The 55,250-nt window shown below is 71.0% G+C and carries 56 protein-coding genes, 2 pseudogenes and 1 riboswitch (2 of these 59 cut by a window edge); of the genes and pseudogenes, 34 read left to right on the top strand and 24 right to left on the bottom strand.

What is annotated here, in order from left to right; translation table 11 throughout:
- From DSC45_RS16070 to DSC45_RS16025, 10 genes are all read left to right on the top strand, one after another.
- Positions 1–813 carry the 3' portion of a nuclear transport factor 2 family protein gene (locus tag DSC45_RS16070; RefSeq protein WP_119291439.1) on the top strand. 435 nt of this gene lie to the left of the window's left edge, so 813 of the gene's 1,248 nt are visible here — the last part of the coding sequence; the start codon falls outside the window, past its left edge; it ends in the stop codon at positions 811–813.
- A 179-nt stretch (positions 814–992) separates the two neighbouring features.
- The gene (locus DSC45_RS16065; RefSeq protein ID WP_119291437.1) at positions 993–1,808 is read left to right on the top strand and encodes an SOS response-associated peptidase; all 816 of its coding nucleotides are present in this window, start codon (positions 993–995) and stop codon (positions 1,806–1,808) included.
- A 76-nt stretch (positions 1,809–1,884) separates the two neighbouring features.
- Positions 1,885–2,532: an alpha/beta hydrolase family protein gene (locus tag DSC45_RS16060; RefSeq protein WP_119291435.1), complete on the top strand. Its 648-nt coding sequence runs from the start codon at positions 1,885–1,887 to the stop codon at positions 2,530–2,532.
- A gap of 62 nt (positions 2,533–2,594) precedes the next feature.
- Entirely contained in the window at positions 2,595–3,416 is an 822-nt protein-coding gene (locus DSC45_RS16055) for a sigma-70 family RNA polymerase sigma factor (protein ID WP_119291433.1), read from the top strand.
- On the top strand, positions 3,413–3,736 hold the full coding sequence (rsrA, locus tag DSC45_RS16050) for a mycothiol system anti-sigma-R factor (protein ID WP_119291431.1): 324 nt from the start codon (positions 3,413–3,415) through the stop codon (positions 3,734–3,736). The genes DSC45_RS16055 and rsrA overlap by 4 nt, the downstream gene beginning before the upstream one ends.
- A gap of 247 nt (positions 3,737–3,983) precedes the next feature.
- Complete coding sequence (locus DSC45_RS16045) at positions 3,984–5,318, top strand: HD-GYP domain-containing protein (protein ID WP_119291429.1); 1,335 nt, start codon at positions 3,984–3,986, stop codon at positions 5,316–5,318.
- Between the two features lie 110 nt (positions 5,319–5,428).
- A complete protein-coding gene (locus DSC45_RS16040) occupies positions 5,429–6,679 on the top strand; it encodes an HD-GYP domain-containing protein (RefSeq protein WP_119291835.1) in 1,251 nt (416 codons plus the stop codon).
- Between the two features lie 144 nt (positions 6,680–6,823).
- On the top strand, positions 6,824–7,804 hold the full coding sequence (locus DSC45_RS16035) for a tetratricopeptide repeat protein (protein WP_119291427.1): 981 nt from the start codon (positions 6,824–6,826) through the stop codon (positions 7,802–7,804).
- A gap of 106 nt (positions 7,805–7,910) precedes the next feature.
- On the top strand, positions 7,911–8,561 hold the full coding sequence (gene def / locus DSC45_RS16030) for a peptide deformylase (protein ID WP_119291425.1): 651 nt from the start codon (positions 7,911–7,913) through the stop codon (positions 8,559–8,561).
- A gap of 196 nt (positions 8,562–8,757) precedes the next feature.
- Positions 8,758–9,501 carry a D-Ala-D-Ala carboxypeptidase family metallohydrolase gene (locus DSC45_RS16025; protein ID WP_240434661.1) on the top strand — a complete coding sequence of 248 codons (744 nt, stop codon included), beginning with the start codon at positions 8,758–8,760 and terminating at the stop codon, positions 9,499–9,501.
- Between the two features lie 111 nt (positions 9,502–9,612).
- Here the strand turns inward: DSC45_RS16025 and DSC45_RS16020 are convergent, their stop codons facing one another.
- Complete coding sequence (locus DSC45_RS16020) at positions 9,613–10,581, bottom strand: helix-turn-helix domain-containing protein (protein ID WP_119291421.1); 969 nt, start codon at positions 10,579–10,581, stop codon at positions 9,613–9,615.
- A 293-nt stretch (positions 10,582–10,874) separates the two neighbouring features.
- Between DSC45_RS16020 and DSC45_RS16015 the strand changes: the two genes are divergently transcribed.
- The 4 genes from DSC45_RS16015 (at position 10,875) to DSC45_RS16000 (ending at position 13,927) form a co-directional block, all read left to right on the top strand.
- Positions 10,875–11,528, top strand: a complete 654-nt coding sequence (locus tag DSC45_RS16015; RefSeq protein WP_119291420.1) for a DUF5701 family protein — start codon at positions 10,875–10,877, stop codon at positions 11,526–11,528.
- 102 nt (positions 11,529–11,630) lie between these two features.
- The gene (locus tag DSC45_RS16010; RefSeq protein WP_119291833.1) at positions 11,631–12,251 is read left to right on the top strand and encodes a CatB-related O-acetyltransferase; all 621 of its coding nucleotides are present in this window, start codon (positions 11,631–11,633) and stop codon (positions 12,249–12,251) included.
- On the top strand, positions 12,244–13,515 hold the full coding sequence (locus DSC45_RS16005) for an erythromycin esterase family protein (protein ID WP_119291418.1): 1,272 nt from the start codon (positions 12,244–12,246) through the stop codon (positions 13,513–13,515). The genes DSC45_RS16010 and DSC45_RS16005 overlap by 8 nt, the downstream gene beginning before the upstream one ends.
- A 100-nt stretch (positions 13,516–13,615) precedes the next feature.
- Positions 13,616–13,927, top strand: a complete 312-nt coding sequence (locus tag DSC45_RS16000) for a hypothetical protein (RefSeq protein WP_119291416.1) — start codon at positions 13,616–13,618, stop codon at positions 13,925–13,927.
- On the opposite strand, the gene DSC45_RS15995 is transcribed toward DSC45_RS16000, so the two are convergent.
- The 6 genes from DSC45_RS15995 to DSC45_RS15970 form a co-directional block, all read right to left on the bottom strand.
- Complete coding sequence (locus tag DSC45_RS15995; protein WP_240434683.1) at positions 13,840–14,796, bottom strand: ribonucleotide-diphosphate reductase subunit beta; 957 nt, start codon at positions 14,794–14,796, stop codon at positions 13,840–13,842. The genes DSC45_RS16000 and DSC45_RS15995 overlap by 88 nt on opposite strands.
- A 179-nt stretch (positions 14,797–14,975) precedes the next feature.
- A complete protein-coding gene (locus DSC45_RS15990; protein WP_119291415.1) occupies positions 14,976–17,354 on the bottom strand; it encodes a ribonucleoside-diphosphate reductase subunit alpha in 2,379 nt (792 codons plus the stop codon).
- A gap of 135 nt (positions 17,355–17,489) precedes the next feature.
- A riboswitch (cobalamin riboswitch) is annotated at positions 17,490–17,631 on the bottom strand.
- 51 nt (positions 17,632–17,682) lie between these two features.
- The gene (locus DSC45_RS15985; protein ID WP_119291413.1) at positions 17,683–18,174 is read right to left on the bottom strand and encodes a GNAT family N-acetyltransferase; all 492 of its coding nucleotides are present in this window, start codon (positions 18,172–18,174) and stop codon (positions 17,683–17,685) included.
- Positions 18,175–18,268: 94 nt separating this feature from the next.
- Positions 18,269–18,505 carry a CstA-like transporter-associated (seleno)protein gene (locus DSC45_RS15980; protein ID WP_119291411.1) on the bottom strand — a complete coding sequence of 79 codons (237 nt, stop codon included), beginning with the start codon at positions 18,503–18,505 and terminating at the stop codon, positions 18,269–18,271.
- The gene (locus DSC45_RS15975) at positions 18,502–20,697 is read right to left on the bottom strand and encodes a carbon starvation CstA family protein (protein ID WP_205571341.1); all 2,196 of its coding nucleotides are present in this window, start codon (positions 20,695–20,697) and stop codon (positions 18,502–18,504) included. The genes DSC45_RS15980 and DSC45_RS15975 overlap by 4 nt, the downstream gene beginning before the upstream one ends.
- Before the next feature lie 255 nt (positions 20,698–20,952).
- Positions 20,953–21,720, bottom strand: a complete 768-nt coding sequence (locus DSC45_RS15970; protein ID WP_119291829.1) for a GntR family transcriptional regulator — start codon at positions 21,718–21,720, stop codon at positions 20,953–20,955.
- Positions 21,721–22,053: 333 nt separating this feature from the next.
- Here DSC45_RS15970 and DSC45_RS15965 point away from each other — a divergent pair, with 333 nt between their 5' ends.
- The 4 genes from DSC45_RS15965 (at position 22,054) to DSC45_RS15950 (ending at position 26,872) form a co-directional block, all read left to right on the top strand.
- Positions 22,054–23,355 carry a sugar ABC transporter substrate-binding protein gene (locus DSC45_RS15965; RefSeq protein ID WP_119291408.1) on the top strand — a complete coding sequence of 434 codons (1,302 nt, stop codon included), beginning with the start codon at positions 22,054–22,056 and terminating at the stop codon, positions 23,353–23,355.
- Positions 23,356–23,455: 100 nt separating this feature from the next.
- Positions 23,456–24,466 carry a carbohydrate ABC transporter permease gene (locus DSC45_RS15960; RefSeq protein ID WP_119291406.1) on the top strand — a complete coding sequence of 337 codons (1,011 nt, stop codon included), beginning with the start codon at positions 23,456–23,458 and terminating at the stop codon, positions 24,464–24,466.
- Positions 24,463–25,350 carry a carbohydrate ABC transporter permease gene (locus DSC45_RS15955; RefSeq protein WP_119291405.1) on the top strand — a complete coding sequence of 296 codons (888 nt, stop codon included), beginning with the start codon at positions 24,463–24,465 and terminating at the stop codon, positions 25,348–25,350. The genes DSC45_RS15960 and DSC45_RS15955 overlap by 4 nt, the downstream gene beginning before the upstream one ends.
- Before the next feature lie 10 nt (positions 25,351–25,360).
- The gene (locus DSC45_RS15950; protein WP_119291403.1) at positions 25,361–26,872 is read left to right on the top strand and encodes a glycoside hydrolase family 3 protein; all 1,512 of its coding nucleotides are present in this window, start codon (positions 25,361–25,363) and stop codon (positions 26,870–26,872) included.
- A 122-nt stretch (positions 26,873–26,994) separates the two neighbouring features.
- On the opposite strand, the gene nagB is transcribed toward DSC45_RS15950, so the two are convergent.
- Positions 26,995–27,780, bottom strand: a complete 786-nt coding sequence (gene nagB, locus DSC45_RS15945; protein WP_119291401.1) for a glucosamine-6-phosphate deaminase — start codon at positions 27,778–27,780, stop codon at positions 26,995–26,997.
- A 245-nt stretch (positions 27,781–28,025) separates the two neighbouring features.
- On the opposite strand from nagB, the gene DSC45_RS15940 reads away from it, so the two are divergent.
- Together DSC45_RS15940 and DSC45_RS15935 are read left to right on the top strand one after the other, a co-directional pair.
- Positions 28,026–29,096 carry an SIS domain-containing protein gene (locus DSC45_RS15940; protein ID WP_119291400.1) on the top strand — a complete coding sequence of 357 codons (1,071 nt, stop codon included), beginning with the start codon at positions 28,026–28,028 and terminating at the stop codon, positions 29,094–29,096.
- A 401-nt stretch (positions 29,097–29,497) separates the two neighbouring features.
- Positions 29,498–30,979 carry a sensor histidine kinase gene (locus DSC45_RS15935; RefSeq protein WP_119291398.1) on the top strand — a complete coding sequence of 494 codons (1,482 nt, stop codon included), beginning with the start codon at positions 29,498–29,500 and terminating at the stop codon, positions 30,977–30,979.
- A gap of 253 nt (positions 30,980–31,232) precedes the next feature.
- Here DSC45_RS15935 and DSC45_RS15930 read toward each other — a convergent pair whose 3' ends face one another.
- Complete coding sequence (locus DSC45_RS15930) at positions 31,233–31,490, bottom strand: WhiB family transcriptional regulator (RefSeq protein WP_040248489.1); 258 nt, start codon at positions 31,488–31,490, stop codon at positions 31,233–31,235.
- A 318-nt stretch (positions 31,491–31,808) separates the two neighbouring features.
- Positions 31,809–32,777 carry a diacylglycerol/lipid kinase family protein gene (locus tag DSC45_RS15925; protein ID WP_119291396.1) on the bottom strand — a complete coding sequence of 323 codons (969 nt, stop codon included), beginning with the start codon at positions 32,775–32,777 and terminating at the stop codon, positions 31,809–31,811.
- Positions 32,778–32,858: 81 nt separating this feature from the next.
- Between DSC45_RS15925 and DSC45_RS15920 the strand changes: the two genes are divergently transcribed.
- Positions 32,859–33,287 carry a hypothetical protein gene (locus DSC45_RS15920; RefSeq protein WP_119291394.1) on the top strand — a complete coding sequence of 143 codons (429 nt, stop codon included), beginning with the start codon at positions 32,859–32,861 and terminating at the stop codon, positions 33,285–33,287.
- Positions 33,288–33,353: 66 nt separating this feature from the next.
- Here the strand turns inward: DSC45_RS15920 and DSC45_RS15915 are convergent, their stop codons facing one another.
- The 3 genes from DSC45_RS15915 to DSC45_RS15905 form a co-directional block, all read right to left on the bottom strand.
- Positions 33,354–34,262, bottom strand: a complete 909-nt coding sequence (locus tag DSC45_RS15915) for an RNA polymerase sigma factor SigF (RefSeq protein ID WP_240434682.1) — start codon at positions 34,260–34,262, stop codon at positions 33,354–33,356.
- Between the two features lie 95 nt (positions 34,263–34,357).
- On the bottom strand, positions 34,358–34,771 hold the full coding sequence (locus tag DSC45_RS15910; protein ID WP_119291391.1) for an ATP-binding protein: 414 nt from the start codon (positions 34,769–34,771) through the stop codon (positions 34,358–34,360).
- Positions 34,772–35,021: 250 nt separating this feature from the next.
- Positions 35,022–35,282, bottom strand: coding sequence for a UBP-type zinc finger domain-containing protein (locus DSC45_RS15905; RefSeq protein ID WP_119291389.1), 261 nt, complete (start codon positions 35,280–35,282; stop codon positions 35,022–35,024).
- Positions 35,283–35,327: 45 nt separating this feature from the next.
- On the opposite strand from DSC45_RS15905, the gene DSC45_RS15900 reads away from it, so the two are divergent.
- A complete protein-coding gene (locus DSC45_RS15900; RefSeq protein WP_119291827.1) occupies positions 35,328–36,926 on the top strand; it encodes a Na+/H+ antiporter in 1,599 nt (532 codons plus the stop codon).
- 40 nt (positions 36,927–36,966) lie between these two features.
- On the opposite strand, the gene DSC45_RS15895 is transcribed toward DSC45_RS15900, so the two are convergent.
- The 3 genes from DSC45_RS15895 to DSC45_RS15885 all read right to left on the bottom strand — a co-directional run bounded on the left by DSC45_RS15895 (position 36,967) and on the right by DSC45_RS15885 (position 38,832).
- Positions 36,967–37,869 (bottom strand): 1-aminocyclopropane-1-carboxylate deaminase/D-cysteine desulfhydrase, encoded by a 903-nt coding sequence (locus tag DSC45_RS15895; RefSeq protein ID WP_119291388.1) that lies wholly within the window; start codon positions 37,867–37,869, stop codon positions 36,967–36,969.
- A gap of 21 nt (positions 37,870–37,890) precedes the next feature.
- Positions 37,891–38,481, bottom strand: a complete 591-nt coding sequence (locus DSC45_RS15890) for an N-acetylmuramoyl-L-alanine amidase (protein ID WP_162929238.1) — start codon at positions 38,479–38,481, stop codon at positions 37,891–37,893.
- Positions 38,482–38,598: 117 nt separating this feature from the next.
- Entirely contained in the window at positions 38,599–38,832 is a 234-nt protein-coding gene (locus tag DSC45_RS15885; RefSeq protein WP_119291825.1) for a hypothetical protein, read from the bottom strand.
- Between the two features lie 304 nt (positions 38,833–39,136).
- Between DSC45_RS15885 and DSC45_RS15880 the strand changes: the two genes are divergently transcribed.
- From DSC45_RS15880 to DSC45_RS15850, 7 genes are all read left to right on the top strand, one after another.
- Positions 39,137–40,543 (top strand): family 2B encapsulin nanocompartment shell protein, encoded by a 1,407-nt coding sequence (locus DSC45_RS15880; RefSeq protein WP_119291384.1) that lies wholly within the window; start codon positions 39,137–39,139, stop codon positions 40,541–40,543.
- 131 nt (positions 40,544–40,674) lie between these two features.
- Positions 40,675–41,685 (top strand): family 2 encapsulin nanocompartment cargo protein polyprenyl transferase, encoded by a 1,011-nt coding sequence (locus DSC45_RS15875; RefSeq protein ID WP_240434681.1) that lies wholly within the window; start codon positions 40,675–40,677, stop codon positions 41,683–41,685.
- A gap of 253 nt (positions 41,686–41,938) precedes the next feature.
- On the top strand, positions 41,939–42,535 hold the full coding sequence (locus DSC45_RS15870) for a GNAT family N-acetyltransferase (RefSeq protein WP_119291380.1): 597 nt from the start codon (positions 41,939–41,941) through the stop codon (positions 42,533–42,535).
- 91 nt (positions 42,536–42,626) lie between these two features.
- Positions 42,627–42,881, top strand: coding sequence for a hypothetical protein (locus DSC45_RS36375; protein ID WP_119291379.1), 255 nt, complete (start codon positions 42,627–42,629; stop codon positions 42,879–42,881).
- 96 nt (positions 42,882–42,977) lie between these two features.
- Entirely contained in the window at positions 42,978–43,394 is a 417-nt protein-coding gene (locus tag DSC45_RS15860) for a YciI family protein (RefSeq protein WP_119291377.1), read from the top strand.
- Between the two features lie 103 nt (positions 43,395–43,497).
- Positions 43,498–44,826 carry an RNA polymerase sigma factor gene (locus DSC45_RS15855; protein ID WP_119291823.1) on the top strand — a complete coding sequence of 443 codons (1,329 nt, stop codon included), beginning with the start codon at positions 43,498–43,500 and terminating at the stop codon, positions 44,824–44,826.
- An 83-nt stretch (positions 44,827–44,909) separates the two neighbouring features.
- Complete coding sequence (locus DSC45_RS15850) at positions 44,910–45,803, top strand: hypothetical protein (RefSeq protein WP_119291375.1); 894 nt, start codon at positions 44,910–44,912, stop codon at positions 45,801–45,803.
- Positions 45,804–45,830: 27 nt separating this feature from the next.
- Here DSC45_RS15850 and DSC45_RS15845 read toward each other — a convergent pair.
- Positions 45,831–46,271 (bottom strand): annotated as a pseudogene (locus tag DSC45_RS15845) (response regulator transcription factor); the annotation flags it as partial.
- On the opposite strand from DSC45_RS15845, the gene DSC45_RS15840 reads away from it, so the two are divergent.
- Positions 46,255–46,497: a hypothetical protein gene (locus tag DSC45_RS15840; protein WP_162929237.1), complete on the top strand. Its 243-nt coding sequence runs from the start codon at positions 46,255–46,257 to the stop codon at positions 46,495–46,497. The pseudogene DSC45_RS15845 and the gene DSC45_RS15840 overlap by 17 nt on opposite strands.
- A 21-nt stretch (positions 46,498–46,518) precedes the next feature.
- Here DSC45_RS15840 and thrS read toward each other — a convergent pair whose 3' ends face one another.
- The 5 genes from thrS to DSC45_RS15815 all read right to left on the bottom strand — a co-directional run bounded on the left by thrS (position 46,519) and on the right by DSC45_RS15815 (position 51,915).
- Complete coding sequence (gene thrS / locus DSC45_RS15835; RefSeq protein ID WP_119291372.1) at positions 46,519–47,877, bottom strand: threonine--tRNA ligase; 1,359 nt, start codon at positions 47,875–47,877, stop codon at positions 46,519–46,521.
- Between the two features lie 223 nt (positions 47,878–48,100).
- Positions 48,101–49,639 carry an isocitrate lyase/phosphoenolpyruvate mutase family protein gene (locus DSC45_RS15830; protein WP_119291370.1) on the bottom strand — a complete coding sequence of 513 codons (1,539 nt, stop codon included), beginning with the start codon at positions 49,637–49,639 and terminating at the stop codon, positions 48,101–48,103.
- Positions 49,640–49,760: 121 nt separating this feature from the next.
- Positions 49,761–50,684 carry an RNA polymerase sigma-70 factor gene (locus DSC45_RS15825; protein ID WP_119291368.1) on the bottom strand — a complete coding sequence of 308 codons (924 nt, stop codon included), beginning with the start codon at positions 50,682–50,684 and terminating at the stop codon, positions 49,761–49,763.
- A gap of 40 nt (positions 50,685–50,724) precedes the next feature.
- The gene (locus DSC45_RS15820; protein WP_119291366.1) at positions 50,725–51,198 is read right to left on the bottom strand and encodes a carboxymuconolactone decarboxylase family protein; all 474 of its coding nucleotides are present in this window, start codon (positions 51,196–51,198) and stop codon (positions 50,725–50,727) included.
- Positions 51,199–51,294: 96 nt separating this feature from the next.
- Complete coding sequence (locus tag DSC45_RS15815) at positions 51,295–51,915, bottom strand: TetR/AcrR family transcriptional regulator (protein ID WP_119291364.1); 621 nt, start codon at positions 51,913–51,915, stop codon at positions 51,295–51,297.
- A gap of 168 nt (positions 51,916–52,083) precedes the next feature.
- Between DSC45_RS15815 and DSC45_RS15810 the strand changes: the two genes are divergently transcribed.
- The 3 genes from DSC45_RS15810 to DSC45_RS15805 are packed head-to-tail and all read left to right on the top strand — an operon-like array spanning position 52,084 to position 53,639.
- A complete protein-coding gene (locus DSC45_RS15810) occupies positions 52,084–53,022 on the top strand; it encodes a DMT family transporter (RefSeq protein ID WP_119291362.1) in 939 nt (312 codons plus the stop codon).
- 42 nt (positions 53,023–53,064) lie between these two features.
- Positions 53,065–53,223: a hypothetical protein gene (locus DSC45_RS36370; protein WP_240434660.1), complete on the top strand. Its 159-nt coding sequence runs from the start codon at positions 53,065–53,067 to the stop codon at positions 53,221–53,223.
- Positions 53,157–53,639 (top strand): mycothiol transferase, encoded by a 483-nt coding sequence (locus tag DSC45_RS15805; protein ID WP_240434659.1) that lies wholly within the window; start codon positions 53,157–53,159, stop codon positions 53,637–53,639. Before DSC45_RS36370 ends, DSC45_RS15805 begins: the two co-directional genes overlap by 67 nt.
- A gap of 116 nt (positions 53,640–53,755) precedes the next feature.
- Here the strand turns inward: DSC45_RS15805 and sodN are convergent, their stop codons facing one another.
- A complete protein-coding gene (gene sodN / locus DSC45_RS15800; protein WP_119291361.1) occupies positions 53,756–54,151 on the bottom strand; it encodes a superoxide dismutase, Ni in 396 nt (131 codons plus the stop codon).
- Between the two features lie 301 nt (positions 54,152–54,452).
- On the opposite strand from sodN, the pseudogene sodX reads away from it, so the two are divergent.
- Positions 54,453–54,884, top strand: a pseudogene (gene sodX / locus DSC45_RS15795) (nickel-type superoxide dismutase maturation protease); the annotation flags it as partial.
- On the opposite strand, the gene DSC45_RS15790 reads toward sodX, so the two are convergent.
- A protein-coding gene (locus DSC45_RS15790) for a CGNR zinc finger domain-containing protein (protein WP_119291359.1) crosses the window boundary here: on the bottom strand, positions 54,812–55,250 show its 3' portion. Its footprint extends 236 nt past the window's final position; 439 of the gene's 675 nt are visible here — the last part of the coding sequence; the start codon falls outside the window, past its right edge; its stop codon occupies positions 54,812–54,814. The pseudogene sodX and the gene DSC45_RS15790 sit on opposite strands and share 73 nt — an antisense overlap.

Raw genomic sequence — 55,250 nt, 5'->3', positions numbered from 1 at the left:
TTCCCGGACGTGCGGCTCTACGCCGACGAACTGGTCTGGGCGGGCGACGACGTCACCGGATTCCACACCTCGCACCGGACGGTCATCGTCGGCCACAACACCGGCTACTCCAAGTACGGCCCGCCCACCGGTCGCCGTATCGCCGTGTGGTGCATAGCCAACTGCGTTGCTCTGGAGAACGAGATCTACGAGGAGCACGTCATCTACAACAACTCCAGCATGCTCATGCAGCTGGGGTACGACCTGCGCACGAAGGCGCGGGAGATGGGCAACGCCGCCGCGGCCCTGGACTCACTGCGCGACGCCCGCTTCGGCGAGGCCGAGCGCGTGCTCGGGCAGGGCAAGCCGGCCCACCTGCCGGATCTGCCCGAGGACCGCTTCGATCCGGAGACGTTCCTGCGCCACACCTACCACTACGTGTGGAACTGGCGGAATCTCAGCCGGATCGAGCACGCCTACGCACCAGGACTCCGCTACTACGGTCCGTCCGGGCGGGAGTTCTACGGCCGGGGCGAGTACAAGTCGTTCATCCTCTCGCTGCTCGCGACGTTCCCGGATCTCGCTCTGAACGTCGATGACGTGTACTACATGGGCAACGACGACGAGGGATATCTGACCTCGATCCGCTGGAGCGCGGTCGCCACCCACCGCGGGTACGGCCTCTACGGCCGGCCCACGGGACGCCGGGTGCATCTGTGGGGCATCTGCCAGCAGCGCATCAGGGACGGCGTGATCCACGAGGAGTGGATGATGTTCAACGAGTTCGAGGTCATGCAGCAGATCTACCGGGACGAACCGTTCGCGGACGCGTGAGCTGCGAAGGTCCCGGGGTGCGGCCGGCCCCGCACTGGTTCGCCCCGACGGCACTCGGTGACGGTCTGCCACTCTTGGAGGTGTTCAGGTGGCTCGGCGGATACCGGGCACCGTGCTGACTTGGTGCTGACCGCGGCGCCCCGACAGGGAGGGCCCGCAGGTCACAGGGAGGGTTCAGGATGTGCGGACGGTACGCGTCGAGTCGTAGGCCCGAGGATCTCGCAGGAATCTTTGAGATCGACAAGTGGGATTCCGCCTCGGACCTGGGGGCCGACTGGAACGTGGCCCCCACCAAGGAGGTCTACGCCGTACTCGACAGGCCGGTGAAGGACGCGGAATCGCGCGAGCCGGTTCGCCAGCTGCGCACCCTCAAGTGGGGACTCGTGCCGTCCTGGTCGAAGACGCCCGAGGGTGCGGCCCGGATGATCAACGCCCGTGCGGAGACCGTGCACGAGAAGCCGTCGTACCGCCGTGCCTTCACCGGCCGCCGCTGCATCCTGCCCGCGGACGGCTACTACGAGTGGGTGACCGCGCCGGTCGAGCGGGAGCTCGAGGTGGAGGGCAAGAAGAAGCGGTCGCGGAAGCAGCCGTACTTCGTGACGCCTGCGGACGGTTCGGTGTTCGCGATGGCGGGGCTCTACGAGTTCTGGCGCGACCGGACGTTGCCGGACGAGCATCCGGCGGCTTGGTGGGTGACGTGCTCGGTGATCACGACCGAGGCGGAGACGGGGCCGCTCGGGGTCACGTCCGCGGACGGGCCGCAGTCGCTGTCCGACATTCACCCCCGTATGCCGCTGATGCTGACGCCGGATCGGTGGGATGCGTGGCTCGATCCCTCGCAGCAGTCGGTGGACGAGCTGCGGTCGCTGCTCGAGCCTCCGCCGGAGGGGTTGATGCGGGCGTATCCCGTCTCGACGGCGGTCAGCAATGTGCGCAACAACTCGCCGGAGTTGGTGACGGAGCTCGAGGGGCCGGAGGTCGCGACGCTGTTCTAGGGAATGCCCGGGAACTCCTCGCCCCAGGGCCCCCTCGATCGCCGGAGGGGCCCGAGGGGCGAGGCAGGATGGCGGGATGAGCAATTATCGGGAGACCGTCGAGACGGAGGCCGGAGCCGCGCGGATCACGTGGTTCCGCGCGGGCGAGGCCGGGAACCCCGTGACCCTCGCCGTGAGCCACGGCGCGGGCGGCGGGATCGAGGCCCGGGATCTGCAGGCCCTGGCCGCCGCCCTGCCCGAGCAGGGCGTGAGCGTCGCGCTCGTCGAACAGCCCTGGCGGGTGGCCGGAAAGAAGCTCGCCCCGGCGCCGAAGACCCTCGACCAGGGCTGGCGGGACCTGTGGCCCGCCCTGCGCAAGCCCGGCCACCCGGTGATCGCCGGGGGCCGCAGCGCCGGCGCCCGCGTCGCCTGCCGTACGGCGAAGGAGCTCGGCGCCCGTGCCGTGCTCGCCCTCAGCTTCCCGCTGCATCCGCCGGGCAAGCCCGAGAAGTCCCGCGCCGACGAGCTGCTCGGCGCCGCGGTGCCCACCCTCGTCGTGCAGGGCGGCAACGACCCGTTCGGGAAGCCGGCCGAGTTCCCGGACGGCGACCACGCGTTGGTGGAGATCCCGTACGGGGACCACGGGTTCGCGGTGCCCAAGCGGGCCGAGATCGGGCAGGACGAAGCGGTGACCCTCATCACGGAGGCCGTGGGCCGCTGGATCGGGTCCCTCCGGGAATGCTGAGTGCGGGGCACGTGTTGTGGCCAGTGTCGGTACACAAGCGTGTTTGAGAGGGAGTCCACCGCATGGGTTCGATTGCCTGCCCGAGCCGCCCCAGCACCGTCGACCTGGACAGGTCGATGCTTCTGGCGGCGAACCCCGCCCCTGTTCGGGCGGCGGCAGGGACGGATCGTCGTCTATCCTCCGATTCGAGCGGGGTCGGTCTCGGCCTCGCGACATCGCTGGAGGAGGTGGGTCCGGTCACAGGGACCGACGAGGGCCGCGCGAACGAGACGGCTGAGGAGTCGGCTGCCGAGCGCAACGCCCGCTTCGAGCGTGACGCGCTCGAATTCCTCGACCAGATGTACTCGGCCGCCCTGCGCATGACGCGCAACCCCGCGGACGCGGAGGACCTGGTGCAGGAGACGTACGCCAAGGCGTACGCGTCCTTCCACCAGTTCCGCGAGGGCACCAACCTCAAGGCGTGGCTGTACCGCATCCTCACCAACACGTTCATCAACTCGTACCGCAAGAAGCAGCGTGAACCGCAGCGCAGTGGTGCCGAGGAGATCGAGGACTGGCAGCTCGCGCGCGCCGAGTCGCACATGTCGACCGGACTGCGCTCGGCCGAGTCGCAGGCGCTCGATCACCTGCCGGACTCGGATGTGAAGCAGGCGCTGCAGGCGATCCCCGAGGAGTTCCGCATCGCGGTGTATCTCGCCGATGTCGAGGGCTTTGCCTACAAGGAGATCGCGGACATCATGGGGACACCCATCGGTACGGTGATGTCCCGGCTGCACCGGGGCCGCCGCCAACTGCGCGGCATGCTCGAGGACTACGCCCGTGACCGCGGGCTCGTCCCGGCCGGTGCCGGAGAGTCGGACAAAGCGAAAGGCTCGGGCTCATGAGCTGCGGAGAGCCGCACGAGACGGACTGCTCTGAAGTCCTGGACCATCTCTACGAGTTCCTCGACCACGAGATGCCCGACAGTGACTGCACGAAGTTCGAGACGCACTTCGAGGAGTGCTCTCCGTGCCTGGAGAAGTACGGCCTCGAGCAGGCGGTCAAGAAGCTGGTCAAGCGCTGCTGCGGGCAGGACGACGTGCCCACGGACCTGCGGTCCAAGGTGATGGGACGGATCGATCTGATCCGCGCCGGCGAGGCCGTGCCGGACCACGACGTGACGGTGACGCCCGAGGCGCCGCGCACCGTCGGCGGAGAGGCCTGACCTCACCGGCTCCACCGCACGGCGGCAGCGTCCGCCGTAGGTGCGCCTTGAACGGACGCGCCTTGCACAGAAGACGGGCCGCGACCTCCGGGTCGCGGCCTGCTGTCACTCGAAGGTGCTAATCCGCCGCCGCTGCACCGCCTGAATCCCCCATTGCCCCGGCGCCCCGCCCGCCACCGCCCTATTCTCCGGAATCCTGAAGCGGCCTCGGAGGCGGCCTGGACGGCGAGAGGCTAGGGGGTGCGGCATGCGGTCGGTTCTGCCCTGGGCGCGCTGCTGCATCGCGGCGGTCGCGCTCGCGGCCGCCGGGTGCGCCTGGCCCGCCCTCACCGCGGACACCCCCTGGGGCGCGGTGCTCCTGCTCGCGCTGCTGCACGCCGGCTGCGAGCAGCTCACGCGGTGGCGTATCGGCGGCGAGCGGGGGCCGCGGAGCATGGCCTCCTTCTACCCGGTCGTGCTCACCGGGGTGTTCCTCCTGTCACCCGCGGCCGCCGCTCTCGTCGCCGTACCCGGGGCGCTCGCCGCGCAGGTCGAGCAGCGCCCGGCCGCTCCGCGCCGGATCTGGCGCGCCGCTCAACTGGCCGTCTCCGCCTGGGCCGGCGCCACCGTGTACGCGGCGGCCGGCTCGGCGGGCGCCTCGGGCCCGCCCGCGTTCCCCGGGGCGCTGCTGCCCGCCGGCGCCGCCGCCCTGGCGTTCTGCCTGGTGCTCACCGTGCTCGACGGCTGCATCCTGGCCTGTGCCGAACGGCTGCCGCTGCGCCGCTCCTGGCACGGCCTGTTCCTGCGCTCCCTCGCGCCGACGGGCGTGCACGCGCTGGCGGGACTGATGACGGCCGTGCTGTGGCGCAGTTCGTACGGCCCGGTCGCCGCCCTGCTCGTGCTGCTGCCGATGTACGTCTCCTACTGGGTGTTCGCGCAGTACCACCGCGAGCGGGCGGCGCATCAGGCGACCATCCGCGCCCTGGTGCAGGCGGTCGACATCAAGGACGAGTACACCCGCGGGCACAGCGAGCGGGTCGGCGAGGCCTCCGTGCTCATCGCCCGCGAGCTCGGGATGGCGGACGCCCGGGTCGAGGTGCTGCGGTTCGCCGGGATCCTGCACGACGTCGGCAAGCTCGGCGTCCCCACCCGGCTGCTGCGCAAGGACGGTCCGCTCACCGACGAGGAACGCCGGATCATCGAGCTGCATCCGGAGTACGGGCACGAGATGGTGCGCGGTATCGGATTCCTCGGCGAGGCCCGCTCGGCGATCCTGCACCACCACGAACGGCTCGACGGCAGCGGATACCCGTACGGCCTCCAGGGCCGCCAGATCCCGGAGTTCGCCCGGGTGGTGGCCGTCGCGGACGCCTTCGACGCGATGACGTCGACCCGCTCCTACCGGCGGGGGCGGCCGGTGGGCGAGGCGCTCACCGAGCTGGAGCGGTGTGCGGGGCGGCAGTTCGACCCCCGGATGGTGTGGGCCCTCGTACGTGCGCTCGGACGGCACTCCCTGCGTACCGCCGTGACCGCCGACGAGGGCGGAAAAAACGTCCCGTCACCCCGTTCCGCCCCCCAGGCACCCACCGGATCCGCCCAGTGAAGCGGCTGCCGCCCGGCACCCGCCCGGCCCGACAGCCCTTCGGGGGTGCGCCCGCGACCGGCCCGGCGCACGCCCGCCCGCGGCGCCGCGGTCCGCTGCTCAGCCTCGTGCTGATCCACGGCGCGGCCGCCCTGGCCGGCGCCTTCGCGCTCGCCCACACCCTCCGGTACGGCCTGGACGAACGTGGCGCGACGCTCGCCTTCGGCGCCCTGATCCTGCTCGGCGAGCTGGCTCGCTGGGGCGGCAGCCAGCGCGAGCCCGCCCCGCTCGGAGCCGCCGGCGCCCTCGCCTACGCCCTGCTCGGCGACATCGCGGGCCGTCCCGCCCAGCACGGCGTACTCCAGGTCGTCGCCGTGGTCTGTGCCGCCACGCTGGCGGGCTCGGTGCCGCACATCGCCGCCGGGCGCGGCCGGGCGCTCGAGCACCTCACGCGCCGGACCCTGACCGTCGGCTTCGCCGCCGTCTGCTTCCAGACCCCGTACAACACCGGCCTGCTCGACCACCTCGTGGGCCGTGGTCCGTTCTACGCCCTGTGGATCGTCCTCGTGCTGGTCCTCACCGCGCTCAACGACGCCGTGCTCGCCGCAGCGCTCGCCCGTGCCCGCACCCTGCCGGACGCCTTCCGCCGCACCGGCGGCACCCCGCTGCCGTACGGGCCGCTGCTGCGCGACCAGCTGCGCGCGATGACGGGGATCGTCTCGGCCGTGGGGGCGACCGGCGCCGTGATGGCGCTCTCGGTCGCGGTCGGCGGGCTCTGGGCGCTGCCGGTGTTCTGCGTACCGCTGCTCCTGACCCAGTTGGCCTTCCGCCGCTACACCGAGGTCCGCACCACCTACCGGCAGACCATCACCTCACTCGCCCGGGCCACCGAGATCGCCGGGTACACCCCGCAGGGCCATGCCCGCCGGGTCGCCCTGCTCAGCCGAGCCATCGGCCGCGACCTGGGGCTCACCGGCCCGGACCTGCAGGTGCTCGAGTACGCGGCCCTGATGCACGACATCGGCCAGCTGTCCCTGGTGGACCCGGTCCCGGCCGGTGCGACCGCCGAGCTGCCGGCCGCCGACCAGCGCCGGATCGCCTTGCTCGGCGGGGCCGTGGTGCGCCAGACCGGTGTCGCCCGCGAGGTCGCGGTCGTCGTGGAACGGCAGGCCGACCCCTTCCGGGAGCAGCCGCTGACCGCCAGGATTGTGCGTACGGCGAACGCGTACGACGAGATGGCCCGCGGGGACGGGCCCGGCGGGGCGCTGGCCGCGGTGGAGCGGCTGCGCCTGGGAACCGGGCACGACTACCAGGCCGAGATCGTTGAATCCCTGGCCAGGGTCCTTTCGCGGGGCGGACCGGCTCGCTCTGCGGCGGTCTGATCCGGGTGCCTCCTGGGTAACCCATGGGTAATGAGCGGGCCGCAGACGGGGCATGGTTGGATGCGAAGTAGTGAGTAGTCATGGGTGCCCGGGGGCACAGGCCCGGCACAGGACAGTTCCCAGTGAACCTGGCAGGCGGGAATCGTGAGGATCTTCGGCAAGGGACGGCACCGGCCCTCCGCCTCGTGGCGGCAGGCCACCGACCGGGCTTTCACGCTGATCGGGGACGGCCGCTACGAGGACGCGGGAGCGCTGCTCACGCGGGCCGCCGATCTGGAGCCCTGGCTCTCCGAGTCCTGGTTCAACCTGGCGCTGCTGCACAAGTTCCGGCACGACTGGGAGCAGGCGCGCGCCGCGGGCCTGCGCGCCGTCGCCCTGCTCGACCGCGAGACCGGCGCCCCCGACTGGTGGAACGTCGGCATCGCCGCGACCGCCCTGCAGGACTGGCCCCTCGCGCGGCGTGCCTGGCAGGCGTACGGCCTCAAGGTCCCCGGCGGTGCGGCCGCCGCGGGCGAACCGCACGGCATGGACCTGGGCAGCGCGGCGGTTCGGCTCTCGCCCGAGGGCGAGGCCGAGGTGGTCTGGGGCCGCAGGCTCGATCCGGCCCGGCTCGAGATCCTGTCGATCCCGCTGCCGTCCTCGGGGCGCCGCTGGGGCGAGGTCGTGCTGCACGACGGGGTCCCGCACGGCGAGCGGACCACGGCCGCCGGTCACTCGTACCCCGTCTTCGACGAGATCGAGCTGTGGGCGCCCTCGCCGGTGCCGACCTGGGTGGTGCTCCTGGAGGCGGCCACCGAGGCGGACCGGGACGCCCTGGAGCGGCTCGCGGCCGAGGCCGGCTTCGCGGCGGAGGACTGGTCGTCCTCGGTGCGGCTGCTGTGCCGGATGTGTTCGGAGAGCCGGATGCCGAGCGACGAGGGCGACGGCGAGCACCTCGACCCGCACGACCACAGTGAACCCGGCCACCCGGGCCCGCTCGGCCACCGCAGCCCCGGAGCCCTGTGGGTGCCCGAGCGCGAGTGCGGCATCGCGGCACCCTCCGGCCTGGTCCGCGGACTGCTCGACGGCTGGGTGGCGGACAGCCCGGACTCCCGCGACTGGCGCGACCTCGAAGAGGTCTGCTGAGCGGTCCCGTGCCGGACCGCCCTCCGGGTATCCGGCCTCGGCGGGTCCGTGCGGCCCCGTAGGCTGTATGCCATCAACGGCTTGTCGAGGAAGGCGTACGTCGGACATGGCGCAGCAGGACACTGAGCAGCAGTACACCGGGGTGCTCCCGGTCGACGACGAGGGCTTCGTCGTGGACACCGAGGACTGCGAGGAGCGCGAGACGGCGTACCGCGAGCGCGGCTCGGTCCGTCCGGTCACCGTGGTCGGCAATCCCGTGCTGCACAAGGAGTGCCGGGACGTCACGGAGTTCGACGCCGAGCTCGCGTCGCTGGTCGACGACATGTTCGCCAGCCAGCGGGCGGCCGAGGGCGTGGGTCTCGCGGCGAACCAGATCGGCGTCGACCTGAAGGTCTTCGTGTACGACTGCCCGGACGACGACGGCGCCCGGCACACCGGCGTGATCTGCAATCCGGTCCTCGAGGAGCTCCCGGCCGGCGACCGCTCCCTGGACGAGTCGAACGAGGGCTGCCTCTCCGTCCCGACCGCGTACGCGCCGCTCGCCCGGCCCGACTACGCCGTGGTCACGGGGCGTGACGAGCGGGGCAACGAGATCCGGGTGCGCGGCACCGGCTACTTCGCCCGCTGCCTGCAGCACGAGACGGACCACCTCTACGGGTACCTCTACATCGACCGCCTCTCCAAGCGCGAGCGCAAGGACGCCCTGCGGCAGATGGAGGAGGGCACGCCCCGCTACGAGACGGTGCCCAACTCCTGAGCCCCGCGACGCCGTGCGGACCGGTCGACGCCGGGCCGCACGGCGTGCGTCGTAGCAGGTCCAGGGCTCGGTACCGGTGGTACGGGAGGTCGGGTACGGCCGGTACCCGAGGGGTCCGCGGCCGTCTTTGGTCCGACAACTGATGCTTTTCCACAGGGTGTTGACGTGCCCCGTGGACCCCCGCCAGTCTCAGCCCATGCTGAGACACAAGCGCCCCGTGCGCCTCTTACTGTCCTTTGTCATGGTCGCGGCAGGCGTCTTCGCCGGCTCCGCGGTCTCGACGTCGTCGGCGAGCGCCGACTCCTGCTACACGTGGTCGGGCACGCTGCGTGAGGGATCGAAGGGGGCCGCGGTCACCCAGCTCCAGATCCGGGTGGCCGGCTACCCCGGCACCGGTTCGGTCCTGGCGATCGACGGCTCGTACGGTGCCGCCACCAAGGCGGCCGTGACCCGCTTCCAGAAGGCGTACGGCCTCACCGCCGACGGTGTCGCCGGTGCCAAGACCTTCGCCAAGATCTACGCCCTGCAGGACTCGGACTGCTCGCCCGCGAACTTCGACTTCGCCGAGCTCAATAAGTGCAACTCCAGCTGGGCGGGCGGCAACGTGAGCGCGGCGACCGCCAAGAACAACGCACTGCGCACCATGTGGAAGCTGCAGGCGATGCGGCACGCGCTCGGCGACAAGTCGATCCGGGTGACCAGCGGATTCCGCTCCAAGTCGTGCAACGCGGCGGTCGGCGGCGCGACCAACAGCCGTCACCTGTACGGGGATTCGGCGGACCTGGGCTCCGGCCCGCACTCGCTCTGCACGCTGGCGAAGGCGGCTCGCAATCACGGGTTCAACGGGATACTCGGCCCCGGCTACCCGGGCCACAACGACCACACGCACGTCGACCACCGGTCGGGCCGCACCTGGAAGGCGCCGTCCTGCGGGATCTGAGCCCCTCGGGAAAGCCGTTGCCGGAGGGGTCTTCTCCAAGCCCCTCCGGCGATCGAGGCGGCCCTCCGGCGGGAGGCCTCACCGGCAGGCGGCAGCGTGCCGGCGACGCACTCAGGCCACTTCCCGCCCCGGCCCCCGGAACGTACGCCGGTAGGAATGCGGTGTGGTTCCGAGCGATGCGAGGAAGTGGTGGCGCAGGGCCGCCGCGTTGCCGAAGCCCGCGCGGTCGGCGATCGCGTCCACCGTGTCGTCGGAGCCTTCGAGCAACTCCTGGGCGAACAGCACCCGTTGCCTGAGCAGCCAGCGGTACGGCGTGGTGCCCGTCTCCTCCTTGAACCGGCGGGCGAAGGTGCGCGGCGACATGTGGGCCCGCTCCGCGAGCATCTCCACCGTGATCTCCTCGTCCAGATGGCGTTCCATCCAGGCGAGCACCCCGCCCACGGTGTCGCACCGGGTACGCGGCAGCGGGCGCTCCACGAACTGCGCCTGGCCGCCGTCCCGGTGCGGCGGAACCACCATGCGGCGCGCGATCGTATTGGCCACCTCGGTGCCGTGCTCCTCGCGCACGATGTGCAGACAGGCGTCGATCCCGGCCGCCGTGCCCGCCGAGGTGACCACCCGGCCCGACGCGACGTACAGCACGTCCGGTTCGACCCGGGCGCGTGGGTAGCGGGCCGTCAGGTCCGCCACATGCCGCCAGTGCACCGTGCAGGGCCGGTCGTCGAGCAGCCCCGCGGAGCCGAGCACGAAGACCCCCGAGCAGACCGAGAGGACCCGGGCGCCGCGGTCCACGGCCCTGCGCAGCGCGTCGAGAAGCTCCTCGGGGAAGTCGCGGTGCAGATACGACATCCCCGCGGGCACCGCGATCAGGTCCGCCTCCTCGAGCCGTTCCAGACCGTGCTCGACCAGGAGCGAGAATCCCGCGTGGGTGTCGAGCCGCGGGCCCTCGCCGGAGACCACCGCGAAGTCGTACACCGGCAGGCCCTCGTCGCTGCGGTCGATCCCGAACACCTCGCAGACCACGCCGAGTTCGAAGGGGTGCACTCCGTCGAGCAGTACGGCGGCCACGTTCTTCAGCATGACTCCAGCTTGCCGCAGGTTCCGCGCGGTGAGGAGAGCCTGGTGAGCGGCGGGGTACCCGGGGTACCTTCGTCGTCGCCCGTAGGGAGGGGCATCGCGGAGCTACGGGACATCGGGGCGCTGCTGACGCTCGCCGCGTGGGGGCGGATCGGATGGATCCGGGTCAATTGCCGTTGAGCGAAAGGCGCTTGTTCCAGCGCGGGCGTGCGGTGAGGATGATCCGTACGGCGGCGACGGCCGCTGCCGGGCCGTGCCCACCCGTCACCCCGACCCACCACGCAGCGAGGAACGCCTTGACCGCAGCGCCCGACACCGCCCTGCCCCCTCTGCCGCCCCTCGCCGACCAGGCGGAACGTCTGATCGGGCTCGGCGTGCACACGCGCGCCCAGCTCTCCCCGGACGAGCTGCGGGAGTTCGCGGCGCGGGCCGGGGAGGCCGGCGACGGCGCCCTGCTCGCCGTCCACCCGGACCGGGCCCCTGCTTCCGCGCTCGCGCCGCTGCTCCGCCGCGAGGGCAAGCCCGGCTTCGTGGTCGTCGACATGGCCGACGTCGACGACTTCACACCCAACGGCAGCGAACCGCCCGACGCGCCCCTGTACCTCCTCTCCGGAGTCGACCGCGGGGACGACAAGGCCGACTGGAGCCCGGAGGAGGCGCTGCCCGCCCTCGCCGCGCAGGGGCGCAGCCCACTGCTGCTGACCGAAGGCATCCACTGGGTGCTGCAGCAGCCTCAGGCGCTGGAACGCAACCGCTGCTTCATGACGATCGGCTCCCGGCTGCGCAAGGCGAACGGCGCCCTCGACGCCCGTACACCCGCCATCTGGATCAGCAACGGCACAGGGCGGGACGGCAAGGAGCGGCGGCACGCGCCCAAGGTCGGCTGGTGCTGGTGGGGCAATCGCCACACTTGGCTGGGCTTCGGATCCACCACGGCCCGCACGCCGTAGACCGTACGTGCCCGTACCGCAGCATCGCTCCCGCCGGCCGACCGCAGAGGAAGCAAGCACGTGACTCCCATCGTCCCCGCCGACCCGAACGTCGTGCACCCCATGCCGGACCAGCCGCGGGTGGTGCTGCTCAAGCCGCTGGTCAGCTCGCCGCTGATCGAGGTCGGAGCGTTCTCGTACTACGACGATCCGGACGACCCGACCGCGTTCGAGACCCGGAACGTGCTCTATCACTACGGGCCGGAGAAGCTCGTCATCGGTAAGTTCTGCGCTCTGGGCGAGGGAACCCGGTTCCTCATGAACGGCGCCAACCACCGGATGGACGGTCCCTCGACGTTCCCCTTCCCGATCATGGGCGGCTCCTGGGCCGAGCACTTCGACCTCATCACCGGGCTGCCGGGGCGCGGTGACACCGTCGTCGGGAACGACGTCTGGTTCGGCTACCGGACCCTGGTGATGCCCGGGGTCCGCATCGGCCACGGGGCGGTCATCGCCTCCGGCGCCGTCGTGGTCGACGACGTACCCGACTACGGCATCGTGGGCGGCAACCCGGCCCGCCTCATCCGCCGCCGCTACAGCGAGGACGAGGTGGACCGCCTGCTCGCCGTCGCGTGGTGGGACTGGCCGCCGGAGCACATCACCGAGCACATCCGCACGATCATGTCCGGCACCATCGACGACCTCGAGGCGGCCGCACCGGGGAACGAGCCGCCGCATGTCTGACGCTCCCACTCCGTTCGCCGACTGGCTCCGCGAGCACGCGAGTTCACTCACCCACCTCGATCCCGCGGCGCCGCTCGACGACCTGGAACCGCTGCGCGAACTGATCGGCACCGCCCGTGTCGTCGCCGTGGGGGAGAACTCGCACTTCATCGAGGAGTTCGCCGCGATGCGCGGCCGCGTCCTGCGCTTCCTCGTCGAACGCTGCGGATTCACCGTCCTCGCCTTCGAGTACGGCTTCAGCGAGGGCTTCGCCCTGGACGCCTGGGCGCAGGGGGAGGGCACGGAGGGCGACCTCGGGGAGCTTCTGGCCGGGTCGATCCCGGTGGGGGTCGGTGAACCCCTGCGCTGGGTAAGGCAGTTCAACCGCGGCGCCGAACGTCCCGTGCGCTTCGCCGGAGTGGACATCCCGGCCGCCGGTGGCTCGCTGCTGCCCGCACTGCTCCCCGTCGCCGACCATCTGCGCGCGGTGGACCCGGAGGTCCTGCCGCTGATCGAGGAGGCGATCCGGATCGCGGAGTCCTTCGCCGGGCCCTCCGCCTCCGCTGCCGCGCCCCGGTGGGAGCGGCTCGATGCGTCCCGACAGGACGCGCTGACCGCCCTGTTGACCCGCCTGCTCGTCCGCTGCCGCTCACTGGCGCCGCTCCATGTCTCCCGAGGTGACCGCCAGGACCACGCGGTGGCGGTACGGCGTCTGGAGGTGGCCGTCCACGCGGACTACACGTTCCGTGCGATGTCCGACCTCTTCGCGGGGCGCGGGCTGACGGCCGACACCTCCGCCCGGGAGAAGTCGATGGCCGAGTCGCTGCTGTGGCACCTGGAGCAGCAGGGGCCCGGGGCCCGTGTCGTACTGGCCGCCCACAACGCCCACATCCTGAAGTCCCCGATCTCCTTCGGCGGGCACCTCACCGGACTGCCGATGGGCCAGCACCTCCACGAGGCCCTGGGGGACGAGTACTTCGCCCTCGGGCTGACCAGTGCGGTGGGCCACACCGCGGACATGCGGCCGGACGAGGAGGCGCCGTTCGGCTTCACCGTCGCCGACACCCCGCTCGAGGCGCCCGAACCCGGCAGCATCGAGGCCGAGTTCAGGGCCGCCGGCATCGGGTTCGGCCTGGCGGGTCTGCGCGCGGCACGCTCACTCGGCCACCTCGCAGGCCCCGACCGCACCCGGCTGCAGAGCGCCTACCTGCAGGTCCCGGTGCTAGACGCCTTCGACGCCGTACTCGACACCGGCACCTCGACGGTCGCACCGGAGGCCTTGTAGCGGCGCCGGGAACACGCCGTCGACGGCTTGGCAGCAATTCGACGCACCATGACAGTCCTGCCACTCACCCGGCGCGGCCCGCGGCGGGAGAGTGGCAGACATGAACGCACTCAACGACTGGCTCACCGTCCTCGGCGTCGCCCTTCTGCTCGCCGCCCCCTCCCTCGCAGGCAACCTCCAGGACCGGCGCATCGACCGGCAGTTGAAGCAGGCCGAGCGCCGACCTGCCGGGAAGGACCGGATCCCCGATCCGCCCCGGCAGGCTCCCGTAGCCCCCGTAGCCCCCGTAGCCCCCGTCGGCTCCACCGGCCCGGTGCCGGGCCTTCAGAACTCGTCGTCGAACGACACCGAGCCCTCCACCGCCACCTGGTACGCGGACGGCCGCCGCTCGAAGAAGTTGGTCAGCTCCTGAACGCCCTGCAACTCCATGAAGGAGAACGGGTTCTGCGAGCCGTACACCGGCGCGAAACCGAGACGTACGAGCCGCTGGTCGGCCACGCACTCCAGGTACTCGCGCATCGACTCGGTGTTCATTCCCGGCAGTCCGTCCCCGCACAGGTCACGGGCGAACTGCAGCTCGGAGTCGACCGCCTCCCGGAGCATCTCGACGACCTGCCGCTCCAGGTCCTCGTCGAAGAGGTCCGGCTCCTCCTTGCGGACGGTGTCGACCACCTCGAAGGCGAAGTTCATGTGCATGGTCTCGTCCCGGAACACCCAGTTGGTGCCGGTGGCGAGACCGTGCAGCAGACCGCGGGAGCGGAACCAGTACACGTACGCGAAGGCGCCGTAGAAGAACAGGCCCTCGATGCACGCGGCGAAGCAGATCAGGTTCAGCAGGAAGCGGCGCCGGTCGGACCGGGACTCCAACTGGTCGATCGTCTCCACCGAGTCCATCCACTTGAAGCAGAACTCGGCCTTCTCGCGGATCGACGGGATGCTCTCGACCGCGGCGAAGGCGGCCGTGCGGTCCTCCGGGTCGGGGAGGTAGGTGTCGAGCAGTGTCAGATAGAACTGCACATGCACGGCTTCCTCGAACAGCTGCCGGCTCAAGTAGAGCCGCGCCTCGGGGGAGTTGATGTGCTTGTACAGGGTGAGCACCAGGTTGTTCGCCACGATCGAGTCGCCGGTCGCGAAGAACGCGACGAGACGGCCGATCAGATGCTGCTCGCCCGGCGACAGCTTCGCCAGGTCGGACACGTCCGAGTGGAGGTCGACCTCCTCGACGGTCCAGGTGTTCTTGATGGCGTCCCGGTAGCGCTCGTAGAAGTCCGGGTAGCGCATGGGGCGCAGCGTGAGCTCGAAGCCCGGGTCGAGCAGGTTCTTGGTGGTGGACCCGGTGGACCCGGTGGACCCGGTGGACCCGGTGGACTCGGTGGACTCGGTGGTCTGGCTTGGAATAGTCATGGCTTCCTGCGCGGAGCGCTGTCCTTGAGGGCTGGTGGTCGGGCGACGGGTGGGCATTACTGGCAGGCCTCGCAGGATTCGGGGTTTTCCAGGGAGCAGGCGACCGCGTCGGATTCGGCGGCAGGCTGCACGGGGGCAGGGGCGGCCGTGTCCGCCGCGCCGGAGCCGGCCGCACGGGCGATGCGTGTCGCGGGCCGGGAGCGCAGGTAGTAGGTGGTCTTCAGACCGCTCTTCCAGGCGTACGCGTACATCGAGCTGAGCTTGCCGATGGTCGGCGTCTCCAGGAACAGGTTCAGGGACTGCGCCTGGTCGAGGTACGGCGTGCGGGCCGCGGCCATGTCGATCAGGGCGCGCTGCGGGATCTCCCACGCCGTGCGGTAGAGGTCGCGCACCTCGGCGGGCAGCGCGGTGAGGCCCTGCACCGATCCGGCCGAGTCCCGCAGCGTCTCGCGGGTCGCCGGATTCCACTGGCCGAGCTGCTTGAGGTCCTCCACCAGATACGAGTTGACCTGGAGGAACTCGCCGGACAGGGTCTCGCGCTTGAAGAGGTTGGAGACCTGCGGCTCGATGCATTCGTAGACGCCGGCGATCGAGGCGATGGTCGCGGTCGGCGCGATGGCCAGGAGCAGTGCGTTGCGCATCCCGGTCGCGGCGATACGTTCCCGCAGTGCGGCCCAGCGCGCCGGCCAGTGCGTCTCGACGCCGTAGTGGTCCGGGTGCAGGACACCGCGGGCGGTCCGGGTGTGGGCCCAGGCCGGCAGCGGGCCGTCCTTCTCGGCGAGGTCGGCGGAGGCCTCGTACGCCGCGAGCATGATCCGCTCGGCGATCTGGGTGGAGAGCGCCTTGGCCTCGGGGGAGTCGAAGGGCAGCCGGAGCTTGAAGAACACGTCCTGCAGGCCCATCGCGCCCAGACCGACCGGCCGCCAGCGGGAGTTGGAGCGCCCGGCCTGTTCGGTCGGGTAGAAGTTGATGTCCACGACCCGGTCGAGGAACGTCACCGCCGTGTGGACGGTCGCGTCGAGCCGCTCCCAGTCGATCGCGCCGTCGTCCGTGACGAACGCGCCGACGTTCACGGAACCGAGGTTGCACACGGCGGTCTCGCCGTCGTCGGTCACCTCGAGGATCTCGGTGCACAGGTTCGACGAGTGCACGACGTTCCCGGGTTCGGCGGTCTGGTTGGCGGTGCGGTTGGCCGCGTCCTTGAACGTCATCCAGCCGTTGCCGGTCTGCGCGAGGGCGCGCATCATCCGGCCGTACAGATCACGGGCGGGCAGCGTCCTGCGGGCGAGCCCGGCCGCCTCGGCCCTGCGGTACGCGGCGTCGAACTCCTCGCCCCACAGGTCGACGAGCTCCGGCACGTCCACCGGCGAGAACAGCGACCAGTTGCCGTCCGTCTCCACGCGCCGCATGAACTCGTCGGGGACCCAGTGCGCCAGATTGAGGTGGTGGGTGCGCCGGGCGTCCTCGCCGGTGTTGTCCCGCAGTTCGAGGAACTCCTCGATGTCCGCGTGCCAGGTCTCCAGGTAGACGGCGGCCGCTCCCTTGCGCCGCCCGCCCTGGTTCACCGCGGCGACCGAGGAGTCGAGGGTCTTGAGGAACGGCACGATGCCGTTGGAGTGCCCGTTGGTCCCGCGGATCAGCGAACCCCGCGCGCGGATACGGGAGTACGAGAGCCCGATGCCGCCGGCGTGCTTGGAGAGGCGGGCGACCTGGTGGTAGCGGTCGTAGATCGAGTCGAGCTCGTCCGCGGGGGAGTCGAGGAGGTAGCAGGACGACATCTGCGGGTGCCTGGTACCGGAGTTGAAGAGCGTCGGCGACGACGGCAGATAGTCGAGTCGGCTCATCAGGCGGTAGAGCGAGGCGACTTCGTCGACCGCGGCGTTCGAGCCGTCGGCGGCCAGGCCGGAGGCGACGCGCAGCATGAAGTGCTGCGGGGTCTCGATGACCTTGCGGGTCAGCGGGTGGCGCAGCAGATAGCGGCTGTAGACCGTCCGCAGCCCGAAGTAGCCGAAGCGGTCGTCGGCGGCCGGGTCGATCAGCGCGTCGAGCCGCGTGCCGTGAGCGACGGCGAACTCGGCCGTACGGTCCGCGATCAGGCCCTCGCGATGTCCGGTCGCCACCGACTCGGTGAAGCTGCGCACGCCTTGCGAGGCGGCCTCGTCGGCGATGGTGAGCGTGAGCAGCCGCGCGGCGAGGCGGGCGTACGCCGGATCGTCGGAGATCAGACCGGCGGCCGCGTCCGTCGCCAGGTCGCGCAGCTCCGCCTCGTCCGAACCGGCGTGCCGGCCCTTGAGTGCGGAGGCCGCGACCCGGCCGGGATCCGTGTGGGGCAGATCCGCGGTCAGCTCGGTGAGGGTACGCAACAGGGCTGTACCCGGGGCGTCTTCGACCTGCTCGGCGACCGCGGCAAACGGATCGGCTGGCGCGATGGTCACGTGGTGCACTCCCTCGCTCGGCTCGGGGCCGCGCGGGAGGCATGGGGTCACGGATCGGCGCCGCCTGACAGGGCGGCGCTCCGCGTCCACCGGCCCATTCCGCGAGGCCCGGACGTCGTCGGCACCCGGACCGGACGGACCGGGTGCGCTGTCGGCAGGTCTTCGGACTCATGGGCACGCGGAATGCGCACACATACACCGTTGCGGGACAGTTCCGGATTCGCACCGGATTCCCCTGGCGTGACAGCGAGCACGAGCATACATGTTGGGTCGGTTGGACGAAGGAGGCCCCACATCTTGTGTCACGTGGCGTTCACGCGGACCGGACTCAGAGCGCCAGGCGGTAGGCGATCAAGTCGATGCCGGGCACCGGGGTCCAGTCCCGCTCGGGGGTCCTGACGAAGCCCAGCCGCTCGTAGATGCGGTGGGCGGAGCGCATGGTGGGCTGGGTCGAGAGCACGATCGCGTGGCATCCCGACGCCTTGGCGCGCTCCACACAGGCCCGTACGAGCGCCTCGCCCGCGCCCCGGCCGCGGGCCGTGTGCGCGACCGCGAGGGCCCGGAACTCCGCCTCGCCCGGCCGGCTGATCTCGGCGTGTCGCGTCCCGTACGCCGCGAAGGTCACGCTGCCGAGCAGGGTGCCGGCGGTGTCGACGGCGACGAGTACCTCCCCGTCGGCGGCCCGGTCGGCCACGGCCCGCAGGGACGTCAGATAGGGGTCCTCGCCGTCGATGAGCTCGTCGTGGAGGTAGGCGCCCGCCGTGATCTCGCCGAGCGCCTCGAACTCGGCCTGGTTCGCGCGCCTGATGGTGATGTCCATGCGCCGATTCTGCCGGACGGCTACGACAACGGGCCGGGTCCTCCGAGAGGAGGCCGCCCGGCCCGTCGCCGTCGGGGCGGTGCCCCGGGTGTGCTCAGCAGCAGCGGAAGCCCTCCCGGGGGTCCGCCTCCTGCGCATCGGTACGGCTGCGTTCGAACTCGCGGCGCGTCATGACCTCGGCGCCCGGACTGCAGGACCGTGTGTGCGCGACGTAGCGGTCGTACGTCGCCTCGCCGGTCAACTCCCGCCAGTAGTAACGGAATCGGCTCGCGAAGTGCCGTACGCGCCCCGCGGTCGTGGCGGGGGCGGTGGCCTCGGCGCCCGGGGTCACGACGCGTCCCCGTCCGTCCCGGACCTCGCGCCGACCGCGGCGAGTTCGGCCTTCTCCTGCTGGGTCGGGATCATGCCGTCCGGCGCGACCAGCTTGGACTCGACGAACTTCACCTCGGCGAGCTTGGCGCTCGCCGGATCCCGGATCACCTTGTAGCAGACCCTGGCGGCGTCGGCGAGGACGATCAGGATGAGCACCGCGAAGAGGATCGAAAGGACGCCGTCCACCGTGGAGTTGGTGACCACGGTGTGCATGTCGTCCATCGACGTCGCGGGCGGCAGCACCTCACCGGCGTCGATGCCGTCCTGGTACTTGGCGCGCTGCGAGAAGAAGCCCACCGCCGGGTCGTCGGAGAACACCTTCTGCCAGCTCGCGGTCAGGGTGACCGCCGCGTCCCAGGCGAGTGGAACGGCCGTGATCCAGGCGTACTTGAGGCGTCCGGACTTCACCAGGAGCGTGGTGCAGACGGCGAGTGCGACCGCCGCGAGCAGCTGGTTGGCGATACCGAACAGCGGGAAGAGCTGGTTGATGCCGCCCAGCGGGTCGTGCACGCCGACCCACAGGAAGTAGCCCCAGCCGCCGACCACGATGGCGCTGGCGAACCAGACGCCGGGCTTCCAGCTGACGTCCTTCATCGGCTTGTAGACGTTGCCCAGCATGTCCTGCAGCATGAAGCGGCCCACCCGGGTGCCCGCGTCCACGGTGGTGAGGATGAACAGCGCCTCGAACATGATCGCGAAGTGGTACCAGAAGGCCTTGAGTCCGGACCCGCCGATCACCGACGCGAAGATCTCCGACATCCCGAGCGCGAACGTCGGCGCACCACCCGTACGGGACAGCAGGCTCGCCTCCTCGACGTCCTTGGCCGCCTGGGCGAGGTCGCCCGGCGAGATGCTGAAGCCGAGGTCGGAGACCGCCTGGGACGCGGACTGCACGCTGTCGCCGATCACTCCGGCCGGCGCGTTCATCGCGAAGTACAGACCGGGGTCGATGATGCAGGCGCAGATGAGGGCCATGATCGCGACGAACGACTCGGTGATCATCGCCCCGTAGCCGATCATCCGGACCTGGGTCTCCTTCTGGATCATCTTCGGGGTCGTGCCCGAGGAGACCAGTGCGTGGAAGCCGGAGAGCGCGCCGCAGGCGATCGTGATGAAGACGAACGGGAACAGCGAGCCGGCGAAGACCGGTCCCGCGCCGCTGGAGGCGAACTCGGTGACGCCGTCCATCTTGAGCGTGGGCAGCGCGATGACGACGCCGACCGCGAGCAGCACGATCGTGCCGACCTTCATGAAGGTCGACAGGTAGTCACGCGGGGCGAGCAGCATCCACACCGGAAGCACCGAGGCCACGAAGCCGTAGATGACCATCCAGATGACGAGCGTGCCCGCTTCGAGGGTGAAGGTGTCGGCCAGCGAGGACTCCGCGACCCAGCCGCCCGCGACGATGGCGAGCAGCAGCAGCGCGACACCGATCACCGAGACCTCGGTGACCCGGCCGGGGCGCAGCGTCCGCAGGTAGAAGCCCATGAACAGGGCGATCGGGATGGTCATCCCGATGGAGAACACGCCCCACGGCGAATCGGCGAGCGCGTTCACGATGACGAGCGCGAGCACCGCGAGCAGGATGATCATGATCATGAACACCGCGATGAGTGCCGCGGCACCGCCCACCGGGCCGATCTCGTCGCGCGCGATCTGCCCGAGCGAACGGCCGTCGCGCCGCGTCGAGAAGAACAGCACCACCATGTCCTGCACCGCACCGGCGAAGATCACGCCGGCCACGATCCAGATCGTGCCGGGCAGGTAGCCCATCTGGGCCGCGAGGATCGGACCGACCAGCGGCCCCGCACCGGCCACGGCGGCGAAGTGGTGTCCGAAGAGCACGCGCCGGTCGGTCGGGTGGAAGTCCACGCCGTTGTTCAGGCGTTCGGCGGGCGTCGCGCGCTTGCGGTCGGCCTTGAGGACCTTGTACTGGATCCACTTCGCGTAGAAGCGGTACGCGATGGCGTAGGAGCCGAGAGCCGCCGCGAGCATCCAGACGGCCGACACCTCCTCGCCGCGGGCGAGTGCGAGTACCGCCCAGCCCACGGCGCCGATGAGGGCGACGAGCGACCATCCGGTGATGGCCTTGGGCGTCATTCTCCGTGCGTCGTCCGGCGGCGTCGTCGTGGGTGGTGTCGGCTCTGACATCGGTGGGCTCCGTCCCCTAGATCCCCCAGGTATTAATGCGCTGGAAATCTAGAGGACTGTCTCGCAGGGAGTCACCCCCGTCCGCATATCGGTACGGACACAAATGAAAGCTCAGAGGAACCTCAACGCCGTTCACCCGTACGGGAAATCGCCTTCGGGAATGCCTGTGCGAGGAATGTTCCTAATCGGTGCGAGAAATATGGCGCAATGATGTGACGAACCGTCATCGGCCCGCGTCACCGGCACCGGGCGGCCCTAGGGCCGCTTGAGCCGCGCCACGAACTTGTACCGGTCGCCGCGGTACACCGACCGCACCCACTCCACCGGGTGCCCCGTCCCGTCCAGCGAGTGACGCGACAGCATCAGCATCGGCAGCCCGACATCGGTGCCGAGCAGCCCGGCCTCGCGCGGGGTGGCGAGCGAGGTCTCGATGGTCTCCTCGGCCTCGGCGAGATGGACGTCGTAGACCTCGGCCAGCGCCGTGTACAGCGAGGTGTACTTGACCAGGGAACGGCGCAGCGCGGGAAAGCGCTTGGCGGACAGATGCGTCGTCTCGATCGCCATCGGCTCACCGCTGGCCAGCCGCAGCCGCTCGATGCGCAGCACCCTGCCACCCGCGGTGATGTCGAGGAGTCCGGCCAGCGTGTCGTCGGCGGTGATGTAGCCGATGTCCAGGAGCTGTGACGTCGGCTCCAGGCCTTGGGCCCTCATGTCCTCGGTGTACGAGGTGAGTTGGAGCGCCTGCGAGACCTTGGGCTTGGCGACGAACGTGCCCTTGCCCTGGATGCGCTCGAGCCGTCCCTCGACGACCAGTTCCTGCAGGGCCTGCCGCACGGTGGTCCGCGAGGTGTCGAACTCCGCGGCGAGGGTGCGCTCGGGAGGGACCGGCGTGCCGGGCGGCAGGGTCTCCGTCATGTCGAGCAAGTGCTTCTTCAGGCGGTAGTACTTGGGCACGCGCGCGGTGCGTCCGGCGGCGGCCGGCTCGGCCGACGGTGTGGTCGTCGCACCCTGCGTGCTGCTCATGCTCGCCCCACCCGTCTCCCGGCCGGCGTTCGCGGTCGTCGCACTGCGTGCGGTACCGCGCTGCGGCTCCTGTGCTGCTGCCGTCACCGGCTCCTCCGTCTGTCGCGGCTCACATCGTGGCACGGCCTGCCCGGCACCCGCCGTAGTCGCTCAGGTGTCGGTCCGGTAACGGGATGTGCGCCCCCTCTTATACACCCTTGACACCCCTAAAGGTCTAGGCCAAGCTCCCCGTACTGGTCTACACCATTAAAGACCAGATCCCGGCCCCACGGCAGTACTTGGCGTATGTCACGCGCAGGGCAGGGGGGTTGCGAGCATCCTGAGGAGGGTGGCGTGAAGCGCAAGCTGATAGCCGCGATCGGTGTCGCGGGCATGATGTTCTCGGTGGCCGGTTGTGGTGATTCCGGCAGTTCCAACTCGTCGAAGGACCCGAAGGACCGCGACGAGACGGTGACCGTGTGGCTGATGGTCGACGCGCAGAGCACCTGGCCGGAGCTGGTGAAGGACGTCAACGCCCAGTTCAAGAAGAAGTATCCGAACGTCAAGGTCAAGGTGCAGTACCAGCAGTGGGCCGACAAGGCCAAGAAGCTGGACACCGCGCTCGGCGGCGACAAGTTCCCCGACGTCGTCGAACTCGGCAACACCGAGACCATGCAGTACATCCTCAACGGTGCGCTCGCCGAGATCGACCCCAAGAAGTACGACAACTCCGACACCTGGATCGAGGGCCTCAAGGACACCTGCACCTTCGAGGGCAAGCAGTACTGCGTCCCCTACTACGCAGGCGCGCGCGTGGCCGTCTTCAACAAGGAGATGGTGAAGAAGGGCACCGACAGCGACAAACTCCCCACCACCGAGGACGACTTCCTCAAGGCGATGGACGACGTCCAGAAGGAGTACAGCGCCAAGGACAAGCGCTTCTCCTCCCTCTACCTGCCCGGCCGCTACTGGTACGCCGCGATGTCGTACGTCCACGCCTACGGCGGCGAGATCGCCACGTACGACGAGGGCTCCAAGGAGTGGAAGGGCGCGCTGTCCAGCGCCAAGTCCAAGCAGGGCATCGAGCACTTCATCAACCTGGTCAAGAAGTACAACAAGGCCGACCAGACGAAGGACGAGCAGGACCACGCCAACGTCGTGGCCAACGAGAAGGCCGCCGTCATCTACGGCAACGGCTGGGAGGCCGGCTCCGTCGTCGAGGGCAAGAGCGCCAACCCGAAGCTCAAGGGCAAGATCGACGTCGCCGCGATGCCCGGCCCGAACGGAAAGCCGCTGCCCTCCTTCATCGGTGGCTCCGACCTCGCCGTGACCGCCAAGTCCAAGTCCGCGGACCTGGGCGAGGAGTGGATCTCGATGTACACGAGCGAGAAGTCCCAGGAGGTCCTCGCCTCGAAGGACATCCTGCCGAACAACACCAAGCAGCTCGAGCCGCTGACCAAGAACCCGGCCACCGCCCCTGCGGCGAAGGCCGTGCCGGAGGCCTGGTTCACGCCGATCGCGCCCGGCTGGACCTCGATCGAGAAGGAGGAGGTCCTGGAGAACCTGCTCCTGGACATCCTCAAGGGCGACTCCGTGGACTCGGCCACGAAGAAGGCCGACGGGAAGATCGACGAGCTGATCAACAAGGAGTCCTGAGCCGCCGTACAGGCTCCCGGGCGGTGGGCGGTGACCCGGCTCCACAGGTCACCGCCCGGCCGCCCCTTTCGGTGCAGAGAACAAACGGAAGGTCAGCCACGTGACTGCCGCCGACACCCAGGCCGTCGAAGCGAAGGCCCCCGCCGAAGGGGGCGCGAACGTACCGGGCCCCCGGCCGCCCGAGCCCTCGAAGAGCGGCGGCAAGGGCCGCCCGGGCCGAGGGAAGAACGGACTCCTCCCTTACCTGCTGATCCTGCCGGCCATCGTGGCGATCGCCGCCGTCTACGCCTACCCGCTGGCCAGAACGGTGATCATGTCCTTCCAGGACATGGGGCGCCGCGAGTTGTGGACCGGCGAGTCCCCACCGTGGGTCGGACTCGAGCAGTTCACCAACATCCTCGGCGACTCGGAGTTCTGGAGCGTCACCGGGCGCACCGTGCTCTTCATGACCGTGTGCGTGACGCTCACCATGGGCCTCGGCCTGCTGATCGCCCTGCTGATGCAGCGGCTGTCCACCTGGGTCCGCCTCACCCTCACCGTGGCCCTCATCGCCGCGTGGTCGATGCCGCTGCTCGTCGCCTCGTCCGTCTTCCGCTGGCTGGCGGACTCCGACTACGGCCTGCTCAACACCCTGATCGCGAAGGTCGCGGGCGAGGACTTCCTCGGCCACAACTGGTTCCTCAACCCGTGGCAGGGATTCGCGGTCATCATCTGCCTGGTCGTCTGGGGCGCCATCCCGTTCGCGGTGATCACCCTCTACGCGGCGCTCACCCAGGTGCCCAAGGAGCTCGAAGAAGCAGCCCAGTTGGACGGGGCGAGCGCTTTCAGCGTCTACCGGTTCGTCACCTGGCCCGTCATCAAGCCCATCTTCATCATGGTCACCACGCTCTCGGTGATCTGGGACTTCAACGTCTTCGGTCAGATCTGGCTGCTGCGCGGCAACAAGCCCGAGCCCGAGTACGAGACCCTCGGCCTCTACTCGTTCTCCAAGGCCTTCGAGTCCACCTCCTTCAGCCAGGGCACCGCCATCGCCCTGATCACGGTCGTCCTGCTGTCCGGAGTCGCCGTGTACTACCTGCGTCAGCTGATCAAGACAGGAGAGGTCGAATGAGCGCCTCCGCCCCGGTGAGCGGCAGCACGGCCCCGCCCGAGCCGCGCGAACTCCGGCCCGACCGCAAGAAGAACCGCTTCGGGTACAACATCATCGGCCTGGCCGTCGCCGCCGTCATGGCCTTCCCCGTCTACTGGCTGGTCGTCAGCGCGCTGCGTCCCAACCACGAGATCCGCTCGTACGACCAGACCCTGTGGCCGTCGTCGATCACCTTCGACAACTTCGCACGGGCCGTGAAGCAGGCCAACTTCGGCACCGCGATCCAGTCCAGTCTGATCGTCTCCATCACAGCCGTCGTCGGCGGCATGATCATCGCGACCTTCGCGGCGCTGGCGATCGGACGCTTCCGGTTCTTCGGACGCAAGTCCCTGCTCCTGGTCCTCATCCTGGTCCAGATGCTGCCGCCGACCGCGATGCTGATCCCGATCTACGCCCAGTTGAACACCATGGGCGGGCTCAACGAGTACTGGGGCCTGATCGTCGTCTACCTGGTCTCCACACTGCCGTTCGCGGTGGTCATGATCCGCGGCTTCGTGGTCAACATCCCGGTGGAACTCGAGGAGTCGGCGATGGTCGACGGGTGCACCCGGATGGGTGCCTTCCGCCGAGTGGTGTTCCCGCTGCTCGCCCCGGGGCTCGCGGCGGCGTCGATTTTCGCCCTGGTGAACGCGTGGAACGAGTACCTCTTCGCGTACATCCTGATGAACGACAACGACAAGTACACGCTCAATGTGTGGCTGATGACCTTCACCACCGAGCGAGGCACCGACTACGGCGCGCTGATGGCCGCGTCCACCATGATCGCCCTGCCGGTGGTGATCTTCTTCATGTTCATCCAGAAGAAGATGGCCACGGGGCTCACGTCCGGCGCAGTGAAGGGATGACTCCGCCTCCATGACCACACTCGCCCGCAGCACCGACACCCTCACCCGCGACGTCCTCGCCGTCCTGCAGCCCGGCTTCACCGGGACCACCGCCCCCGACTGGCTGCTGCGCCGCCTCGACGAAGGCCTGTACTCCGTCGGCCTGTTCGGCCGCAACATCGCCTCCGAGGATCAACTGGCCGCGCTCACCGCCCAGTTGCGTGCCGAGCGCGGTGACGTCCTGGTCGCCATCGACGAGGAGGGTGGCGACGTCACCCGGCTCGAGGTCCGCGCCGGCTCGTCGTTCCCCGGCAACCACGCGCTCGGCGCCGTGGACGACCCCGAGCTGACCCGCCAGGTGGCCACCGAGCTCGGCCGCCGCCTCGCGGCCTGCGGCGTCAACCTGAACTGGGCCCCGTCCGCGGACGTCAACTCCAACTCGGACAACCCCGTGATCGGCGTACGGTCCTTCGGCGCCGACCCCGCGCTGGTCGCCCGGCACACCGCCGCCTACATCACCGGACTGCAGTCGGCCGGCGTCGCCGCCTGCACCAAGCACTTCCCCGGGCACGGCGACACCTCCGTCGACTCGCACCACGCGGTGCCGCGCATCGACGCGGACCCGAAGACGCTGCGGGTCCGCGAACTGGTGCCGTTCCGCGCGGCCATCGAGGCCGGCACCAAGGCCGTGATGAGCGCGCACATCCTGCTGCCGGCCCTCGACGCAGGCCACCCGGCCACGCTCAGCCCGAGCATCCTCGCCGGCCTGCTGCGCCGGGAGCTGGGCCACGAGGGCCTGATCGTCACGGACGGCATCGAGATGCAGGCGATCGCCGCCACGTACGGCATCGAGCGCGGCAGCGTGCTCGCCATCGCGGCCGGCGCCGACGCCATCTGCGTAGGCGGCGGGCTCGCCGACGAGGACACCGTGCTGCGGCTGCGCGACGCGCTGGTCGCAGCGGTGAAGTCCGGCGAACTCCCCGAGGAGCGGCTCGCCGACGCGGCCGCCCGGGTACGGGCCCTCGGCGAGTGGACCGCGGGGGCCACCGAGTCCGCGCGCAGCGAGCCGGTCGCCCCGCGCACCGACATCGGCCTGGTCGCGGCCCGCCGGGCGCTGACCGTGACCCGAGCCGACACCCCGGTCGAGCCCCTGACCGAGGGCCCCTACGTGGCCGCCTTCACGCCGGTGGCCAACATCGCGGTCGGCGACGAGACTCCGTGGGGCGTGGCAGCGGAGCTGGCGCGCCGGCTCCCCGGCACCGGGACCGGCAGCTACGCGGGCCAGGACGAGGACGCCCGGGCCCTGGCGTCGGGACTGCTCGCGGAAGCCGGCGAACGGCGCGTGGTCGCCGTGGTCCGCGACGTGCACCGGCACCCCTGGATGGCGTCGGCCCTGGACGAACTGCTCGCCGCCCGGCCCGAGTCGATCGTCGTCGAGATGGGCGTACCGCAGGCACCGCCGCGAGGCGCCCTGCACATCGCCACCCACGGCGCGGCCCGGGTCTGCGCCCTCGCCGCGGCCGAGGTGATCACGGGCGCCTGATCCTTCCGGTCCGGGAGCCCGTGCCGTGTGCGGGGGCGGCACAGCCACCCGGAACGGAACGCGCGGCGGCCGGGCACCCCTGGACGGGGTGCCCGGCCGCTGTCGTGTGCGGGGGAGTGCGCTCAGATGCCCTGCCAGTCGGGCTTGTTGACGTAGGCGTGCCGGAAGTAGTCCGCCAGCTTCAGCTTGGACGCCGCGGCCTCGTCGACCACCACCGTCGCGTGCTGGTGCAGCTGGAGCGCGGAGGCGGGCACCACGGCGGCCACCGGCCCCTCGACCGTGGCGGCCACCGCATCGGCCTTGCCCTCGCCGGTGGCGAGCAGCACCAGGTGCCTGGCCTCCAGGATGGTGCCGATGCCCTGGGTGATCACGTGATGCGGGACCTGCTCGATGTCACCGTCGAAGAACCGGGCGTTGTCCACCCGGGTCTGCTCGGTGAGCGTCTTGATCCGGGTGCGCGAAGCGAGCGACGAGCAGGGCTCGTTGAACCCGATGTGCCCGTCGGTGCCGATCCCGAGCAGCTGCAGATCCACCCCGCCCGCGTCACTCAGCGCCTGGTCGTACGCCTCGCACGCGCCCTGCACGTCCGCGGCACTGCCGTCCGGCCCCATGAAGGATCCCTCGCCGAGCCCGAGCGGCTCCACGACCTCGCGCAGGACCACCGAGCGGTACGACTCCGGGTGTCCGGCGGGCAGGCCCACGTACTCGTCGAGCTGGCAGATCCGGGCCCGCGAAGCATCGGCCTCGCCGGCACCGACCTTGGCCTTCAGCGCCTGGTAGACCGGCAGCGGCGTCGAACCGGTGGCCACGCCGAGCAGGGCGTCGGGCTTGCGTCGCAGCAGGCCGGCCATGGCCTCCGCGATGAGCTCTCCGCCTGACTTGGCGTCCGGGACGATGACAACTTCCACGCTTGGCCTGCCGATCTGGTGAAGGGTCATGTGGTATAGACCAATCTAGCAGAATGTGCCGGTCAGCACACCCGCGGCTGCTCCGCCCGGCCGTACGTCATGGGGCCCTCCACCACCCGCCCGAGCCCTTCGCCGGCTGGCGGCGTACGCGCGCCCCGTGGTCGACTGGAACGGCCCGGCGCACCCCCGGGCAGACCCGCCCCGCACCCCGGCCGAACCGGCCGCCGCCTGGGAGGAAGTCCCGTATGCCCGCCACGACGACCGCCCGGCACAGCGAGCGACCGGGCAGCATCATGTCCGGCGAGATGGCGGAGCAGCCCGCGGTCCTGAGCCGCATTCTCGCGGACGGTGCACCCGAAATCCGCGAGACCGCCGCACGGATCGCCGCCCGCAAGCCGCGCTTCGTACTGCTCACCGCGCGCGGCACCTCCGACAACGCCGCCCTGTACGCCAAGTACCTGCTCGAGATCCAGCTGGGCCTGCCCTGCGGCCTCGCCTCGATGTCCACCACCACGGCGTACGGCGCGAAGCCGGACCTCACCGACGTCCTCGTCATCACCGTCAGCCAGTCCGGCGGATCACCCGATCTGGTGGCCTCCACCCGGGCCGCGGGTGAGGCCGGCGCGATCACCCTCGCGGTGACCAACAACCCGGACTCGCCGCTCGCCGCCGTCTGCGAGTTCCACCTCGACATCCTGGCCGGCCCCGAGCGCGCACTGCCCGCGACGAAGACGTACACCGCGTCCCTGCTCGCCCTCTACCTCTTCGTCGAGGGGCTGCGCGGCGGCGACGGAGCGGCGGCCGCGCGCCTGCCGGACCTGGCCGCGGACCTGCTCGCCCGGCAGGACGAGGTGCGGCAACTCGCCGCCCGCTACCGCTTCGCCGAACGCATGGTCATCACTTCGCGCGGCTACGGCTATCCGACCGCCAAGGAGGCAGCACTCAAGCTGATGGAGACGAGCTACATCCCCGCGCTCTCGTACTCCGGCGCGGACCTCCTGCACGGCCCGCTCGCCATGGTCGACAACATCTCGCCGGTGATAGCCGTCGTCACCGACGGCCGCGGCGGCCAGGCCCTGCAACCCGTACTCGACCGCCTGCGCGGCCGCGGCGCCGACCTCGTCGTCATCGGCCCCAAGGCCCAGGTCGAAGCGGCCTCGGCCGGATTCGAGCTGCCGACGGACGGCGTCGTCGAGGAGGTCCAGCCCATCCTCGAGATCATCCCGCTGCAGCTCCTCGCCTACGAGGTCACCATCGCCCGGGGCCAGGACCCCGACGCCCCACGTGCCCTCGCCAAGATCACGGAAACCCGCTGACCGTGCGACCGGTGAACCGCCACTCCGTTTCAGCCGTGCCCTCGGGTACGTGCCACGGTCGGTGCAGGTGACACCGGTACCTGTTGGAGAAACCGACGAAAACTCACACCTCCGCACGCATGGACACCGGAGAATGGTCTAGTCCACAATGCAGAGGACAGGCTCCCGCTCTCCCCGCACAGGAGGGCGGAGTGAGGCACCGGCGCTCTCTGCCCTGACTGCACCGGAGCCTCCACTCGGCCGCTGGGACCGCACACCCGCCGGCCGATGCAACCCGGGCTGCGGTGCCGGGAGGGCTGAGGGTCCCTCCCAGGCGCCGCGGCCCGCGGGTGTTCCAGGGACCACGCACCGGCCGTGACCAGGTACGAGTGGCGGCCAGGTACTCTCAGCCCGTGCCCTCCATGAACGAACTCGTACGCCAGCACACCGCCCTCGGTGACACCGATCTCGAGTGGTTGCATCTGCTGGTCTCGGAGTGGCAGTTGCTCTCCGACCTCTCGTTCGCCGACCTCGTCCTGTGGGTCCCGACCCGGGACGGCACGCGTTACGTGTCGGTCGCCCAGATGCGCCCCAACACCGGCCCCACCTCGTATCAGGACGACATGGTCGGCCACCTGGTCCCGCGTGGGCGCCGCCCCCTCCTGGACGCCGCGCTCGACGAGGGCCGCATCGTGCGCGAGGGCGACCCGGAGTGGCGCGAGGAGGTGCCGGTCCGCGTCGAGTCCATCCCCGTACGCCGCGACGGCCGCGTCCTCGGCGTGATCGCCCGCAACACCAACCTCCTCACCGTCCGCACCCCCTCCCGCCTCGAACTCACCTATCTGCAGTCGGCATCCGACCTGGCGCAGATGATCGCCGCGGGAGCGTTCCCGTTCCCCGACCAGCAGGTCGACATGGACGCCTCGCCGCGCGTCGGTGACGGCCTCATCCGGCTCGACGCCGACGGCATCGTCCAGTACGCCTCGCCGAACGCCCTGTCCGCGTACCACCGCCTCGGCATCGCCGCCGACCTCGTCGGGCATCACCTCGGCACCGCCACCGCCGAACTCGCCCCGTCCCGCGGCCCGGTCGACGAGGCCCTGGTCAAACTGGCCAGCGGCTACGCCCCGCGCGAGACCGAGGTCGAGGGCGACGACGGCGTCATCCAGCTCCGCGCGATCCCCCTCAAACCCAAGGGCACCCGCATCGGTTCGCTCGTCCTGTGCCGCGACGTCACGGAACTGCGCCGCCGCGAACGGGAGTTGATCACCAAGGACGCCACCATCCGGGAGATCCACCACCGGGTGAAGAACAACCTGCAGACGGTCGCCGCCCTGCTCAGGCTGCAGGCCCGCCGCATCGGTTCGGAGCGCGGCCGCGAGGCCCTCGAGGAGGCGGTACGCCGGGTCGGCTCCATCGCCATCGTCCACGAGACGCTGTCCCAGAACCTGGACGAGCGCGTCGAGTTCGACGAGATCGCGGACCGGGTGCTCGCGATGGTCGCCGAGATCGCGCCGGGCAAGGTCACCGGCCGGCGCACCGGCCGCTTCGGCATCCTGGACGCCGAGGTCGCCACCCCGCTGTCCATGGTCCTCACCGAGGTACTGCAGAACGCCCTCGAGCACGGCTTCGGCGCGGGCGAGCAGGGTGCCGTCGAGGTCTCCGCGGTCCGCGGCGGCACCACCAAGGAGAGCCGACTCCTCGTCACGGTGCAGGACGACGGCGTCGGCCTGCCCGACGGCTTCGACGTCAAGCAGGCCGGCAACCTGGGCCTGCAGATCGTACGCACGCTGGTCGAGGGCGAGTTGGGTGGAACGTTCGACATGGTTCCGGCGCCGGAGCGCGGAACGCGTGTGATCCTCGACATCCCGGTGCACGCCGAGAAGGTCCGCCCCGACAAGTAGGTGAGTCGCCGACGGGGAGTGGCCGGTTCACGTCAACTGGCCCTCGCCCACGGTTCGTTCACGCACTTCGCACTCAATGTGCACAGCGGACGGCACGCGTCGCGCACAGCAGTGAGCCCCGGACCGTGGTGCGGTCCGGGGCTCACTGTTTACGGCTGAGCGCATTAAGGGTACTGCGCGCTGCGGCTCGGGGGCGGGAGATGCGTACTCGATGTACGCGCCGCCGGGCTCGGGCTCGTTGAGGGGTGGGGCGTCAGGCGCTGGCCTGGCGGGCCCGGTTGCGAGCGGCGCGGCGCTTCATTGCGCGGCGCTCGTCCTCGCTGAGGCCACCCCAGACGCCGGAGTCCTGGCCGGACTCGAGCGCCCACTGCAGGCACTGCTCCACGACGGGGCAGCGACGGCAGACGGCCTTGGCTTCCTCGATCTGCAGCAGCGCAGGACCGGTGTTGCCGATGGGGAAGAACAGCTCGGGGTCTTCCTCGCGGCAAACGGCGTTGTGACGCCAGTCCATGGCTGCTACCTCTCTTGGTGATTCGGTCACTTGTGCTTGTGAATGTGAACGCTTTCACGAATCCCTCCGCAAGGGAAGGGGCGACAGCCAGATGACTGGCGTCGTCCTTGCGTTTGAGGAGGGGGTTCGGGCTCTCTGTGGGGCCGGTGTTGCGGGCCGTCCTGAGCGCCACCTAGAGATTCCCAAACCTCGGCAGCGGATACAACCCCTTCCGAGAAGTTTTTTTTGATTCCTCGGTGTCGACTAGGTCACAGCCGTACTTCCATGGGGTGGACCCTGGCCTAAACGTTCGAGTGAAAGGACTTTAGGCCCTTCCACTCACACAATCACACGCAGTGCACGGCGAACGCCTGTGAACGTCACGCTCGTACGCAGCCCCAGATGGTCACCGTCCATCTGGAGGGGGAGCGGGACCTTCGAATGCAAGGTGAAGGTGGCGAGGTCGTGGAGGGCGACCGCGTTCTTGCCCCGCGGGCCGCGTTCGGGCGACGACATCAGCAGCTGAGTGCCGTAGCGAGTCACCGCGGGAGTCGAGAGTTTCTTGAGTCCCAGCACGTCAAGGCCGGTGTCGAAGGACGCGTCCGGGGACGGGTACAGCGGCCTGTTCCCGAGGAACGACCACGGCGAGGTGTTGCTGACTATGGACACGACCAGATCCTCGACCGGGTCCTCGCTCGGCCGGTCCAGGACGATCGTGCCGTGCCGGCGGTCGGCCTCGCCGAGGAACTGCCGTACGACCTGGCGCACATACAGAGCGTGTGTCGAGCGCTTGCCGCGCTCCCGCTGCTGCTCGACCCGGCCCACCACTCCCGCGTCGAAGCCGAGACCGGCGCTGAACGTGAACCAGCGCGACGGCACCGCCTCGTCCTCGGTGCCCGGGGTCCCTTCGGTGAGGCCGAGTCCGACGGTGCGTTCGCTGCCGGTACGCAAGGCGTCGAGGAGGGCGCCGGTCGATTCCACCGGGTCGTTCGGCAGGCCGAGTGCGCGGGCGAACACGTTGGTCGAGCCGCCGGGCACCACGGCGAGGCCGGGCAGGGAGTCGGGCTGCGGGCCGGCGTGCAGCAGGCCGTTCACCACTTCGTTCACCGTGCCGTCGCCGCCGAGGGCGACCACCAGCTCGATGTCCTTGCTCTGGGCCGCCTGCCGGCCGAGGTCGCGGGCGTGACCGCGGTACTCGGTGGTCACGGCCTCGAGCTTCATCTCGCTGGCCAGGGCGTGGATCAGTACGTCACGTGTGCGCGCACTGGTGGTGGTGGCAGCCGGATTGACGACGAGGAGTGCACGCATGCGAAGCAGGGTACCTACCGCCCCTCACCTGGCACAGGGCCAGCCCCGAGGGGTACGGGACGCCGGGGCTACCCTGCAGGGGTGAGCAGTGCTGAGGACAACGCGAACGACCCGGGCCCCCGCCCCACGCGGCTGACCGCCGCCGCCGCACTGGCCGCCCTCGAAGGGCTGGCTCTCGTGGTGGCGGGCGGCTATCTGCTCGTCGAGGGGATCTTCGGCAGTCCGGACAGTGCCGAACAGGCCGTGACCGGCGGCGTCACGATGATGGTGCTCGCCGCACTGCCGCTGATCGCGGCGCGCGGGCTGCTCAAGCTGCGCAGCTGGAGCCGCGGGCCGGTGCTCGTCACGCAGATCCTCGCGCTGCCCGTCGCCTGGCAGCTGCTGCAGGCGAACAGCCTGCTCATCCCCGGTGGCATCGTGCTCGCCGTTGTGGCGATCACCACACTCGTCCTGCTGCTCAACCCGGAGTCCACCAAGGCCCTGGGGATCGGTCCGCGCGACACCGCGTGAGGCCCGCGCTCGCCGGTGGCGGGCGCGGGCCCGGGTGTTCGTGGTGCGCGGTCGCGGTGCCGGCGGCTACTCCTCGACGAGAAGCTTCTCGCGGAGCTGGGCCAACGTCCTGGCGAGCAGCCGGGACACGTGCATCTGGGAGATGCCGACCTCCTGCGCGATCTGGGACTGCGTCATGTTCGCGAAGAAGCGCAGCAGCAGGATGCGCTTCTCGCGCGGCGGCAGGTCCTCGAGCAGCGGTTTCAGTGACTCCCGGTATTCGACGCCCTCCAGGGCCTCGTCCTCCGCGCCGAGGGTGTCCGCCACCGCAGGTGACTCGTCGTCCGTGTCCGGGACGTCGAGGGACAGGGTCGAGTAGGCGTTGGCCGACTCGAGGCCCTCGAGGACTTCCTCCTCCGAGATGCCGAGCTTCTCGGCCAGTTCGTGCACGGTGGGGGAGCGGCCGTGCTGCTGGGAGAGCTCCGCGGTCGCGGTCGTCAGGGAGAGCCGCAGCTCCTGCAGCCGCCGCGGAACCCGTACCGCCCAGCCCTTGTCGCGGAAGTGGCGCTTGATCTCGCCGACGACCGTGGGGGTCGCGTAGGTCGAGAACTCGACGCCGCGCTCCGGGTCGAAGCGGTCCACCGACTTGATCAGGCCGATGGTGGCCACCTGCGTGAGGTCGTCGAGCGGCTCGCCGCGGTTGCGGAAGCGGCGGGCGAGGTGCTCGACCAGCGGCAGGTGCATGCGCACCAGGCGGTTGCGCAGGTCCGCGTACTCCGCACTGTCGTCGGGCAGTTTGCGGAGCTCGACGAAGAGCGCCTTCGCGCCGCTGCGGTCGTGCGGATCGTGCTTGTGCTCTGTCATGTGTCCCGCCCGTCGCCCGCCGTCGACCCGGCCGGTGAGCGTCTCACGCTCGCCCCCGTCATCACGTCCCGTCCGCCGTACCGCTTGGTCCTGAGGTTCTTGTGGGTGCGGTCGGGCCTGCTGTTCCGGGATGCCGGCAGTGCGCGATGCGCCCTCCCTGCCGCCGGTGTCCGCGGCGGAGGGCGTCCGTGTGCCGTGCTCCTCGTCCCGCACGGGCCCGTCCCCGCTCACGTCGGCCCGGGTCCCGCGCCGCGCTGTTTGTAGAGGCTGACCGAGACCGTGCGGTCGTCGGCGACCGTCGATTCGACCTTGCCGGCCAGGGCCGAGAGCACCGTCCAGGCGAAGGTGTCGCGCTCGGGAGCGCGACCGTCGGTGGTCGGTGCCGACACCGTGACCTCGAGCGAGTCGTCGACCAGCCGGAAGGTGCAGCTGAGTACGGAGCCTGGGACGGCCTGTTGCAGGAGGATCGCGCAGGCCTCGTCGACCGCGATGCGTAGATCCTCGATCTCGTCGAGGGTGAAGTCCAAACGCGCCGCGAGGCCGGCTGTGGCCGTACGCAGCACCGAGAGATAGGCACCCGCAGCCGGCAGCCGGACTTCCACGAAGTCCTGAGTCCCGGGCTCGCCTGCGATCTGGGACACCCTCACCTCCAAGGTGGTACAAGCTCATTCGAGTTGACGGTCCACCGCGACGCAGCGGTGGGTCCGGCACAGCGTCGCACGGGGTGACGCACCGCGTGCTCCAGCGGTGACGCTATCGCGCTCCTCGGCTCCCTGTCCCGGTGACCCCCGGCCTGCCTGTCACTCATAGTAGTGCTACGGGTACACGCAGTGGCTAGTGGTGTGCGGGCCCAATTGGGAAGAGCGCGCGCCGGGTTGACGTACCCAGGCGTCAGACGATCGAACCGTCCACGAAACACCACCGCCATTCCTCACCGGGCTCGAAGCTTCGCATCACCGGATGGCCGGTCTCCTCGAAGTGGCCCGTCGCGTGCCGCAGCGGGGAGGAGTCGCAGCATCCGACATGCCCGCAGGCCAGGCAGAGCCGTAGTTGCACGGGGTGGGCGCCGACGGCGTCGCAGGCCGGACAGCTCGCGCCGAGCGGCGTGGGTTCCGGCTGCGGCAGCAGGGCGACATGCAGGCACTCGTACATGATTGGCAGGTTACGTCGTGGTCCGCGGAACGGGATGTGCTGTCGATGGAAGCTCTGCCCCTGCTCGTACTGGTCGCGGGAAGCGCGGCAGTCGCCGGTGCCGCCCGGCGTACCCCGGTCCCCGCGCCGCTGCTGCTCGTGGCCGCCGGGCTGCTGGTCTCGTACCTGCCCGGTGTGCCGCAGTACGAGCTCGATCCGCACATCGTCCTGCCGCTGCTGCTGCCGCCCCTGCTCTACACCGCCGGGGTGGAGAGCTCGTACCTCGACCTGCGGGCCAACTGGCGTCCCGTGCTGCTGCTTTCGGTGGGGTACGTGCTCTTCGCGACGCTCGTCGTGGGGTGGGCGGTGCACCTGCTCGTGCCCGGTCTGCCGCTGACGGCGGCGCTCGTGCTCGGCGCGGTGATCGCCCCGCCCGACGCGGTCGCCGCCACCGCGATCGCCCGCCGGGTCGGACTGCCGTCCCGGATCACCACGATCCTGCAGGGCGAGTCCCTGGTGAACGACGCCACCGCGATCACCGCGTACAAGGTGGCCCTCGCGGCGGCCGTCGGGGAGGGCGCGAGCTGGGGTGAGGGGATCGGCGAGTTCGCGCTCGCCGCGGTCGGCGGGGTCGGTGTGGGGCTCGTCCTGATGGTGCCGATGCACTGGCTGCGCACGCATCTGCGCGAAGCCCTGCTGCAGAACACGCTCTCGCTCCTGATCCCCTTCGTCGCCTACGCGGCCGCCGAGGAGGTGCACGCGTCCGGAGTGCTCGCGGTGGTGGTCGTGGCGGTCTGCCTCGGACACCGTTCCTGGCAGGTGGACTTCGCGACCAGGCTGCAGGAGGCCGCCGTGTGGCGGATGGTCGCGTTCGTCCTGGAGTCCGCGGTGTTCGCGCTGATCGGGCTGCAGTTGCCGGTGGTGCTGCGGGACCTCGGCGAGTACGAGGGGGTGCGGGCCCTGTGGTACGCGGTCGCGGTCTTCCTGATCGTGGTGGCCACCCGGTTCGTCTGGGTGTATCCGGCGACGTATCTGCCGCGGATGCTGTCGCGGCGGATCAGGGAACGCGAGACGGACACCGGCTGGACACGGCCGCTGATCGTCGGCTGGGCCGGGATGCGTGGGGTGGTGTCGCTGGCCATCGCGTTCTCGATCCCGCTGACCGTCGACAACGGTGACGATTTCCCGGCGCGGAACCTCGTCCTGTTCCTCACCTTCACGACCGTCATCGGGACTCTCGTCGTACAGGGTCTGAGCCTGCCTGCCCTGATCGGCTGGCTGAAACTGCCCCGGCGGGACGTCCGCGCGGACACCCTCGCCGAGGCGCAGGCCCAGAGCGAGGCCTCGACGGCCGCACAGCGGCGCCTGGACGGGCTTCTGGCGGACGAGGGGAACAGCCTGCCGCCGCCGCTGGCCGACCGTCTCCGCGCCGTGCTCGAGCGCCGCCGCAACTCGGTGTGGGAGCGGCTCGGTGCGGTCGACGCCACGACCGGGGAGAGCGCCGACGACACCTATCGGCGCTTCGCCAGGGAGATGATCGCGGCGGAGCGCGAGGTGTTCGTGCGGCTGCGGGACGAGCGGCGTATCGACGACGAGATGCTGCGGACCCTGTTGCGCCGGCTCGACCTGGAGGAGGCGGCGGCCTATCGGGAGGAGGAGGTCTGAGCGGGTAGGTCTGAGCGGGTGGTGTCTTCGGACGGACGGGTCAGGGTTCGCGGCGGCCGGTGATCACGGCGGCGATGCGGACGCCGGGGCGGAAGGTGCCGCGCTCGGCGAGCGTGGTGAGGGCCAGGAGCATCTTGGCCACGTAGAGGCGCTCCACGGGCAGGCCGTGCCGGTCCTCGAAGTCCGCGGCGAACGCCTCGAGTTCGGGTGTCGAGCGGGCGAAGCCGCCGCAGTGGAAACCGTCCTGAACCAGCCACTCACCCCGGGGCCCGCCGAACGCCTCCCGCTGCAGCCGGGCCACCTCGGAGTACAGGAAGCCGCCGCGCAGCACTGCGACGCCGATCGCCCGCTGCCCCGGGGCCAGGCCGGCCGCGAGGCCCGCGAGGGTGCCGCCGGTGCCGCAGGCCACGCCGATCACGTCCGCGCGGCCGCGTAGCTCCGCACCGAGGGCCAGGCAGCCCGTCACCCCCAGGGCGTTGCTGCCGCCCTCGGGGACGATGTGCACCGGGCCCGTCAGTGCGGCGTCGGTGAGTACCTGGTCGAGGACCAGGGGGTCCGCGACCTGTCGATACGTCGACCGGTCGACGAAGTGGAGCCGCATTCCGTCCGCGGCGCATTGCGCGAGCGAGCCGTTGAGCGGCTTTTCGGACAGTTCGTGGCCGCGTACGACACCCACCGTGGGGAATCCGAGGAGGCGGCCCGCGGCCGCGGCGGCGCGCAGGTGATTGGAGTACGCGCCGCCGAACGTCACCAGGGTGCGGCCGGCTGACGCGGTCAGATTGGGCGCGAGCTTGCGCCATTTGTTGCCCGGGAGCGCCTCGTGGATCAGGTCGTCCCGCTTGAGCAGGAGCCGGAGCCCGTGACGGGTGAAACGCGCGTCCTCGATCTCCGTCAGGGGAGACGGGATGCTCGGCCGGAGGCCGTGGTCCTGGTGCGCGCTCACCCGTCCATTGTCACCGGTAGGTCACTTGAGGCGCTCGGCGATGCGCTCGCGCATCGCCGCCATGGTGAAGCCGCGCGGGTCGACCTTGCCCGGCTGCCATTCGAGGTGGCCGATCACCGACCGCTCGTTCCAGTCGTGCACGCGCAGCAGGGCCGCCGACACCTTCTCGATGGCCTCGAGCTGGGCGGCGGGCCAGGGGTCCTCGCCGTCGCCCAGGTTCTCGCACTCGAAACCGTAGAAGTGGCGGTTGCCGTCCGTGTTCGCCTCGTTGTCCGGGGGGAGGCGCTTTTCGGCGATCACGGCGCGCAGGACGTCGTCGTCGCCCATGCCGGCGTGATTGGCCCGGCCGTATCCGACGAGGTGGACACGGCCGTCCTTGGTGATCACGCCGTGGCACAGCGGCCCCGGCAGTGACGCGTGGCCGTCGCGGCAGATCTCGACCGTGCGCGCGCTGCCCGACGTCACCGTGTGATGGATCATGACGCCGTGCACCGGGCCCCAGGGGCCCTTGTGATTGCGGTTGTGCTCACGCCAGTTGCCGACCTCGACCACGGTGAGGTCCTCGTCCTTCAGGGCTTTGAGGAACCGGCTCGCAGACATGGGTGGGGCCATGGTCGTCTCCCTTGCGTTGTGCGGGCGGCGCGCAGGTCGCGAGCAGCCCTGTACGGCGCTTCTACCCCAATGCCCGGTCGCGGACCAGCCGTTCACCCCCGGAACGACTCGATCCGGTCAGCTGCGCAGGAAGCCGTCCCCGTTCGCCGCGACATGTGCCTCCAGGGCCTGCAGTGCCTGCGCGGTGGCCTGCGGGCTGCCGGTGCCGCGCTTCTCCTCGTAGTACGCCGTGCCCAGCTTCTTGAGCAGGTCGCTGCCGGCGCGCTGCGTCTGGACGTCGTCGATCTTCGCCTTGCCCTGCGTGAGCCCGCGCTGCGCCTGCTCCTTGGCGCGATCCAGGAAGCCAGCCATCGTGTTCTCCTCTTCGAAGTGCGACCGGAGTGCGGTCGCGGAAATCGGTGCGGTGCGTTGCACTGGGTGAACGGTGCGGCGGATCTTGGAGTTCCCCTCCGCCGTGCCCGTCTGCAATTGCCCGACTTTGCTCGGAGCCGATCGTGTGTGATCGCGAGCGGGGGTGTCGGGGGCTTATCGACCCGCTTCCCCGGCGGCGGTGATCCATTCCCGCTCGTTTGTGTAATGGCGCGGCCACGCAGCGTGCTGGAACTCTGCTTTCTGCACGTCAGCGCCACGTCGTTGCACGATCTGGAGGGCATACATGTCGGTAGGCGAAGAGATCCGCACGGAGCAGGGCAGGCCGCAGCAGAGCCTGGCCACCGGGGCCGCGCGGAACCTGGCCACCACGACCAAGTCCACGCCGCAGATGCAGGAGATCAGCTCCCGCTGGCTGCTGCGCATGCTGCCCTGGGTACAGGTGCAGGGCGGCACCTACCGGGTGAACCGCAGGCTCAGTTACTCGGTGGGTGACGGGCGCCTCACCTTCGTGAAGACCGGCGACCAGGTCCGGGTCATCCCCGCCGAGCTCGGTGAACTCCCGGCGCTGCGCGGCTTCGAGGACACCGCGGCCCTCGACGAGCTCGCGCAGCGGTGCCGGCAGCGGGAGTTCGGGCCCGGCGAGACCATCACGTCCTTCGGCAGCTCCGTGGAGGAGGTGTATCTGCTCGCCCGCGGCCGTGTGGAGAAGCTCGGCACCGGCCCGTACGGCGACGACGCGGTGCTGGGAGTCCTGGCCGACGGCGCCTACTTCGGCGACCAGTGCCTCCTCGACCCGGACGCCATCTGGGAGTACACCGCGCGGGCCGTCACCGCCTGCACCGTCCTCACCCTGTCCCGGCAGGACGTCGCGCAGCTCGCCGAGCGCGCGGAAACCCTGCGCGGCCACCTCGCCAGGCTCCGGTCCGTCCCCAGCCAGCGCACCAACAAGCACGGCGAGAAGGAGATCGACCTCTCCGCAGGACATGTGGGCGAGGCCGAGATCCCGGGCACGTACGTCGACTACGACGCCGCCCCCCGCGAGTACGAACTGAGCGTCGCCCAGACCGTGTTGCGCATCCACACCCGGGTCGCCGACCTCTACAACCAGCCCATGAACCAGACGGAGCAGCAGCTCCGGCTCACCGTCGAGGCGCTCAAGGAACGCCAGGAGCACGAACTGGTCAACAACCGCGAGTTCGGCCTGCTCAGCAACTGCGAGTACGACCAGCGCCTGCAGCCGCACGCCGGAGCGCCGAGCCCGGACGACATGGACGAACTGCTCAGCCGCAGGCGCGGATCCAAGATGTTCCTCGCCCACCCGCGGGCGATCTCCGCCTTCGGCCGCGAGTGCACCAAGCGCGGCATCTACCCGGACACGGTCGAGGTGAACGGCCACCACGTCCCGGCCTGGCGCGGCGTGCCGATCTTCCCGTGCAACAAGATCCCGATCAGTGACGCCAGGACCACCTCGATCCTGTGCATGCGCACCGGCGAGGAGGACGCGGGCGTGGTCGGCCTCCAGCAGGCCGGCATCCCCGACGAGATCGAACCGAGCCTGTCCGTCCGCTTCATGGGCATCAGCGAGCAGGCGATCATGTCCTATCTGGTCACCGCCTACTACTCGGCCGCCGTCCTCGTCCCCGACGCCCTGGGCGTCCTGGAGAACGTCGAGATCGGCCGATGGAGGTGACGGGGGCGACAAGGACGACGGGTGCGACGGGTGCGACGGGTGCGACGGGTGTGCGAACGGACGCGGCCGCGCCCGTCGGGAGCCGGCCGACGCACGACGGGCCGGCGGCCTCCGGGGAAGGGCACGAGGCGGTGGGCCTCCTGGAGCGGACCCGGCAGGCCGTCGAGCCGGAACTGCGCAGGGCGGTCGCCCTGCTGCCGGACTCGCTGGCCCGGATCGCCCGGTACCACCTCGGCTGGGAGGCGGCCGACGGTGCACCGGTCACCGGACAGCCGGGCAAGGCCATCCGGCCGGGTCTGGTGTTCGCCGCGGCGCGGGCGACCGGCGGGCAGCCCGCGGCGGCCGTCCGGGCAGCGGCAGCCGTGGAGTTGATCCACAACTTCACGCTGCTGCACGACGACATCATCGACCGCGACCACACCCGCAGACACCGGCCGACCGCCTGGACGGTCTTCGGCGACGCGGACGCGGTGCTCGCCGGTGACGCCCTGCAGGCACTCGCCGTACGCCTGCTCGCCGAGGACGCGCACCCGATGGCGGCCCGGGCGGCGGGGCGCCTCGCCGCCTGCGTGGTCGAACTCTGCGCGGGCCAGCAGGCGGACTGCGCGCTGGAGCGCAGGCCGCCCGGGGAGGTGACGCTCGAGGAGTGCCTGTCGATGGCCGAGGCCAAGACGGGAGCGCTGCTCGGCTGTGCCTGCGCCCTCGGCGCGCTGTACGCGGGCGCGGAGCCGGACGAGGTGGAGGCGATGGACGGATTCGGGCGCCAGGCCGGGCTCGCCTTCCAGCTCATCGACGACGTGATCGGCATCTGGGGCGATCCGGGGCGTACCGGCAAGCCGGTCGGCGCGGACCTCGCCGCGGGGAAGAAGTCGCTCCCGGTGGTGGCCGCGCTCACCTCGGGCACGTCGGCGGGGGCCGAACTGGCCGCGTACTACGGCAGATTGCCGGATCCCGCGGACCCTTCGGCAGTGGAGCGGGCCGCGGAAGCCGTGGACCGTGCGGGCGGCCGGGACTGGGCGCAGGCCCAGGCCGCGGACCGGATGGCACGTGCCGTGCACCAGCTGTCCCGGGCGGTGCCCGATCCGGACCGGGCGGGAGGGCTGCTGGCCCTGGCGGAGTTCGTCACGCGCCGTACGTACTGACCGGACGTACTGACCGCACGTACGGGCCGCACGTACTGGCCAGTGCGTATTGACCGTACGTACTGGCCGGACGTACCCAGAGGTCCGGTGGGTGCCGGGGTGTTCCGGCGCAGGGGGTGATCCGTCCGGACGGACCACCCCCTGCCGTCCCTCGGCTCCGCACGATCGAACGGGGAATCCGAACAGCGAGGAGGTGATCGTCTAGGGTGCCAACAGGTAGCAGGGCAGCGGCGGTTGAGGAGTGAGAGCCGGGATGGGCGTGACGATCCGCAGGGCGGGCGAGAGCGATCGGGAGGCCCTCGTACGGCTCCTCGAGGAGACCTTCCACCACGACCCGGTGAGCAGCTGGGTCTTCCCCGACGAGGCCAGGCGCGCCCAGGCGCACGGCCCCTTCATGGGCTGCTTCCTGGACGCGGCGCTCACCGAGGGCTGGGTGGACATGACCGAGGACGGTGCGGCCGCCGCCCTGTGGCTGCAGGTGCCCGCGGAGGAGCCCGAGGGGGAGGACGACACGCCTGCGCTGATGCGCGAGGCCTCCGACCCGGACAACGAACGGGCCGAGCTCGTCGGGCGGTTGACCGGAGCGATACACCCCTATGGCCGGGAGCACGCCTATCTGCTCCTGGTCGCCGTGGCGGACGGCGAGCAGGGCCGGGGGCTCGGCAGCGCGATCCTCGGCGAGGTGCTCGACCGCTGCGACCGGGAAGGGCTGCCCGCCTACCTGGAGGCGAGCAATGTGCGCAGCCGCGAGCTGTACGAGCGACTCGGCTTCCGACTCAGGGGCCAGGCCCTGGAACTGCCCGACGGCCCGCCGATGTTCCCGATGTGGCGGGAGCCGGTGAGCGGCTGAGCGCTTGGCGGCGGACGACAACCCGCGGCCCGCGGTCACGCCCCGTGACGTACGCCTGGTCGACGCCGGGATTCGGGCATAACCTGGGGATATGGGCAAAGACGCCGAAGACGCGGCCCGCACCAATTCTCGCAAGGCGGACTCGCAGGGCGGAATCGTCTGTCCGGCCTGCAAGCGCCCGGTGGAGACGGCCGTACGACGCCGTAAGGTTCTCGGGGCATTCGTCCCCGTCTGGGGTCCCGGACCCTGCCGCAACGAGAAGTGCCACGCGTATGTGGAGGGCGAACCGGAACCCGTGAGGAAGATCGGGCGGCACTCCAGGAAGCGGCCCGAGAAAGGAACCTGAAATCCGGCCTCGCGGGATGTCGAGGACGTGGGTCCGGCTCCGACGTACCCGTGAAAGCCGCTCGCGAGGGGTGGCTGGGACGAAGGAGTGGGACTCATGAAGTATCTGGTGATGGTTCTCGGCAGCCAGGCGGACTACGAGGGGATGACCGGCAACCCTTCCCCCGGCAGCCCGGCCTGGAACGAGAAGGAGATGGAGGCGATGTTCGCCCACATGTCCGCGATCAACGACGATCTCGCCGAGTCGGGAGAGCTGGTCGAGGCGCAGGGCCTCGACGAGCCCGGGAAGGCCCGGTACGTCACCGCCGGCGCCGACGGGAAGCCCGTCGTGACCGACGGCCCCTACGGCGAGATCAAGGAACTCCTGGCCGGCTACTGGGTGCTCGAGTGCGAGAGCCTGGGCCGGGTCACCGAGATCGCCGGCCGTGTCGCGCAGTGCCCGGTCCCGGAGGGCAGCACCGAGTACCCGGTCGTGATCCGGGAGATCCGGGGAGCGGAGGACGTGCCCGCCTGATCCGGACCCTCCCCGGCCGGCACGACGTCCGAAGCGCACGAGCACCCATGCCCACGGCGCGGGGTGCTCGACGCATGCGCCCGTGCACAGCACCATCGTCGGCATGACGAACGAAGGCGCAGGGCGCCGGCGCGGGCACACCGGGCCGGGTGCGGACGCCGCACGTGGCGCGGGGGCGCCCGGCCCGGAGTCCCCCGAGGGGCGCGGGCCGTCGCGGACCGAGGCGCTGCTGCGGGAGCACGCGCCACAGGTGCTCGGCGCGCTGGTGCGTCGGTACGGGCACTTCGACCAGGCCGAGGACGCGGTGCAGGAAGCCCTGTTGGCCGCCTCCGGACAGTGGCCCGAGCAAGGAGCGCCCGACAACCCCCGCGGCTGGCTGATCAAGGTGGCGTCCCGCCGGCTCGTGGACCAGCTCCGCGCCGAGCAGGCACGCAGGCGCCGCGAGGAGAGTGCCGCCGCCCTGTCCGTACGGGATCACGACACCGACCCGGCACCGGGCGAGAGCCGCGCGCCGTCCGAGGACGACACACTGACCCTGCTGTTCCTGTGCTGCGACCCGTCGCTCACCCCGGCCGCACAGGTCGCCCTCACCCTGCGGGCCGTGGGCGGACTGACCACCGCGGAGATCGCCCGCGCCCATCTGGTGCCCGAGGCGACCATGGCCCAGCGGATCAGCCGCGCGAAACAGAAACTCAAGGGCGCCCGCTTCCGGCAGCCCGGACCCGACGACCGCGACGCACGCCTTGACGCCGTACTCAAGGTCCTCTACCTGATCTACAACGAGGGGCACACCGCCACATCCGGCACCGACCTGCACCGGGCCGAACTCGCCCGCGAGGCGATCCGGCTGACCCGTGCCGTGCGCACACTGCTGCCTCAGGAGGGCGCCGTGGCCGGCCTGTTGGCCCTGATGCTGCTCACCGAGGCGCGCAGCCCGGCCCGTTGCGGCGCCGACGGCGCACTCGTCCCGCTCGACGAACAGGACCGCACCCGCTGGGACGCCGCCGCCGTCGAGGAGGGCCTCGGTCTCGTCCGCGAGGCCCTCGCCCGTTCCCCCGTCGGCCCGTACCAACTGCAGGCGGCCATCGCCGCGGTGCATGACGAGGCGAAGCGTTCCGAGGACACCGACTGGCCCCAGATCCTGGGCCTGTACGACGTGCTGGTGCGGCAGATGCCCGATCCGATGGCCCGGCTCGGCCGCGCCGTGGCGGTCGCGATGGTGCACGGACCCGAGGCGGGCCTGACCGAGGTCGACGCGCTCGGCGGTGAACTCGGCGGCCACCACCGGCTGTACGCGGTGCGCGCCCACCTCCTGGAACGGGCCGGCCGCGACGCCGAGGCCGGCGCGGCGTACCGGTCGGCCGCCGAGAAGACCCTCAGCGCCCCGGAGGCGGACTATCTGCGGAGCCGGGCGCTGCGCCTGGGCGGCTGAGCGCGCCCGACTGCCCACCAGTCCGCCTCTGACCAGGGGCCTTGGGTGATCAACGGCGTTGCGCCCGCGATAGATTGCGCGGCATGTCGATACCGAATCCGTACGGGCAGAACCCGAACCCGTACGGGCAGAACCCCAACCCGTACGCGCCCCAGCAGCCTCCGCAGGCGCCTCAGGTCCCGCAGCCGAACCCGTATCAGCAGGCGCCGGGCGCGGTATCGCCGAACCCTTACGCGCAGCAGCCGGCCCCGGGCGGTCAGCCCCTGCAGCCCGCCGGCGTCCCGCCGCAGCCCGGCGCCCGCCGTTCCGTGCCGGGCTGGCTCTGGGCCGTCGGCGGCGCGGTCGTCGCCTCCGCCGTGTGGGGCGGGCTGCTGTTCACCGGCACCGTGGGTTCCGGCGAGAGTTCCGGCACGGCGGGTGCCGAGGCGGACTTCGCCGGTCACGCCTTCCAGAAGGACATGTGCGAGGTCACCGGGCTCGAGGCGTTCCAGAAGCGCTACACGCTGCTGGAATCGTCCGAGGGGGCCCGGAACCAGTACGCCTCCCGGCAGAAGGGCCTCGACCGCTCGTACTGCAGCCGGTCCCTGCGGGACCGTGACGCCGGCAAGGACGATCTGGCGAGCACCTACGTCTATTCGTCCGCCGAATGGCACAAGAACACCGATCCCGAGGGCGAGTTCGCGTCCCGGCAGCGCGGTTACGAGGACCAGTCCGAGGACACCTACGCGTACAAGACCACCGCGGTGGACGGGATCGGCGACGAGGCGTACCTGATCGCCGAGCAGCGCGGGACCGACAAGGACACGGTCGGCGGCCTGACGCTGGCCGTGCGCGAGGGGCACTTCACCTACGAGATGCGCTGGAGCTGGTTCGGCGGAGGCCCGGACGACAAGGCCGATCCGCCGCCCGCCGAAGAGGTCGAGAAGATGCTCACGTCCGACACCAAGGCGGTCCTGGCGGCGATGAAGAAGAGCTGAACGCGGCGTACCGGCAACGGAGTCGGGTCACCGGGTGGGCGAGACGAGACCCGCCTCGTACGCGATGATCACCAGCTGGACCCGGTCGCGCGCGTCGAGCTTGGCGAGCAGCCGGGTCAGGTACGTCTTGGCGGTGGCGACGCTGAGGTGCAGACGGTCCGCGATCTCGGTGTTCGACAGGCCGCTGCCGACCAGGGTGAGGACCTCACGCTCCCGGACGGTGATCGCGTCGAGCGTACGGGCGGCGACGCCGCCACGGCCGGTCCCGCCGCCCACCGGCCGGCGTGCGAACTCGCGGATCAGCCGGCGGGTCACACCGGGCGCGAGCAGTCCGTCCCCGCCGGCGACCACCCGGACCGCCGCGAGGATGTCGTCCAACGCCATGTCCTTGACCAGGAATCCGGCGGCGCCCACGCGCAACGCCCCGTACACGTACGCGTCGTCGTCGAACGTGGTCAGGACGATCACCTGCGGGATCCTGGTCGTGCTGCCGCCGGTGTTCAGCGACGAGCGGCGCTGGTCGGCCCTGGTCAACCACGCCCAGCCGTTCATGGCGTGGAACCGCCTGACCGACATCCCCTACGAGGCCGCCGCCCTGCCGTGGTCCGCCGCGGGCGCGTGGTGCGTGTACGCGGTCTGGGCCGTCGCCGCGGCGGTGGTCACCGTCGAGGTGCCGCACCGCCGCGACCACTGACCGCGTGCCGCGCACGGGTGCTCATGCCACCGCGTCGCCCCACAGCCGGGTCTCGTGGGCGCGTACCAGGGCGTCCACTTCGGCGACGAACTCCGCTACTGGCAGCGGCGGGAGGCGGCGTCCGTCCCGCAGGCGTACGGAGACCTGGCCGGCCGCCGCCTCCCGGCCGCCGATCACCGCCTGGTACGGCACGAGTCGGGCGTCGCGGATCCGGGCGCCCAGGCTGCCCTGTCCGGCCGGAGCGAGTTCGGCGCGCAGCTCGCGCTCCTCGCAGCGGGCCAGGAGCTCGCGGGCGGCCCGCTCCTCCGGCTCGCCCTCGGAGACCGGGAGTACGGCGACCTGGGCGGGTGCCAGCCATGCCGGGAACGCGCCGCCGTGCACCTCGATGAGGTGGGCCACGGCCCGCTCCACACTGCCGATGATGCTGCGATGGACCATCACCGGCCGGTGCTTGGCGCCGTCCGCGCCGATGTAGTGCAGGCCGAAGCGTTCGGGCTGGTGGAAGTCGATCTGCACGGTCGACAGGGTGGACTCGCGGCCCGCCGCGTCGGCGATCTGCACGTCGATCTTCGGGCCGTAGAACGCGGCCTCGCCCGGCGCCGCCTCGTAGGCGACCCCTGAGCGCTCGAGCACCTCGGTGAGCAGGGCCGCGGCCCGCTCCCACATGCCGGGCGCGGACACGTACTTGCCGTCGCCGCTCGCGCCGTCGTCGGGCAGCGAGAGGCGGAAGCGGGCCGCTTCGATGCCGAGGTCGCGGTACGCCTGCCTGATCAGGGCGAGCGCGGACGCCGCCTCGTCGGCGGCCTGTTCCAGGGTGCAGAAGATGTGTGCGTCGTTCAGCTGGATCGACCGTACGCGGGTGAGCCCGCCGAGCACCCCGGATGGCTCGGAACGGTACATGCCGCCCAACTCGGCCATGCGCAAGGGGAGTTCGCGGTAGCTACGGGAGCGTGAACGGTAGATCAGGGCATGGTGCGGACACAGGCTCGGCCGCAGCACGACCTCGTCGCCCATGCCTCCCTCGGCGCTTTTGAGGGCCATCGGCGGGAACATGTCGTCCCGGTAGTGGGACCAGTGCCCGGAGATCTCGTACAGCTCGCGCTTGCCGAGGACGGGTGAGTACACATGCCGGTAGCCGGCCCGCCGCTCGGCCGACCGGATGTACTCCTCCAGGCTGTGCCGGACAGTCGCTCCGTCGGGCAGCCAGTACGGCAGTCCGGCGCCCATCAGGGGGTCGGTGCCGAACAGCTCGAGTTCGCGTCCCAGTCTGCGGTGGTCGTGGGGGTTGTCGACGGCGGCAGGGGGCTGGTCCGCCACGGGACCGTCGTGCCGGGCGTCGTGCGCGACGTGCTCGTCGTTCAGGGCGGGGTGCTCGTTCATGCGGGGTCTCCTCGCGGAAGGGAGCGAGTGACCGCACGGCGAAGCCCCGGGGCACTCGCCCCGGGGCTTCGAACCAAGAAAACTCTCAGCGCGCCGGGACAGTGTCCGGCGTCGTCGTGATCGACACAGCGCGCTTCATGGCTCGAACGTAACAGCTGCCCCCGGCCGGCGGCCACGTCTTTGCGTCACGCCGGCCCGGTACCCGCTGCACGGCACCGCTCGGTCAGCGGGCCAGGTGCTGTACGTCGGCGTACGGGAGTGGGTCCGGGCCCGGTGGCCGGTGGCTGTCGCGGACGGCGGTGGCCGTGGTGACCGCGGCGGCCAGGGCACTGCGGTAGAGCAGCGAGCCGAGGCTGATTCTGCGTACCCCGCACGCGGCCAGTTCGGCGACGGTGGGGCCGGTGGGCGAGTACAGGACGTTCAACGGGGTGACCAGGCCCGAGACCAGCCGGACGATCGCGTCCCGATCCGTGAGGCCGGGGGCGAACACCCCGTCGGCACCGGCCTGTTCGTACCGCGCGAGGCGCTCGGCGGTCTCCTCCCGGCGGGTGCCGAGCCAGTGGGTGTCCGTGCGGGCGTTCACGAACAGACCGGGCGCGGCGGCCTTGGCCGCAGCGATCTTCGCGGCGTGCAGGTCCACCGGGGCGAGGGTGCCGTCCGGGCGGCCGTCCTCGATGTTGATGCCGGAGGCTCCCGCTGCGTGGAGCTTCCTGGCCAGTTCGGCGACCTCGGCCACGTCGTCGCTGAACCCGCCCTCGGCGTCCACGCTGAACAAGAACGTGTCCTGGCCGAGGAGCCGGGCCAGCGACAGGGTCGCCCCAGCGGTCGCGGCCTCCCCGTCCCGCAGGCCTGCAGCCGCCGCGACACCGAGGCTGGTGGTCCCGACGGCGGCGAAACCCGCTGCCGCCAGAGCGGCGGCGGAAGCGTGGTCCCAGGCGTTGGGCAGCAGTAGTGGAGCATTCCGGTGGTGGAGAGCGGCGAACGGGGTGAGCGGCCGCCCGAGGAGCCCGTCGGCCAGGGCGAGGGCGTGGGTGCGGCCGGGGCAGACGCGCGGCGGTGCGCCGAAGGCCAGCGGTACGGGGTGCGTGCGGCCGGCGGTCGCCACGTCCAGGAGCACCAGGTCGCCCTCGGCGATGTCGCGGCCGCCGAGCCGGGTGGCGAGGGTGGCGAGGCGTCGCATGGTCCGCACCGGGGGAGTCCGGCGGAGTACGTGGGCGAGCGGCACGGCGTCGGCGTCGGCGTCGGTGTCGGCGTCCGCGGCCTCGACGAGCGCGGCGGTCGCCTCGCACGCCTGGACGAGGAGGCCGATGCGCTGGGCGCCGGACTCGAGGGGGTCCGCGTCGGCGGCCTCCGGGGCGAGGAGGCGCACCAGGCGTTCCACCGCCGCGTCGGCGGCCGGGTCGGTGCCTCGGAAGTAGGCACGGGACACGACGACGTCCTCGGCCACCGTCGCCGGATCCGGCATGCCGAGGGCCGTGGCGAGGGTGCGCACTACGCGGGTGCGAAGGTCGCCCGGCGGCGCTTCCGTGGCGGCTCGGCGTAGCAAGTCAGCGTCCAGTGAGGCGAGTTCGGCCTCGACGAGGGCGCGCCTGCGGCGATGCGCCGCACCGGTGCTGAACCGGGCCGCGGTGGCGCGCAGCCAGCCGACACTCGCACCGGTCTCGCCGCCGTCGGTGGCCGGGAGCTCCGGGGCGAGCGCGGGGTCGGCCAGCGCCGCGCGCACGTCGTCCGCGCGATCGAACTCATGCGTCGTCTGCGTCATGTCCCGACGCTAGACCGCACATACTTCGGCCCCGCCCGAAACGTCGCCGAGCCGGGACGCCTCCCCACGCGCCCGGCCCCGCCCGCCCCCGTCGGCGTCCCCGGCGTCTCGCCCGCCCCCGTCAGCGCCCCCGGCGTCCCGCCCGCCGTACCTCGTCGTTGACGGCCCAGGCGTCCGCCACCAGCCCCACATGGCCGAGCTTGTCGGGGTTGATCACCGCGAGGATCGACCGGATGTGCCCGTCGGCCACCTCGAGGGCCAAGGTGTGCAGCACCCGGCCGTCCCGGTCGCGGAAGACCGCGCCCGGCAGGCCGTTGACGTCGTGCGGCTCGAAGGTCACACCGGCCAGCGCCATCCGGGGATACGCCGTGGCCAGCAGCCGCGCCACCGGGTCCGCGCCGGTGACGGCGCGGGCGAGCGCCGGGGCTTTGCCGCCGCCGTCCCCGACCATCGAGGCGTCCGCGGCGAGCAGTTCCCGCAGTACGTCGACGTCCCCGTCGGTGAGCGCCCCGAAGAACCTGGCCGCAAGCTCCCGCCGCTCCTCGCGGGCCGCCTCGAAGCGCGGCCGTCCGGCGTCCATGTGCCGCCTGGCCCGTACGAGGAGCTGCCGGCAGGCCGCCTCGGACCGGCCGACCGCCGCGGCGACGTCGTCGAAGCCGAAGGCGAACACCTCCCGCAGCACGAACACCGCCCGCTCCGCCGGACTCAGCCGCTCGAGCAGCAGGAGCGCCGCCAGCGACACCGAGTCGGCCAGCTCCGCCGACCGCTCGGGGTCCTCGTACGGGTCGGTGAGCAGGGGTTCCGGCAGCCAGGTGCCCACGTACGACTCGCGCCGCATCCGGGCGGAGCGCAGTACGTCGATGGAGATCCGGGTCACCGTGGTGGAGAGGAAGGCTTTGGCCGACGCGGGGCGGGTCGAGGAGAGGTCGTAGCGCAGCCAGGTCTCCTGTACCGCGTCCTCGGCCTCGCCGACACTGCCCAGGATCCGGTAGGCGATCGAGAACAGCAGTGGCCGCAGCTCCTCGAACTCCTCGACCTTGCTCACGCCGAACTCCCTCTCGTAGAAGCCCCGTTGTGGGCCCTGCTCAGTGGAACTGCCCGGGTTCGTAGTCGCCCGCCGGCTGCTGGGTGATGATGTTCATCCGGTTCGCCGTGTTCATGAAGGAGATCAGTACCACCAGGGCGGCGAGTTGATCCTCCGGGAAGTGCTTGGCGGCCCGCTGCCACACGTCGTCGCTCACCCCGCCTGCCGCGTCCGCGACCCTGGTGCCTTCCTCCGCCAGGTCGAGCGCGGCACGTTCGGCCTCGGTGAAGAGATTGGCCTCCCGCCAGGCCGCCACCAGATTCAGGCGCGTGGCGCTCTCGCCCGCGGCGGAGGCGTCCTTGGTGTGCATGTCGATGCAGACGGCGCAGCCGTTGATCTGGCTGACCCGCAGCGACACCAGTTCCTGTGTCGCGGCCGGGAGCGGCGATTCCTTGACCGCCCTGCCCGCGCCCATCAGGTGCTGCATGACGGTGCGGGCGGTCGGGTCGCCGAAGAAGTCGAGACGCGCGTTCATGGCGTACTCCAGTGTGCTCGTCGGTGGTCGGTCGTACCCCCTTGGACGAGACAGTCCCGCGCCCTGTGACACGACCTCCGCACACACCCGGCGGCGTCACGCCGAGTGCGTGGCACGACCCCCGCGCCTACGCCCCTCCCGCGGCCGGGAGTCCGCCGCGGCCGCGAGCAGTACCCGCGCCTGCTCGCCGGCCTCGGTGACGGGCTCGTCGAACACGTGCAGTCCGTGGGCGACCAGGGCGCCTTCGTGGAGCAGCATCAGCGCCCGGCCCAGCGCCTCGGCCCGGTCCGGGTCGACGTCCTGCGCGATCCGGGTGAACAGGGCGAGCATCCACTGCTTCTGCCCGGTGATGATCGGGTGGGCCGGGTGGGAGGGTTCGCTGATCTCGGCGTGGGCGTTGACCATGCTGCAGCCCTTGGCGCTGTGCTCCGCCACCCAGGCGCGCGAGGCGTCGAAGACGGCCAGTACGCGCGCCACGGGATCCGTGCCCTCATGGTCCGCGTCCGCGAGCCGGCGGTCGAGGAACGTGCGCCAGCGCTCGTCCCGGTCCGCCAGGTACTCCACGACGAGCTGCTCCTTCGACCCGAACCGGTCGTAGAGCGTCTTCTTGGTCACCCCCGCCTCGGCGGCGATCAGGTCCACCCCGACGGCGTGGATGCCGCGCTCGTAGAACAGCTTTCCCGCGGCTTCGAGTGCGCGCCGGGCCGCCGGTGTCATCACGATCCGCGGCGGGCCGTCGCCTCCGCCCGCGCCCGCCCCTGCGCCTGTGCCTGCGCCCGTCCCCGTGCCTGCGCCGGTGCTCCTGTCGGTACCCATGGCATCCACTATACCGATCTGTATAGTCGAAGCAGAGGTATACCGATCTGTTTACTTGGAGGGGTCCGCGTGAACTTCCTGCTCTCGGCCGCTTTCGTGCTCTGCTGGAGTTCCGGTTTCATCGGGGCCAAGCTCGGCGCGGGGAGCGCCCCGGCCGTCACGGTCCTGATGTGGCGGTTCCTGCCGCTGGCCGTGGTCCTGGTCGCTGTCGCCGTCTTCGCCCGAACTGCCTGGCAGGGCCTGGCAGTTCGGGACGTGGCCCGACAGGCCGTGGTCGGCGTGCTCTCCCAGAGCGGCTACCTGCTGACCGTCTTCTACGCGATCCGGCTCGGGGTCTCCAGCGGCACCACCGCCCTGATCGACGGCATCCAGCCCCTGGTCGCCGGCGCCCTGGCCGGCCCGCTGCTGCGGGCGTACGTCTCGCGCAGGCAATGGCTGGGTCTCTGCCTCGGGGTGGGCGGTGTCGCCGTCGTGACCACGGCCGATGCCGCGGCCGGAACGGCAGTTGCGGGATGGGCCTACCTGATACCGCTGCTCGGGATGTTCTCCCTGCTGGCAGCCACCTTCCTGGACGGCCGCTCCCGCACCCGGGTCCCGCCCACGGTGGCGATGACCATCCACTGCGCCACCAGCGCGCTCGTGTTCACCGCGCTCGCCGCGCGGTCCGGTGCCGTGGTGCCGCCCGGCGAACTCTCGTTCTGGCTCGCGGTCGGCTGGCTCGTCGTCCTGTCGACCTTCGGCGGGTACGGCCTGTACTGGCTCATCCTGCGCCGCTCCGGGGTCACCGAGGTCAACACCCTGATGTTCCTGATGGCGCCGGTCACCGCGGTCTGGGGCGCACTCGCCTTCGGCGAACCCTTCGGCATCCAGACCGCCCTGGGCCTGGCCGTCACCCTCGCCGCCGTCGCCATCGTCCGCCGCGCGGCCCCACCCCGAGCGCCGACCGCACCCCGCCAGTCCCGCCACCACCATCTCAGGCGGTTGACGCACAGCGCGGACCGCTCGTAGTGAACCGCTGCCGTACCCCGCAGACCGCGCTACGTTCACCGAATGCGGCAGGCACCCGAACAGGCACCGGCGCCTCTCGACGGCCCGGGTGCCGACGTCTCCGACGCGGGCGAACTGCTCCTCGGCCACCTGGAGTGGTATCGCCAGGCGTTGCTGCGGAAGACCTCCGGCCTGGCGACGATCAGCTCCGGGCGCCGGTAGGACCGCTGGGCCGGTCCCCGCTCGGCCTGATCCAGCACCTCGGATGGGTCGAACGGCGTTGGATGCGCTGGGGATTCGCCGCCGAGGAGGTCAGGGCTCACCCGGCGGGCGGAGACGAGGCGGAGTGGGGAGTACCCGCGCACCGGGATGTCTCGGAGGTCATGGCCGCGTACCGCGAGGAAGTGGCGGTGTCGACCGCCCTGGCCGAGTCGGCCGTCCTGGCCGAGTCGGCCGTCCTGGCCGAGTCGGCCGGCCTGGTGGACAGGGCCCGCCTCGGGGCCGCTTCCGGAGCCCCGAACAGGCGCCCTCGCTCGGCCGAATCCTCTTCCACTTCCACCTGCTCCAGGAGTACGCACGCCACGTGGGACATCTGGACGTTGCCCGCTAGCTCATCGACGGCGAGAGGGGCCGAGTGACGGCAAAAGACCGCACCCGGTCCGTGCGGCGCCGGTGAGGGCGTCGCGCGGACCGGGTGCGGTCAGGTGGTCGATGCGGCCCGCGTGAACCGCGGTCCGGACGGACCGGCCGCAGATCAGGCCTTCTTGGTCTCCCAGAAGATCTGGTCGATCTGGGCGATGTAGTCGAGCGCCTTCTGGCCGGTGGCCGGGTCGGACGAACCCTTCGCGGCCGAGAGGGCCTTGAGGGTGTCGTTGACCAGCTGGTGCAGCTCCGGGTACTTCTCGAAGTGCGGCGGCTTGAAGTAGTCGCTCCACAGCACCGAGACGTGGTGCTTGGCGAGCTCGGCGCGCTGTTCCTTGATGACGATGGCGCGCGTCTGGAACTGGGCGTCGTCGTTGCCGGCCATCTTCTCCTGGACGGCCTTGACGGACTCCGCCTCGATTCGGGCCTGGGCGGGGTCGTACACGCCGCAGGGAAGGTCGCAGTGGGCGCTGACCTTCACCTTGGGGGCAAACAGGCGGGAGAGCATGGAGCTGTCCTTCCTCGTGATCGTCTTCTCAAGGGCGACATTACTCCGTGGGAGGCGGGTTTTCGCGAGGGGCCCCTTGGGCTTAGGACAAAAGTCCAGGGGCGGATCCGGACTTCTCGGAGGGTTCGGGGAGAGCCGCGATCCGCGGGCGCGTGTTACGTGTGGCGAGGTCCGTGTGCCGGGGCGCGCGGGTCCGGTGGGCGCTGAGGGGGCCGTTGTGCGCGGTGGATCCGTGCCGGGGGCGCCCGGCCGACGGCCCGAGGGCGCACACTGGTTGCAGGATCGGACCGGGAGGTGCCGGATGCGGGAATCAGGGGTGGAGCCGGGGCGGCCCGACGAGGCACGCAAGCCGTTCGGCCTGGCCGAGGTGCACGGGCCCTCGATGGTGCCCACCCTGCGCCACGGCGACCAGCTGATCGTCCGCTACGGGGTGCGGGTGCGCCCGGGGGACGTGGTGGTGCTCCGGCACCCCTTCCAGCAGGACCTGCTCGTGGTGAAGCGCGCCGTGGAGCGGCGCGAGGGCGGCTGGTGGGTGCTGGGCGACAACCCGTACGCCGGCGGCGACAGCACGGACTACGGCACAGTGCCCGAGGAACTGGTCCTGGCCAGGGTCGGCATGCGCTACCGGCCGCGCAGCGCCGAACAGCGGTCCCCGCTGCGCTATCTGCTCTGGGTGCTGTCCGCGGTACGTCCCGTGCTCGGTGACCGGTCGGCGGCCTCCCGGGTCTCTGCGGCGTCCCGCGCCGGGCGCTCCTCGCGCTCTTCGCGTTCCTCCCGCTCCTCGCGTTTGCGGGCCCGGTAGGCGGCGACGTTGGCGCGGGTGGCGCAGCGGTCGGAGCAGTAGCGCCGGGACCGGTTCGTCGAGGTGTCCAGGTAGGCGTTTTGGCAGGGGCTCGCCTCGCACAGGCCGAGGCGGTCGACGCCGTACTCGGTGAGGTGGAAGGCCAGGCCCATCGAGGCGATCGCGGCGTATCCGGCGGTGGCGTTGGACGGGTGGTCGGCGAGGTGCATGTGCCACAACGGCCTGTCGTCGTCATCCCGGTGGTCGTGCCCCGAGATCTGCGGGCTGACCGGGAATTCGAGCAGCAGGGAGTTGAGC

Origin of the sequence: Streptomyces sp. YIM 130001, from assembly GCF_003574445.1 — a bacterium.
Taxonomy (GTDB): Bacteria; Actinomycetota; Actinomycetes; order Streptomycetales; family Streptomycetaceae; genus Streptomyces.
The sequence above is the reverse complement of the archived record's forward strand: the minus strand, read 5'-3'. Positions and strand labels throughout refer to the sequence as shown.

What these genes read in the sequence shown, in the direction of transcription:
- DSC45_RS16065 (WP_119291437.1), top strand. Translation starts at nt 993, where the DNA reads ATGTGCGGACGGTACGCGTCGAGTCGTAGGCCCGAGGATCTCGCAGGA.
- DSC45_RS16060 (WP_119291435.1), top strand. Translation starts at nt 1,885, where the DNA reads ATGAGCAATTATCGGGAGACCGTCGAGACGGAGGCCGGAGCCGCGCGG.
- DSC45_RS16055 (WP_119291433.1), top strand. Translation starts at nt 2,595, where the DNA reads ATGGGTTCGATTGCCTGCCCGAGCCGCCCCAGCACCGTCGACCTGGAC.
- rsrA (WP_119291431.1), top strand. Translation starts at nt 3,413, where the DNA reads ATGAGCTGCGGAGAGCCGCACGAGACGGACTGCTCTGAAGTCCTGGAC.
- DSC45_RS16045 (WP_119291429.1), top strand. Translation starts at nt 3,984, where the DNA reads ATGCGGTCGGTTCTGCCCTGGGCGCGCTGCTGCATCGCGGCGGTCGCG.
- def (WP_119291425.1), top strand. Translation starts at nt 7,911, where the DNA reads ATGGCGCAGCAGGACACTGAGCAGCAGTACACCGGGGTGCTCCCGGTC.
- DSC45_RS16025 (WP_240434661.1), top strand. Translation starts at nt 8,758, where the DNA reads ATGCTGAGACACAAGCGCCCCGTGCGCCTCTTACTGTCCTTTGTCATG.
- DSC45_RS16020 (WP_119291421.1), bottom strand. Translation starts at nt 10,581, where the DNA reads ATGCTGAAGAACGTGGCCGCCGTACTGCTCGACGGAGTGCACCCCTTC.
- DSC45_RS16010 (WP_119291833.1), top strand. Translation starts at nt 11,631, where the DNA reads ATGCCGGACCAGCCGCGGGTGGTGCTGCTCAAGCCGCTGGTCAGCTCG.
- DSC45_RS16005 (WP_119291418.1), top strand. Translation starts at nt 12,244, where the DNA reads ATGTCTGACGCTCCCACTCCGTTCGCCGACTGGCTCCGCGAGCACGCG.
- DSC45_RS16000 (WP_119291416.1), top strand. Translation starts at nt 13,616, where the DNA reads ATGAACGCACTCAACGACTGGCTCACCGTCCTCGGCGTCGCCCTTCTG.
- DSC45_RS15995 (WP_240434683.1), bottom strand. Translation starts at nt 14,796, where the DNA reads ATGCGCTACCCGGACTTCTACGAGCGCTACCGGGACGCCATCAAGAAC.
- DSC45_RS15985 (WP_119291413.1), bottom strand. Translation starts at nt 18,174, where the DNA reads ATGGACATCACCATCAGGCGCGCGAACCAGGCCGAGTTCGAGGCGCTC.
- DSC45_RS15975 (WP_205571341.1), bottom strand. Translation starts at nt 20,697, where the DNA reads ATGTCAGAGCCGACACCACCCACGACGACGCCGCCGGACGACGCACGG.
- DSC45_RS15970 (WP_119291829.1), bottom strand. Translation starts at nt 21,720, where the DNA reads ATGAGCAGCACGCAGGGTGCGACGACCACACCGTCGGCCGAGCCGGCC.
- DSC45_RS15955 (WP_119291405.1), top strand. Translation starts at nt 24,463, where the DNA reads ATGAGCGCCTCCGCCCCGGTGAGCGGCAGCACGGCCCCGCCCGAGCCG.
- DSC45_RS15950 (WP_119291403.1), top strand. Translation starts at nt 25,361, where the DNA reads ATGACCACACTCGCCCGCAGCACCGACACCCTCACCCGCGACGTCCTC.
- DSC45_RS15940 (WP_119291400.1), top strand. Translation starts at nt 28,026, where the DNA reads ATGCCCGCCACGACGACCGCCCGGCACAGCGAGCGACCGGGCAGCATC.
- DSC45_RS15935 (WP_119291398.1), top strand. Translation starts at nt 29,498, where the DNA reads ATGAACGAACTCGTACGCCAGCACACCGCCCTCGGTGACACCGATCTC.
- DSC45_RS15930 (WP_040248489.1), bottom strand. Translation starts at nt 31,490, where the DNA reads ATGGACTGGCGTCACAACGCCGTTTGCCGCGAGGAAGACCCCGAGCTG.
- DSC45_RS15925 (WP_119291396.1), bottom strand. Translation starts at nt 32,777, where the DNA reads ATGCGTGCACTCCTCGTCGTCAATCCGGCTGCCACCACCACCAGTGCG.
- DSC45_RS15905 (WP_119291389.1), bottom strand. Translation starts at nt 35,282, where the DNA reads ATGTACGAGTGCCTGCATGTCGCCCTGCTGCCGCAGCCGGAACCCACG.
- DSC45_RS15900 (WP_119291827.1), top strand. Translation starts at nt 35,328, where the DNA reads ATGGAAGCTCTGCCCCTGCTCGTACTGGTCGCGGGAAGCGCGGCAGTC.
- DSC45_RS15890 (WP_162929238.1), bottom strand. Translation starts at nt 38,481, where the DNA reads ATGGCCCCACCCATGTCTGCGAGCCGGTTCCTCAAAGCCCTGAAGGAC.
- DSC45_RS15885 (WP_119291825.1), bottom strand. Translation starts at nt 38,832, where the DNA reads ATGGCTGGCTTCCTGGATCGCGCCAAGGAGCAGGCGCAGCGCGGGCTC.
- DSC45_RS15880 (WP_119291384.1), top strand. Translation starts at nt 39,137, where the DNA reads ATGTCGGTAGGCGAAGAGATCCGCACGGAGCAGGGCAGGCCGCAGCAG.
- DSC45_RS15870 (WP_119291380.1), top strand. Translation starts at nt 41,939, where the DNA reads ATGGGCGTGACGATCCGCAGGGCGGGCGAGAGCGATCGGGAGGCCCTC.
- DSC45_RS36375 (WP_119291379.1), top strand. Translation starts at nt 42,627, where the DNA reads ATGGGCAAAGACGCCGAAGACGCGGCCCGCACCAATTCTCGCAAGGCG.
- DSC45_RS15860 (WP_119291377.1), top strand. Translation starts at nt 42,978, where the DNA reads ATGAAGTATCTGGTGATGGTTCTCGGCAGCCAGGCGGACTACGAGGGG.
- DSC45_RS15855 (WP_119291823.1), top strand. Translation starts at nt 43,498, where the DNA reads ATGACGAACGAAGGCGCAGGGCGCCGGCGCGGGCACACCGGGCCGGGT.
- DSC45_RS15850 (WP_119291375.1), top strand. Translation starts at nt 44,910, where the DNA reads ATGTCGATACCGAATCCGTACGGGCAGAACCCGAACCCGTACGGGCAG.
- thrS (WP_119291372.1), bottom strand. Translation starts at nt 47,877, where the DNA reads ATGAACGAGCACCCCGCCCTGAACGACGAGCACGTCGCGCACGACGCC.
- DSC45_RS15830 (WP_119291370.1), bottom strand. Translation starts at nt 49,639, where the DNA reads ATGACGCAGACGACGCATGAGTTCGATCGCGCGGACGACGTGCGCGCG.
- DSC45_RS15820 (WP_119291366.1), bottom strand. Translation starts at nt 51,198, where the DNA reads ATGAACGCGCGTCTCGACTTCTTCGGCGACCCGACCGCCCGCACCGTC.
- DSC45_RS15815 (WP_119291364.1), bottom strand. Translation starts at nt 51,915, where the DNA reads ATGACACCGGCGGCCCGGCGCGCACTCGAAGCCGCGGGAAAGCTGTTC.
- DSC45_RS36370 (WP_240434660.1), top strand. Translation starts at nt 53,065, where the DNA reads ATGCGGCAGGCACCCGAACAGGCACCGGCGCCTCTCGACGGCCCGGGT.
- sodN (WP_119291361.1), bottom strand. Translation starts at nt 54,151, where the DNA reads ATGCTCTCCCGCCTGTTTGCCCCCAAGGTGAAGGTCAGCGCCCACTGC.